This is a genomic window from Myxococcus sp. XM-1-1-1, from assembly GCF_020037095.1.
In the GTDB taxonomy this organism is placed as follows: domain Bacteria; phylum Myxococcota; class Myxococcia; order Myxococcales; family Myxococcaceae; genus Myxococcus; species Myxococcus fulvus.
In genome coordinates, this window is sequence record NZ_JAIQDH010000017.1 from 1 (window position 1) to 57671 (window position 57671).

Consider the following 57671-nt stretch of genomic DNA (forward strand, 5'->3'; position numbering starts at 1 on the left):
CAGCCCCGTCGACCAGCCGTCCGACACGATGTGGTGCAGCACCACCACCAACACGTGCTCCTCCTCGGAGAGCCTCAGCAACGTCACCCTCAGCAGCGGCCCTCGCGACAGATCGAACGGGAGCAACACCTCCTGCTCCACATGACGACGCGCCTCCGCCTCACGCGCGGCCTCCGGGAGTCCCTCCAACTGGACCACGCGCAGGGGCACCTCGACTTCGGACAAAACACTCTGCACGGCCACGCCGTTCTCACTCCGGAACGTGGTGCGCAGGGCCTCATGACGGCGGACGAGATCCTGGAACGTCCTCGCCAAGGCCTCGGTGTCCAGCGGACCACGCATCCGCACGGCACCCGGCATGTTGTACGAAGCGCTGCCGGGCTCCAGTTGGTCCAGGAACCACAGTCGCTGCTGCGCGAAGGAGAGCCGCGCCGGCTGCCCCTTGTCCTCGCGAGGCTTCAACGGCGGCACCGCCAACGACGCCCCCGCTCGAATCAACCGGTCCACGCGCACCGCGAGCGACGCCACGGTGGGCGAGACGAACAGCTCCCGCAGCGGGACCTCCAGGTTGAACGCGCTCCGAATCCGCGAGATGGCTCGCGTCGCCAGCAGCGAGTGTCCGCCCAGCTCGAAGAAGTGGCTGTGAATCCCCACCCTGTCGAGCCCCAGCACCTCCGCGAAGATCCCCGCCAGCAACTGCTCCGTCGCGGTCCCCGGCGCGACGAAGCCGACTCCCGCCGTCGCCCCCAGCTCCACCGCGGGCAGCGCCTTGCGATTCACCTTGCCACTCGGAGTCAGTGGCAATGACTCCAACACCGTCAGCGCGGAGGGAACCATGTACTCAGGCAGCCGGCCCACCAGATGCGCACGAAGCTCCGTAGGGTCGGGCCGCTCGGGATGCTCACGCGAGGGCACCACGTACGCCACCAGCTTCGCGCCCGCGGAGCCCTCGTCACGCACCACCGCCACCGCATCCCCCACCGAGGGATGCGCGCGCAGCACGGACTCGATTTCCCCCAGCTCGATGCGGAAGCCACGCAGCTTCACCTGGAAGTCGAGGCGGCCGAGGAACGCGAGCTCACCGTCGGGGAGCCAGCGCGCCTTGTCTCCCGTGCGGTACATGCGCGCACCCGGGACGGTGCTGAAGGGATTGGGAACGAACCGCTCCGCTGTCAGCGCTGGACGTTCCAGATAGCCACGCCCCACACCCTCGCCTGCCAGGAACAGCTCCCCGGGCACACCCACGGCGACAGGTTGGAGGTTCGCGTCCAGGACGTACGCCCGGACATTCGCCAGCGGGGCTCCAAGCGAAGGCCGCGCTGCTCCACGCACGGCACGCACCGTGGAGTCCACCGTGCACTCGGTGGGCCCATAGACGTTGAACGCGGTGATGCGCGGGTGGAGGGAGAGCTGCTCCCAGAGCGCCTCGTCCACCGCTTCGCCGCCCACGAGGACTCGCAGCTCGCGACGTGACGCCAGCCCCTCACCGAGCAGCAGACGCAGGTGGGACGGCGCACAGTCGAGCACGTCGACGCCGTGTCGCTCGACCCACGCCACCAACAGGGCCGCATCCTGGCGAGCGGCCTGCGGCACCACGCACAAGGTGTGTCCATCCGAGATTTGAACGAGCTGCTGGACGGACGCGTCGAAGGCCAGCGGCGCGCTGACACTGAAGCGCAGCGGACCGTTCAAACCCACGAGGGCCGTGGACGCGAGCGCCGCGCGCAGGTTCATCACCGACGCGTGCTGAATCATCACGCCCTTCGGTTGGCCCGTGCTCCCCGACGTGTAGATGACGTAGGCCAGGTGCTCCGGAAGCGAGACACGCGGCGGCGCGCCTTCCGACTCCGAGGCGAGCGCCTCCACCATGCCTGGATCATCCAGAGGGATGACCTCGACGCCCTGTGCCTCCACTCGCTCGGCCAGGGCACGCTGCGTGAGGACGAACGCGGCGCGCGCGTCCTGGAGCACGAAGGCCAGTCGCTCGCGAGGATGCGCCGGGTCCAGGGGGACGTAGGCACCGCCCGACTTGAGGACACCCAGCACGGCGACGACCATGTCGACGCCGCGCTCCAGGCAGAGGGCCACGCGGGACTCGGGCCCGACGCCGCGAGCGCGCAGCCACCGGGCGAGCCTGTTCGCCCGATGGTCGAGCTGGCTGAACGTGAGCGACGTCTCGTCATCCAGGACCGCCAACGCCTCGGGCGTGCGCGCGACCTGCGCCTCGAAGCGCTCGTGCAGCGTCTGGCCGGGTGACGAGATCCCGCTCCGCCCGCTCCACTCCTCCAGCAGCCGCCGCCGCTCGTCCGCGCCCATCAGGTCGAGCGTCGACAAGGGCTGTTCGACCTTGCCGCGCAGCTCGGACAACAGGTGGCGCACCTGCTCGAGCATCCGCCGCACCGCGAGCGCGTCGAAGCGCGCGGCGTCATGGTTCAGCTTGAGCACCCACTCGTTCCCCGGCATGACCACCAGGGAGATGGGGTGGTGGTCCGCCTCCACCGCCATGGGGTTGCGCACCACGAGGTCCTCCGACGGCGTGGAGAGCCCTGCCTCCATCGGATAGTTCTCATAGGTGAACAGCGTCTCGAACAACGGCTCGCCCGAGGGCACCTCGCTCCAGCGACGCACGTCGACCAGCGGCGTCGACTCGTACTGGCGGGCCTCCTGCATCCATCCCTGGAGCTCCCGCAGCCACGTGCCCACCCTCGCCTCGGAGGGCATCCGCACGCGCACGGGGATGGAGTTGATGAACAAGCCCACCATGCTCTCGAAGTCCGTCAGCTCCGCGGGACGTCCGGCGACGGTGGCGCCGAAGACCACGTCATCCCGACCGCTGTAGCGCCCCAGCACCACGGCCCACGCGCCCTGGACCAGGGTGCTCTGGGTGATGCCCTGCTGCCTCGCGAAGGCCACGAGGGCCGCGGTCTCCTCCGCTCCGAGCCGCAGCTCCTGTCCGCCTCGACCCGACGGGCCCCGCGCCGCCGCCGCGACGTCCACGCGCGTGGGCTCCGAGTACCCCACGAGCGCCTTGCTCCAGAACTCCTTCGCGGCGCGCGGGTCCTGTCGCTCCAGCCAGGCGATGAAGTCTCGATACGGCCGGACCTCTCCTCGCGGCGGCGTCACACCGCGCCGAAGCGCCTCGTACCGGGTGAACACATCTTGCGTCACCAGCTGCGTGGACCAGCCATCCAGCAAGAGGTGCGAAAAGCTGAACACCACGCGCCAGACCCGCTCGTCCGTCCGCAGCAGCCCCAGCCGGAACAGCGGCGCGACGGAGAGCTCCACGCCGCGGCGACGGTCCTCCTCCAGGAACGCCGACACCCGCGCCTCCACCTCGCCCCGAGGCACCGCGCGCCAGTCCTCGACCTGGACCGGGGGCTCCACGTCACGCATCACCGCTTGCAGCGGCGCGTCCAGCCCGTCCCAGTAGAACGCCGTCCGGAGGATGGAGAAGCGACGTGCCGCCTGTCGCCACGCCTCGGTCAGCGCCTTCACGTCGAGCGCGCCCTCCAGCTCGAACGCCATCTGGTTGAAGTAGGGCCGGGACGCTTCGTCCTGGAGGATGTGGAACAGGATGCCCTGCTGCAACGGAGACAGCGGATACAGGTCCTCCACGTCGCGCAGGCGCAGGCCCTTCGAGGCCATCCGGTCCGCGAGCCCCTCCAGCGCGCCCTGGCCCAGCTTCGCCAAGGGGAAGTCCGAAGGTGACAGTCCGCGCGGATCCTCCGACGTCGCATGCGCGATGAGCTCACGCAGCGCCGAGCTCAACCCGCGAGCCAGCGTCTCCACCGTCCCGGTCCGATGAATCCCCGGGCCGTGGGTGAACATCAGCCGCATCCGGCCGCCGCTGACGATGCAGTCCACGTCGAGCAGGTGCTCGCGCATGCCCTCGGGCGCACGCGTGGGCCCCACCGAGCCTTCGGACATCCGCAGCGGCGCCGTGGCCGGCAGCACGTTGTCGAACTGTCCCAGGTAGTTGAACCCCACCTCCGGCGCGGGCAGCGCACGCAGGCGCTCACGCAGCGCCGGGTCCGGTGACAGGTAGCGCAGCACGCCGAAGCCCACGCCCTTGGACGGGATGCGCCGCATCGCCTCCTTCGCGGCGCGCACCCACGCTCCGGGCCCCTCCCCCGTCGCCTCCACCAACACCGGGAACATGCTGGTGAACCACCCCACCGTGCGCGAGAGGTCCACCTCGCCGAAGACGTTCTCGCGCCCGTGGCCCTCCATGTCCACCCGCACGCACGACGCCCCCGTCCACCGACGCAGCACGTGGGCGAGCGCCGCCAGCAGCAGCTCGTCCGGCTTCGCGCGCAACGCCTTCGCCACGTCCTGGAGGAGCAACTGCGTCTCCGCGGGCTCCAGCGCCACCTCCACCACCTTCGACGCGCCCTCCGTGTTCGAGGGGCCGCCCTCCACCTCACGCGGCAACGCGCCCACCCGCTCCCACGGCAGCCCGAGCCAGAAGGTCGCCTCCTCCTGTGCGGCGGGGGTCCGCGCGTGCTCCACCAGACGTGACGCCCAGGACTGATAGGACACCGTCTTCGCGGGGAGCTTCACGGGCTCGTCCGCGCGGAGCCGCTGGTAGCTCGACAGCAGGTCCTCCACCAACACGCGCCAGGAGACGGCATCCACCGCGAGGTGATGGATGGCGATCAACAACTCCTGCGGCACGTCCGGTCCCGACTCGAACAGCACCGCTCGCGCGACCTCTCCCGTGGAGAGCGTCAGGCTCGCCTGGACCCGCGCGGCGTGGGCCACCAACTCGGCCTCGCGCGCCTGGGACTTGCTGAGGTCCACCGTCTCCAGGGGCAGGACGCCGTCCAGGCCCAACAGCTCCTGCTGCCAGCGTCCCTCCGCGTCCTTCGTGAAGCGCAGCCGCAGGGCATCGTGGTGCTCGCGCACGAGCTGGAGGGCGCGGCCCAGGTGCTCCGGCACCATCCGCTCGCGCAGCGTGAGGCGCAGGGCCTGATTGAAGTGGTGCACTCCCGACCGCTCGTGCTCGAAGAACCCGTGCTGGATGGGCGTCAGCGCCACCGGTCCCGTCACGGGGCCCTGGGCGATGACCTCCCGGGGCGCCTCGGAGACCACCGCCGCGAGCCGCGCCACGGTCGGATTCTCGAAGAGCTGCTTCGCGCGCAGGTGCAACCCCGCCTGCGCGGCACGGGAGATGACCTGGATGCCGAGGATGGAGTCTCCTCCCAGCTCGAAGAAGTCATCGTGCACGCTCACCCGGGGGCGTCCGAGCACCTGGGCCCAGATGGCGGCGAGCGTCTCCTCCTTCGCGTCGCGCGGCGCGACCTCGTCGGTGCGCTCCACCACCGATATCTCGGGCGCCGGCAGGTTGCGGCGATCCACCTTGCCGCTGCTCGTCCTGGGGAGCTCATCCATCGCGACGAAGGCCGCGGGCACCATGTACTCGGGCAACTGCTCCAGCAGGAACTCGCGCAGCACGGCGGGCTCGCGTCCCCGCTCGCCGGAGGACACCACGTACGCCACGAGCCTCGGCGCCGCCCCCGCGTCCTCGCGCAGGAGGACCAGGGCGTCGCGAACCTCGGGGTGTCGGCAGAGCGTGGCTTCGATCTCCCCCAGTTCGATGCGGAAGCCACGCAGCTTCACCTGGAAGTCGATGCGCCCGAGGAACCGGAGCTCGCCATTCGGGAGCCAGTGCACCTTGTCTCCCGTGCGGTACATGCGGTCGCCCGGGACGGTGCTGAAGGGATTGGGGAGGAAGCGCTCCGCGGTCAGCGCGGGGCGGCCCAGATAGCCACGCCCCACGCCCTCGCCCGCGATGAACAGCTCGCCGGCGACACCCACGGGGGCGAGCTGGAGGTTCGCGTCCAGGACATACGCCCGCACGTTCGCCAGCGGTGGGCCGAGCGAGGGTCCCGACGTGCCGCGCACGAAGCGCACCGTCGCCTCCACCGTGCACTCGGTGGGCCCGTAGACGTTGACGGCGGTGATGTGCGGGTGCGCGGCGATGCGAGCCCAGAGCGTCTCGTCCGTCGCCTCGCCTCCGAAGAGGATGCGCAGCGGGCGATGCGCTCCCAGCCCCTCATCGAGCAGCACGCGCAGATGGGACGGCGTGCCGTCGAACACGTCGACGCGGTGTCGCTCCACCCACTCCACCAGGAGGGCCGCGTCCTGGCGGACGGTCTGCGACACCACGCACAAGGCATGGCCATCCGAGATGTGGACGAGCTGCTGGACGGACATGTCGAACGCCAGCGGCGAGTTGAGGCTGAAGCGCAGCGGGCCGCTCAGTCCGGCGAAGACCTTGGACGCGAGCGCCGCGCGCAGGTTCATCACCGACGCGTGCTGAATCATCACGCCCTTCGGCTGGCCCGTGCTGCCCGACGTGTAGATGATGTAGGCCAGGTGCGCCGGGAGCGAGACCCGCGGCGGCGCGGTGTCCGGCTCCGCGGCGAGCGCCTCCACCATGCCCGGGTCATCCAGGCAGATGACCTCGGTGCCCTGGCTCCGAGGTCGCTCGGCCAGCGAGCGCTGCGAGAGGACGAACGTGGCGCCCGCGTCCTGGACCACGAAGCCCAGTCGCTCCGGTGGATGGGCCGGGTCCAGGGGGACGTACGCACCTCCCGACTTGAGGACGCCGAAGAGGGCCACCACCATGTCGACGCCGCGCTCCAGGCAGAGCGCGACGCGGGACTCGGGCCCGACGCCGCGAGCACGCAGCCAATGGGCGAGCCTGTTGGCCCGACGGTCCAGCTGCCTGAACGTGAGCGACGTCTCGTCGTCGAGGACGGCCAGGGCCTCGGGCGTGCGCGCGGCCTGCTCCTCGAAGCGCTCGTGCAGCGCGCCTTCCCACGGAAGCTCCCGGTCCGTGTCGTTCCAGCGCACCAGGAGCAGCTCCCGCTCCGCGGCGGACACCAGGGACAGCTCGCCCAGGCGACTCTCCGGCCGCGTCGCGAGGGTCTCCATCACGAGGACCATGCGGTCCAGCTGCGCCTGCGCGAACTCCCGCGTGAAGCGGCTCCGGTCGTAGCGGAAGTGCAGCGGGAGCCGCGCCTCCGGGGACGACGTCAGCGTGAGGCCGAAGTGGTCCTCCTCCTTCGACTGGACGCGGTGGACCTCCAGTGCTCGCGAGGCCGACGTGAGCGCGGAGTCCAGGGGGTAGTTCTCGAAGACGACCAGCGTGTCGAACAGCGCCGTCCCCGCGGGGACTTCGCTCCAGCGCTGCACCTTCACCAGGGGCGCGTGCTCGTGCTGGCGCGCGTCCACCTGCTGCTCCTGGATGCGGCGGAGCCAGGTGGCCCACGTGAGGTCCCCCGACCAGCGCACGCGCACCGGCTGGGTGTTGATGAACAGGCCGACCATCTCCTCCACGCCCGCCAGGTCCGGAGGACGACCGGAGACGGTGGTGCCGAACACGACGTCCTCAGAGCCCGACAGGCGCCCGAGCACCAGGGCCCATGCGGCCTGCACCACGGTGCTCAGGGTGACGCCGTGGCGACGCGTGAAGGCGTTGAGCGCGGCCGTGGTCTGCTCGGACAGGTGGCCGATGAGCGTGGCCCGGCCCTCGCCTTCGCCAACGCCCGCGCCCGTCGGAGTGGGCTCGTGGAACCCCGCCAGCTCCCGGCGCCAGAAGTCCTCCGAGGTCTTCAGGTCATGCTCGGCCAGCCACCCCAGGTAGTCACCGAAGGGACGCGGAGGCGCGAGCCTCGGAGCCCGGCCCGCGACCGTCCCCTCGTACAGCGTGAAGAAGTCCTTCACCACCAACGGCACGGACCAGCCATCCAGCACCAGGTGCGAGTGGCTGAAGACGAAGCGATACACCCGGTCCGCGGCGCGCAGGAGCGTCAGGCGGATCAGCGGCGCCTGCGACAAATCGAAGCCCTCCTGACGGTCCTTCGCCAGGAAGGTCTCCAGCCGCGCCTCGAAGCCCTCCGGGGACAGGTCCCGCCAGTCCTCCTCGCGCAGGGGCAGGTCCACCTCGCGCAGCACGACCTGGACCGGCTCGTCCACGTCGTCCCAGACGAGCGCGGTGCGCAACACGGGATGCGCCGCCACCACGCCACGCCACGCGGCGGCGAAGGCCTCCACGTCCAGCGCGCCTCGCAGCTCACAGACGAGCTGGTTGAAGTAGAGGCCCTTGCCGGGCTCGGAGATGGCGTGGAAGAGCATGCCGCCCTGGAGGGGCGACAGCGGGTACAGGTCCTCGATGTTGTCGCTCATCGCGTCTTCTTTCCGAACCGGGCCGCCAGCTTGTCGAGTTGCGACTGCTTCACCTTCGCGAGGGGGAAGTCGGACGGAGAATGCCCGCCCGCGTCCGGAGCGCTCGAGGCCTGGATCAAGGCCAGCAGCCGCGCCACGAAGTCCTCCGCCACTCGCACCACCGTCTCACGACGGTGCACCGCCTCACTGAAGGTCCACGTCACCTCCAGCCGGCCCTCTCGCACCACGCTCGTCACATCCAACAGGTACGGCCGACGCGAGCTCGCCGCGCGCTGCCGCAAGCCCTCGCTCTCCGGCGCGAGCGTGAAGGGCCCCTCCGCTCCGACCAGGCCGTCCACCTGTCCCAGGTGATTGAAGCCGACCTCCGCCCGGGGCAACTCCGCCAGCGCGGCGTCCCGCGCCACGTAGCGAAGGAGGCCCCAGCCCATGCCCTGCGTCGGCACCGCGCGCAGCGACTCCTTCACGCCGCGCAGCGCCTCACCGGGCCCTCGTGCCTCACGCACGTCCAGCAGCGCCGGGAAGACGCGCGTGAACCAGCCCACCGTGCGCGACACGTCCACTCCCGGGAGCACCTCCTCGCGACCATGGCCCTCCACGTCGACCAGCGCGATGCCCCGCTCCGTCCACGCGGACAGCGCCTGCGCCAGGGCCGTCAGCAACGGGTCCTGGGGCTGCGTGTGCCAGGCCTTCGGCACGTCGTGCAGCAGCGCCTTCGTCTGCTCCGAATCCAGCGCCACCTGCACCGTGCGCGCCGTGGACTCGGTGTTGCCGCCCTCCTGGAAGTCCCGCGGCAGCCGCGGCACCTCGGACCACGGACGCTCGCGCCACCACGTGCGCTCGGCGCCCAGCTTCTCCGAGCCCGCCAGCGTCTCCAGTCCCCGCGCCCAGGCCTGGTACGAGGTCGTCTTCGGCGGCAACCGCACCGGCGCGCCCTCGGCGAGTCGCGCATACGCGGTGGACAGGTCCTCCACCAGGATGCGCCACGACACCGCGTCCACCGCGAGGTGGTGGACCGCCAGCACCAGTCGCACGGGCTCGCCATCCCCGGGCTCCAGCAGCGCGGCCCGAATCATGGCGCCGTCCAACGACAGCGACTGCTGCAGCGCCATCGCTCGCTGCTCCAGCGTGCTCGCCAGGGCCTCGCGCGGCACGTCGGACAGGTCCACGCGCTCCAGCGGGATGGGCGCCCCGGGAGCCTCGGACGTCTGATGCCAGCCGTCCGCCGTCCTGGCGTAGCGCAGGCGGAGCGAGTCGTGGTGCTCCACCACGTGCGCCAGGGCGCGCTCCAGCAGCGCCGCGTCCAACGGCGTGCGGGACTGGAACATCAGCGACATGTTCCAGTGGTCGGGGTCCTCCAGCTCCAGCTCGAAGAACCAGCGCTGGATGGGCGTGAGGGCCACGGGGCCCACCACGGGCCCCTGCTCGGCCTGCACCGTGAGCCGCGTCCCCGCCACCGCGGCGAGCCTGGCCACCGTGGGGTTCTGGAAGAGCTGCTTCGGTGACAGCTCCAGTCCGGCGGCGCGCGCCCGCGTGACGATCTGCAAGCCGAGGATGGAGTCGCCTCCCAGCTCGAAGAAGTCATCGTGGATGCCGACGCGGTCCACGTTGAGCACCTCCTTCCACAGCGCCGCGAGCCGCTCCTCCACCTCGGTGCGCGGCCCCGTGCTCGACGCGCTCGTCGACTTCGTCACCTGGGACTCGGGCACGGGCAGCGCGCGCGTGTCCACCTTGCCGTGCCGCGTCCGAGGCAGCGACGCGAGCGTCACGTACGTCGACGGCACCATGTAGGGCGGCAGCCGCGAGAGCAGCCAGGACTTCAGCGCGCCCGAGGACACGGCCTCCCCCGGCTCGACGGCCGAGGCCACCACGTAGGCCACCAGTCGCTTGGGCCCACCGTCCGCTCGCGCGACCACCGAGGCCTCGCGGACCTCCGGATTCGCGAGCAGCGCCGCTTCGACCTCACCGGGCTCGATGCGGAAGCCACGCACCTTCACCTGCGAGTCCGCGCGCCCCAGGAACTCCAGCGTCCCGTCCCGACGCCAGCGCGCCACGTCGCCGGTGCGGTACATGCGCGCTCCGGGACGCGCGTCGAACGGGTCCACGCCGAAGCGCTCGGCGGTGAGCTCGGGCTGACCGAGGTAGCCTCGCGCGACACCGCCGCCGCCGACGTACACCTCGCCCGGTGCGCCGGGCAGCGCGAGCCCTCGCCGCGAGTCGAGCAGGTACACCCTCGCGCCCGGCACCGCGCGGCCGATGGGCACACTGCCCTGCTCGTCCTTCTGGACACGGTGCACCGTGGTCCAGATGGTCGCCTCGGTGGGACCATACTCATTGAACAGCGGAACCGTGGGCAGGGCCTCATGGTGCGCCTGCGCCAGCTCCACCGCGCACGCCTCACCGCCCACGCTCACCGCGCGCAGGCCCGACAGTCCACCCGCGGGCGCCGCCGCGAGCACCTGCGCATAGAGCGCCGGCACGGAGATGAGGTGCGTGACGCGCGCCCTCGCCACCAGCTCCGCCAGCCGCCTCGGGTCCTCGCGCTCCTCCACGTCGGGATAGCGCAGCGTTCCGCCCTCGAAGAGCGACCAGAACAGGCCCGCCAGGGAGGCATCGAAGGTGAACGGCGCCAGGGACAACACGACGCCCGGAGCCCCGTAGACCGCCTGTCGGGCCCGCGTGGCGGACACCAGCTGGCGATGCTCGATGACCACGCCGCGCGGACGTCCCGTCGAGCCCGACGTGTAGACGACGCACGCCGCGTGATGCGGCTCGGGCATCGCCGGCAGCGCTCCGACAGTCGTCGGCAGCGACTCCACCGTCACCACCGACAGGCCCTCACGCTCGGGCACCCGCGCACGCCAGGCGCCCGACGTCACCACCACGGAGGCCTTCGTGTCCTCGAGGATGCGCGCGAGCCGCTCCGCCGGGTGCTCCAGGTCCAGCACCACCACCGCCGCTCCGGCGCGCAGCACGCCGAGCATCGCGGCCACGACGTCCGTGGGCTGGGCCAACGCGAGCGCCACCACCGCGCCCTGCCCCGCCCCCAGCGCGCTCACCGCCGAGGCCAGTCGCGAGGAGAGCGACTCCACCTCCCGGTACGTGAGGCGGCGCGAGTCGTCCTCCACCGCCACGGCGTCCGGCACACTCGCGGCCCGCGCCGCGAAGCGCGACGACACCGTCTCCGCCGCCGTGGGCTCCGGCAGGGGCGTCGGTCCCCACTCCACGAGGAGCTGATGACGCTCCGCCTCGGACAGGAGGCTGAGCTGGGAGACCCGCTGTTCGGGACGCGCGGCCAGCTGCTCCAGCAGCCGCACCAGATGACCGGAGAGGCGACGGATGGTCTCGGCGTCGAAGAGGTCGGTGTTGTACTCGATGCCTCCGGAGAGGCCGTCCTTGGACTCCACCAGCTCCAGCGTGAGGTCCAGCTTGGTGAAGCCGGTGTGGACCACCTGGCTCCCCAGACGCAGGCCCGCCATGGACAGCTCGATGGGCGGCGTGTTGTGCAGCACCAGCATCGTCTGGAAGATGGGCGTGTGGCTCAGGTCGCGCGCCACGTGCAGCGCGTCCACCAGCTTCTCGAACGGCACCTCCTGGTGCCCGAAGCCACCGAGCGCCGCGCGGCGCACCCGCCCGATGACCTCCGTCAGCGTGGGGTCCCCCGACAGATCGGCGCGCAGGGCGATGGAGTTGATGAAGCAGCCGATGAGCGGCTCCACCTCCGGCCGGTTGCGGCCCGCCACCGGCGTGCCCACCGCGAAGTCGTCCTGCCCCGAGTACGCATGGAGCAGCGTCTGCCACGCGGCCATCAACACCATGAACGGCGTGGCGCCCTCACGTCGGCCCATGGACGTCAGGGACTCGGTGAGCGCGCGCGGGATGCGGATGGCGTGACGCGCCCCCGGGTACGTCTGCACGGGAGGACGGGGACGGTCCGTCGGCAGTCGCAGCACGGGCACGTCCGCGAGGACGTCACGCCACCAGGCCTGCTCGGCCGCGAGCTCGGGGCCCCGCATCCATTCGAGCTGCCAGGCCGCGTAGTCCGCGTACTGCACCGGCAGCGTGGGCAACGTGGCCTGCCGGCCCTCGATGTTCGCCGCGTACAGCGTGGCCAGCTCGTGGAACAACACGCCCGAGGACCAGCCGTCCGAGACGATGTGGTGCATCACGATGAGCAGCACGTGCTCCTGCTCGTGGACGCGCAGCAGCGACGTGCGGAACAGCGGTCCCTGCTCCAGGTCGAACGGCTTGCGCGCCTCGGCCCTGGCCCAGGCCTCCACCGACACATCCTCCTCGAGGGTGGAGAGCGGGAGTGGCAGCGGGCCCGGCGCGGTGATGTGCTGCACCGCGCCCGAGTCGGACATGGAGAAGGTGGTCCGGAGCGCCTCGTGGCGCCGCACGACCTCCTCCAGGGCCCGCTGGAGCGCGGCCGCGTCGACCGGGCCGCTCAGCGACAGCATCACCGAGTTGTTGTACGCGACGTTCCCCGGCTCCAGCCGGTCCAGGTACCAGAGGCGCTGCTGCGCGAACGAGAGCGCCAACGGCTGCTCGCGCGAGATGCGCGGGATGGGCGGAGGGCCCTCGCGCTTCGTCGGTGCCGAGGACTGCGGGGCGACGCGGGGTGGCTTCGGTCGACGTGAAGGCCCCCGGACGGGTGCCAACAATTCCACCGTTCCATCCAGGCGACGGCGCGCCCTGCGTCCCAGGGAGAAGCCCGTGACGGCGCCGGAGAGCGCGCGCAGCGCGGAGGTCGCGGGTGCATTCCAGAGCCCCCGAGGCGCGCGCTCCCCCGTGACGGCCAGCTCACCCACGACGCCCACCGGCACCGGGCGGCCCTGCGCATCGACCACCTCCCAGCCGGAGTCCTCCATCGCGCCCGCGCGAATCCAGGCGCCCACGCCGAGCAGCGGGTCACGCCGGGACACCTGGGCGGAGAGCACGTGCGCCAGCGCGGCGGTGACGTCCTCCTTCGCCTCCTCGACCAGGACATGACGGACCGGGCTCAGGGCCTCGGAGGCGTCCGGCAGCTCCGCCAGCGCTCGCGCCAGCGACGCCGTCACATGCAGGTGCGTCGCCTGCGTCTGCCGCACCAGCGACAGCAGCGACGCCGCGGCCCCAGGCCCCTCCTGGATGGCCATGCCCGGAATCGCGGCGGAGGGCCTCGGTGAATACCGACGCCGCAGCGTGTTCAGGTGCACGAGTCCTTCGAGCGTCGCCTCCACCTCGACGCCGAAGTCCACGAGGCACGCGAGCTCGTCCACGTCGAGCTTCCGCACCCGCTCCACCACCGGCCCGCACGTGTCCGGCGTACCGAACAGGCCGCCCTCCTCCACGTAGCGCGTGAGCCCGTGCTCCAGCAGGGCATCCACGTCCGCGTTCGTCAGCGTGCGCAGGTCCCCCTTCAAACCGAGGCTGGACGCGAAGGCCTGGAGGATGTCCACCGAGCTGCGGAAGTAATCGAGCAACGGCTTGCGCACGCGCCGACGGACCTCGGCCTCGTCCGTCCCCAGGTACGCATGCATCATGAGGCTCACATGGCCCCGGCCCGGGTGGCCATGCTGCCGCCACGCCTCGCGGTAGAGCGCGACCTTCGAGGCCAGGTCCTCCAGGTTCTGCCCCATCAGGTTCGTGAGGACGTAGGCCCCCAGCTCGCCCGCCATGCGGAACGTGTCCGGGCTCCCCGCCGCCGTGAGCCAGAAGGGCAGCTCCTTCTGCACCGGCCGCGGGCGCAGGAACACCTCCACCTCGTCCCCCGCGCCGTTGCGTCGGAGCACCGAGCCGCCACGCCACAGCGTGCGCACCTCCTCGATGCCCTTGAACATGACCTCCTTGCGCTTCGCGTAGCGGTCCGGCGCGAAGACGAAGTCGTTCGCGTGCCAGCCCGAGGCGAAGGACACACCCACGCGGCCGTTGGACAGGTTGTCCAGGACGGACCACTCCTCGGCGACGAGGACGGGGTCATGCAGCGGCAACACCACGCTGCCCGCGCGGATGCCCAGCCGCTCCGTCACCGTGGCCACGCCCGCGCCCACCACCGCGGGTCTCGGGTACAGGCCGCCGAAGGAGTGGAAGTGCCGCTCCGGCGTCCACATCGCGGAGAAGCCGTGCGTGTCCGCGTACTTCGCGCCCTCCAGCAGCAGCCGGTACTTGCGCCCCCCCAGCGAGTCCTCGTCGTTCGCGAAGAAGGACAGGCTGAAGTCCGGACCGGGCCGCTCTCCCGCGGAGCGCGCCGAGGAGAACACCAGGCGCGCCCGCTCCGATGGCAGCACCACGCGCAGGCCCCGCGTCAGCGCCCACAACAACTCCAGGCCCGTCCCCGGTGAGCCCGTCTCCTCCGCGGCCAGCCATGTCCCCTCCCCGGCCACGCCGTCCCCATCGAGACGTCGGAACAGCGCGTCCACCGTCCGCACCGTGTGCACGGCGCGCAGCCGCTCACCCGAGGGCGCGACGAGCGTCTCCAGGCAGACCATCGTCTCCGGCGGCATCCGCGACGGCAGCACCGGGAAGAGCTTGAAGGCTCGCGGCATGTCGAGCTGCGAGGACAGCCGGACCCGGATGACGCGGTCCGGGTCCAACGGGACGCTCGTCTGCAACCGCTCGTGCGTCAGCAACACCGGCGGCAGGCTCCCCTCGGGCGCCAGCGCGGACAGCTCCTTGAGCTGCGGCGCGCCGAGGAGCACGTACGCGCCTCCCGCCTCCATCACCGCCCAGAGCGCCACCACGCGCTCCACCGACGGCTCCAGGCAGAGGGCCACCAGCACCTCGGGCTTCACGCCCTTCGCACGCAGCTCCGACGCCAGTCGCTTCGCCTCCGAGCGCAGCTCCCGCCACGTGACGTCCGCGCCACCTTCCACCGACAGGGCCACGCGGTCGAGCGCCTCCGAGGACCGGGCATCCAAGAGCGCCGCGAGCGTGCGCGGCTCCTCCCGCGCGGGCACGAGGGGCTTCGGGGCCACGTGCTCCAGCGGGAGCGAGGAGAGCCGCTGCTCGGGGTCCTCCACCGCCGCCGTCAGCAGCGACGTCCAGTGCGCGACGAGCCGCGCCATCGTCTCCGGCGCGAAGCGCTCCGACGCGTAGTCGAGCGTGCCGGTGAAGCCGCCCGCGTCCTCGCCCATCGACACCGACAGCGGCGACAGCACGTTGCCGAACTGCGCCGGCCCGTCCTCCACCTCGACGATGCGCATTCGCAGCCCGGGCAGCTCCAGGTTCGCATCGAAGCGGGGATGCAGGATGAAGAGCGTGTCGAAGACGCGCTCGCGTCCCGGGTTTCGCGTGGGCTCCACCTCGCGGATGAGGTGCTCGTAGGGCACGTCCGGCTGGGAGTACGCCTCCACCACCACGTCCCGCACCCGGCCGATGAGCTCACGGAACGTCGGGTCTCCCGACAGGTCCGTGCGCAGCGGCACCGCGTGCGCCACGTAGCCGATGAGCGGCTCGAGCTCCGGGCGACTCCGGTTGCCGATGGGTGTCCCCACCACGATGTCGTCACGCCCCGCCCAACGGGCCAGCAACACCTTCCACGAGGCGAGCAGCACCATGAACGAGGTGACGCCCTCACGCTTCGCCAGCGCATGCACCGCGCCCGTCAGCGCCTCGGGGAAGCCGACGTTCCTGCGCCGACCACTCAGCGCGGGCCCGTCGGTGGGAGGCAGGTCCACGGGCAGCTCCAGCGGCCCGGGCAGCTCCACCAGTCGCTCGCGCCACGCCTGCGTCTGCTCCGCGAACGCGCCCGACAGCAGCGCCTTCTGCTGCCAGGCCGCGTAGTCGATGTACTGGATGGACAGCGCGGGAAGCGGCGCGGGCTCACCGCGCTGGAAGGCACCGTAGAAGGCCCCCAGCTCGCCGCCAATCACCACCAGGGACCACGTGTCACACACCACGTGGTGGACCGAGACGACCAGGACGTACTCGCGCTCCTCCAGCTCGAGCAACAGGGCGCGCACCACCGGCCCCTGGGCCAGGTCGAACGGCCGGGCCATCTCCTCGTACACCCGCTCACGCCACTGCGTCTCGCGCGCCTCCGGGGAGAGCGCCTTCAACGAGTCCACGACGAGGGGGACGCGAGGCTCGGCGGAGACGCGCTGCACGGTGCGACCACCGATGAGGGGATACGTCGTGCGCAGGGCCTCGTGCCGCTGCGCGATGGCCTCCAGGGAGCTCTTCAACAGCGCCACGTCGAGCACCCCGGACAGTCGCAACGTCGCCGACATGTTCAGCGCGGGGTTGCCGGGGAGCGCCTGCTCCAGCGCGCAGACGCGCTCCTGCACCACCGACAGCGGCAGCTCGCCATCGCGAGGAATGGGGACGAGCGGAGGGAGCACGCCCACCTTCCCCGCGACGCTCTGCGTCCCCATCCGCGCCTGGATGCGCGCGGCCACGCCCGCGACGGTGGGCGCCTCGAACAAGTCACTCAGCGGGAGCTGGACCGGGAACGCCTCGCGCAGCCGCGTGAGCATCTGCGCCGCCATCAGCGAGTTGCCACCCAGCTCCAGGAAGTCGTCGTGGATGCCGAAGTCGGCGCGGCCCAGCCGCTCGCGCCAGATGGCGAGCACGCCTCGCTCCACCTCGGTGCGCGGCGCGGCCTTGTCGCCTGGCACCGCGACGTCCTCCCGAGGGGGCTCGACACGGACGGGCTCGGCGACGGGAACGGGCGCGACGGGCTGCGTGGCGACGGCGGCCACGGGCAGCCTGGGCGCCTCCAGGGCGAAGCGCTGCCGCTGGAAGGGGTACGTCGGCAGGGACACGCGGCGTCGCCGCTCGTGCGCGTAGAACTGCTTCCAGTCCAGCGCCAGCCCGGACTCCCACAGCGCGCCCACGGCCGCCATGAGCACGCCGTGCTCGGACACCTTCATGTTCAAGCGCGGCAACGAAGACACCACGCGTCCCGAGGGGCCCGTGAGCGCCAGTCTCGCCAGCGCGGTGAGCGCCTGGTCCGGTCCCACTTCGAGGAACACGGCCACGCCGTCCTGCTTCAGCGTCTCCATGCCATCGGCGAAGCGCACCGGCGCGCGCATCTGGCGGGCCCAGTAGGCAGGGTCCGTCGCCTCCTCCGGACGAATCCACGTGCCGGTCACGCTGGACACGTACGGCACCCGAGGCGCCGAGAGCCGCAGGCCCGACACGACCTTCTTCAGCTCGTCCATCAGCGGCTCGACGGCCACGGAGTGGAACGCGTGGCCCGCGGGCAGCCGCATCACGGCGATGCCGCGCACGAGCAACTCCTGCTCCAGGGCCTCCACCTCCGACGTCGGGCCCGAGACGACGCAGCGCTCCGCCGCGTTCACGGCCGCCAGGGACAGCGTCCCCGTGATGAGCGGACGGATGACCTCCTCCGCGCACCCCACCGCCGTCATGCTGCCCGGAGGCATGCGGGCCATCAGCGTCCCGCGCGTCACCACCAGCGTCAGCGCGTCCTCCAGCGGAAGGACACCCGCGAGGCACGCCGCCGTGTACTCACCGAAGCTGTGTCCCAACAGCGCGTGCGCCTGGACGCCCCACGACTCCCAGAGCTTCGCCAGCGCGTACTCCACGCAGAACAACGCGGGCAGCGACAGGCGGGGGTCCTTCAAGGCCTCACGCGCGGCGGCCTCCTCGCCCGCGACTGGCAGCAGGACGCCCCGCAGCTCCTTCTCGAGCACGGGTCCCAGCTGCGTCAGGCACGCATCCACCGTCTCGCGGAAGCGCGGCTCCGCGCCGTACAGCTCCCGCCCCATGCCGAGCGACTGCGCGCCCTGCCCCGGCAACAGGAAGGCCACGCGACGCTCGCGGGCCGCGGCCACGTCCTCCAGGACCCGCGGGGTGTTCTTGCCGCGCAGCTTCTTGATGAGCTCCGCGCGGTCCGTCGCCGTCACCGAGAGCCGGTGCTCGAAGGCGCCGCGCCCCCGGTTGCGCGTGAAGGCCACGTCCGCGAGGGACACGTCCGGCGACGCGGTCTCCAACCAGTCCGCCAGCTCGCGCAGGGACGCGGAGAGCGCCTGCTCGCTCCGGGCGGACAGGGTGACGACCTGTGAGGGCCGGGTGCTCGCGGCCGAGGGCTCGCGTCGAGGCGCCTCCTCCAGCACCGCGTGCGCGTTGGTGCCGCCGATGCCGAACGAGCTCACGCCCGCGCGCCGAGGCACCTCGCCCCGGGGCCAGGGCTTGCGCTCGGCGACGACGGTGAACGGGCTGTTCGCGAAGTCGATGGAGGGGTTGGGCGTCGTGAAGTGGAGCGTGGGCGGCAGCTCCTCCTCCGACAACACGAGGGCCGTCTTGATGAGGCCCACGAGCCCGGCCGCCGTGTCCAGGTGACCGACGTTCGTCTTCACCGAGCCCAGGCCACAGTAGCCCTTTCGGTCCGTGTCGCGACGGAACGCGCGGGTGAGCGCCGCCACCTCGATGGGGTCACCCAGCGCCGTGCCGGTGCCGTGCGCCTCGACGTAGCCGATGTCGTCCGCGGTGAGCCCCGCGTAGGCGAGCGCCTCGCCAATCGCATCCGCCTGGCCCTCGACGCTGGGCGCCGTGTAGCCGACCTTCAGGCCACCGTCGTTGTTCAGCGCGGAGCCTCGGATGACGGCATAGACGTGGTCCCCATCCCGGAGCGCGTCTTCCAGCGGCTTGAGCACCACCGCCGCCGCGCCATTGCCCGGAACCGTGCCGGCGGCCTTCGCGTCGAACGCGCGGCAGTGCCCGTCCGGGGAGAGGATCATCCCCTCCTGGAAGAGGTAGCCCGTGCGCTGCGGAAGCGAGACCCGCACCGCGCCCGCGAGCGCGATGTCGGACTGGCGCAGGAGCAGGCTCTGGCAGGCCATGTGGACGGCCACGAGGCCCGTGGAGCACGCCGTGTAGACCGCGAGGCTCTCGCCGCGCAGCCGCAGCTTGAACGAGGCCTTGGTGGCCAGGTTCTCGCCCGAGGTGCCCATCACCTCGTAGAGCGAGGCCGGGTCCAGCTGCCCCTGCCCCAACATGCCCATCGTGTGCAGCGACGGCCCCGCGCCCGCGTACAGGGAGATCTTCCCGGTGTAGCGCGCGGGGTCATAGGCCGCGTCCTCCAGGGCCGCGTGGGCGCACTCGAGGAACACGCGCTGCTGGGGATCCATCCACAGCGCCTCGCGAGGAGGCACATCGAAGAAGCCCGCGTCGAACGCGTCCGCGTCCTCCAGCACGCTGGCCATCGGCACGAAGTCCGGGTGACGCCGCAGGGACTCCGGCACCAACGGCGAGACCTCCAGCTCCTCGGGTTTCAGCAGGGAGATGGACTCCACGCCGTCGAGGAGGTTGCGCCAGAAGTCCCGCACGTTCGCGGCGCCGGGGAAGCGGCCCGCCATGCCGATGATCGCGATGTCGTTGCCGCTACCGCCCGTCTGGTCCTGGTCAGCCATGATCTCGGTTGTTCCTTCCGCCGCGACGCTGGAGGGCCTGACGACGGGCCTCCGCGCGCTCCTGGTGCTTCACGGCCTGCGTCCCGGGCTCCGACTCGGAGGACAGCCTCCGAGCCAGGGCCTGGACCGTGGGGTGTTCGAAGAAGTGGGTGATGGGGACATCACGACCGAGCGCCTCGCGCAGGCGGGCGCACGCGCGCACCGCCGACAGCGAGCTGCCGCCCAGGTCGTCGAAGAAGTGCGCGTGGATGCTGACCGCCGGGAAGCCGAGCGTCTCCGCCCAGGCCTTGGCCAGCGTCTCCTCCAGCGGCGTGCGCGGCGCGCCCTCCTGCGGCGTCGCGCGCGTCGGCGGTGGCAGGGCCCGCGTGTCCACCTTGCCGCTGGACAACACGGGCAGCGCCTCCAGGACGACGAAGTCCGCGGGGACCAGGTACTCCGGCAGGCGCGCCCTCAAGCTCGCGCGCACCTCGCCCGGCGGCGGCATCCCCGCGTCCGGAGGGACCACGTACGCCACCAGTCGAGGCTCACCACCCGACGGCGGGCTCCACACGCGCACGTGTGACTGGCGCATGCCAGCGAGCTCACGCAGGGCGGACTCCACTTCGCCCGGCTCGATGCGGAACCCACGCAGCTTCACCTGCGCGTCCACGCGGCCGAGCAGCTCCAGGTGACCGGAGGCGCGCCAGCGCGCCACGTCTCCCGTGCGATACAGCCGCGCCCCCGGCTCGTCGGCATAGGGGTCCGGAACGAAGCGCTCGGCCGTCAGCTCCGGGCGCCCCAGGTAGCCGCGAGCCACCAGGGGACCGCCCACGTACAGCTCGCCCGCGACGCCCGAGGGCACGGGCCGCAGGGCTTCGTCGAGGACATAGGCGTCGACATGAGGCAGCGGCCGACCGATGTCCGGCGCCCCCTCCCCGGCCCGACACGTGGCGCAGGTGGAGCACACCGTGGCCTCGGTGGGGCCGTACGCATTGACCATCTCCCGACCCGGCGCGAAGCGCGTCACCAGGTCCTCGGGACAGGGTTCTCCCGCGGAGATGAGCATCCGCAAATCGGACAACGGAGTATCGGGCAACAGCGCGCAGGCCGACGGGGGCAGCGTCGCGTGGGTGATGCGTTGCTCACGGAGGATGCGGTGCAGGGCCTCTCCCGCGAGCACCTCGCCCGACGGCGGCAAGTGCAGCGTCGAGCCCGTCATCAGCGCCTGGAGGTACTCCGACACGGAGGCGTCGAAGACCGGCGAGGCGAACTGGAGCACCCGCGCGCCAGGCCCCAGGTTGAAGCGCTGGCCCATCGCCTCCGCGAGGTGCAGGGCCCCACGATGCGGCACCAGCACCCCCTTGGGACGCCCCGTGCTCCCGGAGGTGTAGATGAGGTACGCCGCGCCCTCCAGCGTCGGCACGGAGGGGGTCCGCTCGGCGGAGGGTTCGGCCTGCGCGTCACGAGCGCCGTACTCCTCCCAGCGCAGCGACATCACCCCCGCGGGGACCTCGAGCCTCCGCGCGAGTCGGTCCTGCGAGAGCAGCCAACGTGCCCCCGAGTCCTGCAACAACCAGGAGATGCGCTCGGGAGGATGCGAGGGCTCGCACGGCATCACCACGCCGCCCGCCTTGAGCACCGCGAGGAACGCGATGACCGCCTCGGGTCCACCACGCTCGAACAACGTCGCGACGCGCCCCTCCGGCCCGACACCCTGATGACGCAACCTGCTCGCGATCCGGTCCGCCCATTCGTTGACCTCGCGGTACGTCCAGCTCGTGGCGCCCGCGACCAGCGCCACGGCGTCGGGCGTCTTCACCGCCCAGGCCTCGAAGGCCTCGTGCAGCCCTCGCGGTTCGGGGGGCCGGGTCGCCGCGGGCCTCCGCCCCAGCGCGAGCGTGGCGCGTCGCTCCTCCTCATCGAGCAACGGCAGGTCCAGCACCGGCGTCTCAGGCGCTCGCGACACCGCGTCCAACAGCCCGCGAAGGTGCCGGGCCATGCGCTCCGCGAGCTCGGTGTCGAAGAGGTCCGAGCAGTACTCCAGGCTGGCCTCGAAGCCGCCAGACGACTCGGCCATCGACAGCGTGAGGTCGAAGGCCGAGGCCTGGTTGCGCAGCGGCACCGACTCCAACTCCAGCTCGCCGAGCCTCACGCGGGCCCCCGCGCCGCCGAGCGCGAACGGCGCGAGCGCCTCGCGCCCCGGACGTCCCGAGTGCAGCACGAACATCGTCTGGAAGACGGGTGGACGGGACGCATCACGTCTCGGCTGGAGCCGCTCGACGAGGCGCGCGAAGGGCAGCTCCTGGTGCTCCAGTGCCTCCAGCACCGTGCCTCGCACCTCCGCGAGCAAGCCGGAGAAGGACACCCCGCGTGCCACCCGCGCGCGCAGGGGCACCGGGTTGACGAAGTACCCCGCCTGTCGCGCCAGGTCCGCGCGCGACCTGCCCGCCGTGGGCGTGCCCACCACCAGGTCCTCCTGTCCCGTGTAGCGACGCAGGAACGCGAGGTAGCCCGCGAGCAGCACCATGAATGGCGTGGCGCCTTTCGCCTGTCCCAATGACACGAGCCGCGACGCCGTCTCCGCCTCCACACGGAAGGACACCGTCCCGCCACGGAACGACTGGAGCCGGGGCCGGGGACGCGAGGTGGGCAGCTCCAACACGGGCAGCTCGCCGCTCAGCCGCTCACGCCACCAGGACTGGAGCGCCTCGCCCCGGGCCCCCGTGTATCGGGCCTCCTCCGCCCGGAGGATGGGCCCCACCGCGGGAGCAGGCGCGGGGAGCAGAGGGGGCACCCCGCGTCTCCCCGCCGTGTAGAGCACGCCCAGCTCCTCGGCCAACACCTCCAGCGACCAGAAGTCGGTGACCAGGTGGTGGAGGACCATCAACAACACCGGCCCCCCTTCCACGTCCGTGAAGACACGCAGCCGCAGCAGCGGCCCACGCTCCAGGTCGAACGGCCGATGTGACTCCGACACCAGTCGCTCGTGGAGCACCTGCTCCGTCCAGCCTCGCGCGGACTCCTGCTCCAACACCGGCGCCGTCGCGGCGCGCCACACGGGCTCGCCCTTCTCCTCGGGGAACGCGCACGCGAGCACCGGGTGACGGGCGACGAGCGCGTTGAACGAACGCTCCAGGACGGCCAGGTCCACCCGCGGCGAGAGCCGCACGGCCCTCGTGATGTGGTACGCGGTGGCACCGGGCGCGAGTCGCTGGAGGAACCACAGCGCTCGCTGCCCGTCCGAGACGTGGGGCGTCGAGTCCTCGGCACCCGCGGTCGCGGACGACGCCTCCGCCGTGCCCCGCATGCGCTCCACCCACGCGGACACCTCGCGCAGGCTGGGCCCCTGCAGCAACAACGTGGGCGGCAGCGACACCTTCCACGCCTGCTGCACGGCGTGCATCACATCCAGCCCGCGCAACGAGTCGAGGCCGTAGCGTGTGAGCGGCTCGTCGGCATCCAGCCCACCCGGCGCGACACCGAGGCTGCGCGACAGCTCCTCCCGGAGCCACGCGAGCACGTCTCCATCCTGCGTCGTCGACACGGGCTCGCGCGGACCGGCGTCCGGCGCGTGCGCATCCACCCTCCCCTCCCGCCAGGCGTGCACCACCTCCAGCCCGTCCTCCAGGAACGTCTGCCGGGTGACGCGCCGCTGCACCTTGCCGCTCGAGGTCTTCGGCAGGCTGCCCGCGGCGATGAGCACCACCGCGAGCGCCGCCACGCCATGCTCCTCCGCCACCGAGGCCTGGATGCGCGCCACCGCCTCCTCGACGGCCCCGGCCTCCACCGCCTTGCCGGAGACCTCCTGGACGACGACGAGCCGCTCCTCGCCCTTCACGTCCACCGAGAACGCGACGCCACAGCCCGGGCGCAGGCCCGGGTGGCTGCGCTCCACCGTCAGCTCCACGTCCTGCGGGTAGAGGTTGCGGCCGCGCAGGATGAGCACGTCCTTCAGGCGCCCCGTGACGAAGACCTCGCCACCGTCGACGACGCCCAGGTCTCCGGTGCGCAGGAAGGGTCCTTCACCCGTGCCCGCGATGCGCGCGTGGAAGGTCCGCTCCGTCTCCTCGGGGCGCTGCCAGTAGCCCTCCGCCACGCTCGACCCCTGCAACCACAGCTCGCCCACCTGCCCCGGGGCCTTCTGCTCCCCCGTCACCGGGTCCACCACGCGCAGCACCTGCGTGCCCAGCACCTCGCCGCTGCCCACCAGCGTCACACCCTCGGCGCCCGGCTCCGGGCGGCGCGCCTCCCCGCGCTCCAGCGCCTCGCGCGAGAAGTCTCGCACCACCAGGTCCACGGGACGGGCCGCGACGCGCTTGCGCCCCGTGACGATGAGCGTCCCCTCCGCCAGGCCATAGCAGGCATAGAGCGCCTCGCGCCGGAAGCCCGAGGGCGCGAAGGCCTGGACGAAGCGCTCCATCGTCTCCGCGCGCACCGGCTCCGCGCCACAGAACGCCACCTCCCAGCGGCTCAGGTCCAGGGCGGCCCGCTCCTCGGGCGTGCTCTTGCGCACGCAGAGGTCGAACGCGAAGTTGGGCCCGCCGCTCACCGTCCCACCGTGGCGGGAGATGATTTCCAGCCAGCGCATGGGCCGCTGGAGGAAGAACATCGGCGACATCAACGACACATGCATGTCCCGGTACAGCGGCTGGAGGATGCCGCCGATGAGCCCCATGTCGTGATACGGCGGCAGCCACGAGACGACTCGCGGGTACGGGCTCGCGTCGAAGCCGTGCGCGATGAGCTCGCTGTTGTGCATCAGCTGGCGATGCGCCAGCACCACGCCCTTCGGCGTGCCCGTGGAGCCGGACGTGTACTGGAGGAAGGCCACCGTCGCGTCGCTCAGCGCCGGCGCGCGCCAGCCGTCCGCCTCCGACAGCCGCACCGCGTCCGTCGACAACCAGCGCAGCGCGCGCAGGTCGTCCAGGCCCTCGGTGAGCGGCCCCACCAGCTCCGAGATGCCCGACGTGGTGAGCGCCAGCTTCGCGCCGCAATCCGACACCAGCGCCTGCAAGCGCGGCAGCGTGCGGCCCAGCCGCATCACGTCCGGCGGATACGCGGGCACCGCCACCACGCCCGCATACAGGCACGCGAGGAACCCCACCACGTACTCACGCCCCGGCGGATACATGAGGAGCGCGCGCTCCCCCGGAGCCAGCTCCCGTTGGAGCCGGGCCGCCACGGCCCGCACCTGCGCATCCAGCTGCGCGTAGGTGACGGTGTGCTCCCCCTCCTCATCGACGAACGTGTAGATGGGGTCCGTGGGCTGATCGAACGCTCGCATGCGACAGACATCCACGAGCGTGGCGGAACCTGGACGGACGAACGCGGAGGCGGGGGCAGCGCGAGTCGGCAGATACATGTCGATGTCCCGAGGGGGGATTTTTTCAGCAGGACACCAGCCGTTTCAGCTCGGCACACACGCGTCCCAGCGACCCGGGGGCGTTGTCTTGGCTGCACCGACTGGCGTCCCCTGGATGCGCCTATCTTTTAATGGATTCGGAGCATCCAGAAAAGGCGTGTCATCACGAATGACCCAGCACATCGGCGCTCGCAGGTTGCATATTCACGGCCCGCGTCACCGACGAGAGGAGCACTTCATGAAGTTCACACAGCTGGGCCGCACCGGCCTGCGTGTCTCCCGCCTCTGCCTGGGCTGCATGAGCTACGGCACGCCTTCCTGGCGACCCTGGGTCCTGAACGAGGAAGCCTCCCAGCCCTTCTTCCGCCGCGCGGTGGAGCTGGGCATCAACTTCTTCGACACCGCGGACATGTACTCGCTGGGAGTCAGTGAGGAAGTGACGGGTCGTGCGCTGCGACGGTATGCGCGCATGGAGGAGGTGGTGCTCGCCACCAAGGTGTACTTCCCCATGGGGGACGGGCCCAACATGCGGGGCCTGTCTCGCAAGCACATCGTCCAGGCGTGCGAGGCGAGCCTCAAGCGCCTGGGGGTGGAGACCATCGACCTGTATCAAATCCACCGGATGGATCCGCACACGCCGCTGGAGGAGACGCTGGCGGCGTTGGATCAGCTCGTGAACCAGGGCAAGGTGCGCTACCTGGGCGCGTCGTCCACGTTCGCGTGGCAGTTCGCCCGCGCGCTGGGCGTGGCGGACCTGCACGGCTGGTCGCGCTTCGTGTCCATGCAGGACCACTACAACCTGGTCTACCGCGAGGAGGAGCGGGAGATGCTGCCCCTGTGCGAGGCGGAGGGCATCGGCGTCATCCCGTGGTCTCCCCTGGCGCGCGGGCTGCTCGCGGGCTCCCGCAAGTCGCTCACGGACCGCAGCTCCACGACGCGCGCGAAGACGGATGCGTACGCGCCCGTGCTGTATGACCAGCCGGGTGACTGGGAGGTGGCGGAGGCCAACCGGAAGGTGGCCGAGGCGCGCAACGTGCCGCCCGCGCAGGTGGCCCTGGCGTGGCTCTTGTCACGGCCGGTGGTGACGGCGCCCATCATCGGCGCCACGAAGCCGGAGCACCTGGAGGACGCCGTGCGCGCCGTGGACCTCAAGCTCACGGCGGAGGAGCTTCAGCAGCTCGAGGCGCCATACCAGCCCCACGCGCTGCGCGGCATGTGAGCCGCGCGCGGGCACCTCAGAGGTCCATCTGAGGTGCGGACCTGGGCGCCTCCATCGGGGTCATGGGGCCGTCCAGGAACGCGGCGCGCGGTCCGGCGCCGCCATAGGCCATCGCCTCGATGCGGTTGACGCCGGGAGAGGCCGGGTCCCTCGGGTAGCACTCCGCCTCCGTCTCCTGGAGCTTCAGCTCCGGGCGGTGCTCGCCCATCCGCTCGATGCGCGGGGGCACGTAGCCGACGGCGTCCTCGAAGGCGTAGCGCGTGAGCAGGCGCAGGGTGGCCACCGGCCCGCAGCGCACCTCTGGACGGCGCACCATGTTGCCGCCGATGGTGAGCTCTCCCGGGTGCGCGCCACCCACGTTGGACACGCGGACGGCCTGGGGAACCATGGTGACGGCCCACGTCTCCTGGCAGCTCACCACCACGTCCGGCACGGGACGGCTGACGAGCTTCAGCGGCGCGTACTCGCCCGCGGCCATCGCGGTGCGGATCAGCGGCTTCCACGGGGGGATGGTGCCCTCCGGCATCAGGTTCGTCCGGCACTCCATGGACGTGCCCGCGTCGTCCGCGACGAACACCACCTGCACGTTGCTGAGGTAGCGCGCGCCGGACGCCTCGGCCCGCTCCAGGAAGCGCAGCACCAGCGCGCTGCCATCCTGCGCGAGGCCGAAGGGCATGGAGATGGCCCAGGGCGAGTCACCGGACTCGAGCGCCAGCTCCGGTGGGACGACGGTGACGGGGGGGCCGCGGCGCGGCACCACCGACGAGGTCCGCGCGCACGCGGCGCACAACAGCAACAACAGGGTCAGGGCTGAACGACGCATGGCGTCCCCTCCGAGAAGCGCACCTGGGCCAGGTCGAGGCTAGCACCGCGCTCACGCGCCCGGCTGCAGTGCCCTCCGGAAGGCAATCATCCAGGAGCCCTGTCGATATGGAGGGCGGCTTCGCGCGTTGTCGAGGCCGCCCGCGTGCGCCCGCTCAGGAGCCCAGGGCCTCCGGGCTCTTCAGCCACTGCGCCGCGGCGCGCACGTCCGCCTCGAAGTGGATGCGGGCCTCCGCGCGCTCGCGAGGGTCCTGCCGACGCAGCACGTCCCACGGCGCGAAGGTGGCCAGCGCGCCGGGAGCCCATTCGGAGGGCACCAGCCGCCCCCGCCCCACGTCCAGCCGGAAGCCCGGTCCCAGCAGCACCTGCCCCGCGGCGCCGCCCAACGCGAGCAGCAGCCGGGGACGCACCCGCGCCGCCTCCGAGGCCAGCTCCTCCCGCAGGGCCCGGGTCTCCGGCCAGCTGAGCGCGCCCGAGCGACGCCCCGGCCAGCGGGCCCGGGACACCCGCAGGTCCGAGCTCCGCAGCCCCGCGCGCGAGAGGACCAGCTCCAGCAGCCGGCCCGAGGGCCCCACGAAGCACGCCGCGTCTCCCTCCTCCCGGGTGCCGGGCACGTCCCCCAGCAGCAACACCCGCGGCCGCGCGTGGACCGGGTCCGGCGACGCGGCGCGGGCCGGAAAGGGCCCAGGCTCCGGGAACACGAGCCCCGCGCCGAAGGACAGCCTCGCCCGATCCCAATGCGCGCTGGCGTCCGGCGTGAAGAGGCTCCAGTGGAGCGAGGGGAAGCGCCCCACGAGGAAGGGCGCGGCCAGCCGGACGACGAGGTGCTCCGGCCGGTACCACGCGACATGGCGCGCCTCTCCATCCGAGGCGGCGCGATGGAACCGGACGCGAATCACCAGCTCCCGCAGGTCCCGCCGCACCGCGCGCTCCATGCGCCGCAGCCGCTGGACGTCCCGGTCCGCGTCCTTCTCCAGGAGGCGCCGCTCACCGTGCGTCAGCCGCCACAGCACGCGGTACAGCAGCGCGAAGCGCTCCGGATCCCGGTGACACACCACCTTCTCCGCCAGGGACAGGAAGTCCGCGGGCAGCGCCGGGACGGCCCGGGCGCCACCACCGGACAGGAGCGGGTCCACCCACTGCGTCCACGCCCCCTGCCCCTGTTCGAACTCCACCCGGTCCGGAGGCATGCCGCGCACCAACAACCCACGCGCCACCTCCCGGAACGACGACAGCTCCGGCGCCACGCTCACTCGCACCTGGACCTCCTGGTCGCTCGACCACCCGAGCGACGCAGGCTACCTTCCAGGTCTGACACCGCCAGCCCACCCAGGGCGTCGTCGCGCGCTACTCCTCCTTGGCGAGCGCGTCCACCTGCTCCTGGAGCCCGTCCAGGTCCTCGAAGAAGGACTCCACGGGCTGGGCGCGGGCCACCCGGAAGACGGGCGGCAGCAGCGTGCGGGAGAAGTCGAGCGACGTGCTGAAGGGCTCGTTGCCCAGCAAATCGTTCGCCCGCGACACAGCGCCGAAGGCCAGCGTCACCACGACGAGCACCCGCACCAGCCGCGCCGGCTCCCACCGCGCCACGTAGCGCAGGTGCCAGAAGAGCCCCCAGCCCATGAGGAGCAGGAACGTCGCGTGGTACACCCAGGAGAGGCTCGCGCCCAGGCCCAGGCTGAAGCCCAGCGCGGCCACCAGCAGCGGCAGCGCGACGGCGCCCAGCAGCACCAGCGCGCCGATGGTCGCGTGCGCGCGGTAGTGGAAGTGGCGACGGGAGATGCGGCTGGCCACCGCCCAGCCTCCGGCCCACAGGAGCGTGAGCGTCAGGGGCATCACCAGGGCCACCGTGAGCTCGCCCCAGTCCGTGCGCGCGTAGTTGCCCAGGTAGGACGCCAGCGCGCTGAACAGCAGCAGGGACAGCATCGCCACGGGGAAGGCGCGCGGGTGCTCGAACACGCGCTCGCGGGGCTCGCCGGACACGGTGCTCACCACCGTGGGCGGCACCGCGTGGTTGCGGGCCCGGAAGCGCAGCACCGTGTCCCCCACCGCCACGCGGGTGTCGGGCGCCAGCTCCAGCTCCGCCAGCTGCGTCCAGGGCTGCACGCGCCATGTGCCGTTGTCGCTGCCGACGTCGCGCAGCACGAGCGCGCCGTCCTCGCGGCGGTCGATGCGCAGGTGCTCGGCGGAGACCTTCGGGTCATCCAGGATGACGTCGTTCGAGTACGCGCGGCCCACCGTGGCCGGGAAGCGATCCAGCCGGTGACGCGTGTGGACGGAGTCACCCTCCAACACCTCCAGGAAGATCACTTCGTCCACGACAGCCCCTCCAGGTAGCGGCGCGCCAGCTTGCGCGCGTTGTCCGCCGTGAAGCCGCCCAGCGTGAGGCTGGTGTCCACCCCGCTGGTGCTGGCGTTGAGCGCGGCGGCGCGCAGCACCAGGTCATAGAGCCCCGGGAAGCGCTTGTACGCGCGCAGGCACATGGCCGCGCGCACGGGCAGCCCGCCCACGTCCACGAACTCGGAGGTGCACCGGAAGTTGGTGACGTCCTCGCGCGAGGCCTCCACCGTGTCCGGGTCCTGCGAGAACAGCGCGGTGTAGAGCGCGGAGAAGCGCAGCGCGCCCAGCTCCTGGCTGGAGGCCTGCTGATGCAGGAAGGCCACCACGCCGGTGCGGTGCCGCGAGGACAGGTAGATGTCCTCCTCGGACGAGCACTGGTAGTTCGTCACGGTGTACGGCACCTCCGGGTCATGCGGCGTGTCGCCCCAGCACTTGAGGAAGGGAATCCACCGCCCCGGGACGTGGTAGCTGCCCAGGGCCTGCTTCGGCAGCGAGGCCGCGAGCATCTGCTCGGTGAGCCGCTGCTGGTTCTCGATGAGCTGCGCGCGCACCGTCTCCAGCAGCGCGGGCGTCGCGTCCGGCGCCATCTTCAGCGCCCGGCCGAGCAGCGTCCTCGCGCGGTGCACCGGCACCAGGAAGCCCAGCTGGTTGCCCATGGTGGCCACGTTGACGCCCACCACGGTGCCCTGCCCCGTCAGCGTCGGGCCGCCGCTCATGCCCGGGTTGATGGCGCCGCTGAAGTGCAGGCGCTCGTAGAGCGAGTCCTGGATGAAGCCGTTGTACGTGCCCTCGACGATGGTGGTGCCCAGGTCATGGGGGTTGCCCATGGCGAACAGGCGCGCGCCCTGGGGCGGCTCGCGGTCCTCCAGGACGAAGTAGTCCTTCACCGGTTCATCCATGCGGATGACGGCCAGGTCGTGCACCACGTCCACGTCCACCAGGCGCGCGGGCACGGGCTCCCCGCCGGTGCGCAGCACGAGCTGCGCGGTGTAGTCCTCCGGGTGGAGCACCACGTCGGAGACCACGTGGTAGTTGGTGATGGCGTACCCGTCGCCCGAGACGAAGAAGGCGGAGCCGATGGAGGAGCGCGTGCCCGAGCGGCGCTCGATGATGCGCACCTGGGCGACGCGGTTCTGGATGCGCTGGAAGAGCTCGTGGGTGGCCGGGGGCAACACGGCCGGAGGCGGCTCGGGCGCGGGAGCGGGCACGACGTCGGGTTGGCTTCGGACGGCGGAGGGCGCGCCCGGTTCGGATGGGGCGACGGCCGGCGCCTGCCCCAGCACGGCGACGAGGAGGAAGACGAACATGGATGCGGCGCACGCTATCCCAGCGCCGCGCGCGCGGGGGTACCGAGTGGCGGGGCATGAGGCCTCCGGTGCGCTCGTCGACCCACCTGCCCTGTTGGCGACGCGCCGGGCAGCGGGTAGGGTCCGCCCCGCCCGAGGTGCCTCGTGGGGGTCCACGAGGTTTAGCAAGGGAATCCGGTGTGAATCCGGAGCTGCCCCGCAGCGGTCAGTGGGAACGAACGCCGTCGAACGCACTGGTCCTCGGCAGACGAGGGCTGGGAAGGGACGGCGCCTAGGACGCCAGCACGCGCCGCGATGAGGGGCGGGTGGTGGGAGGCCCACGGAGCCCGAAAACCTGCCTCGAGCCCATCTGGGACGCGGACAGCGCCCCGGGTGGCGCTTCGCCCCCGGCCTTCGCGGGAAGGTCAGGCCATCCCTCGCGGCCCACCGCCGCCCTCGGAGGTCTTCATGTCCGGGGAGGCCCGTGGGCCAGGAGTCCGTCCATGAGTCACATGCAGCCGTCCCTCCCCTCCTCCGCCACCGAGACGCGGATGGTGGACATGGTGTTCCCCGATCAGACCAACCACTACGGCACCCTCTTCGGAGGTCAGGCCCTGAGGTGGATGGACATGTCCGCGTTCATCACCGCCAGCCGCTACACGCGCCGCACCGTGGTCACCGCGTCCAGCGAGCGCGTGGACTTCCACATGCCCGTGCAGCAGGGGCAGCTCGTGGAGCTGGTCAGCCGCGTGACGGCGACGGGCCGCACCTCCGTCACCGTGGACGTGGAGATGTTCGCCGAGGACCTGCTCACGGGCGCGCGGGAGCTGTGCACGCGCGGGCGCTTCGTGCTCGTGGCGCTGGATGAGCACCGCAAGCCCACCGCCGTGCCCCCGCTCTTGCCCGAGCCGGGTGCGCAGTGACGTGAAGCCCTGAAACGCAATCCGCGCCGGGGCCGGCTCCTCGGGCTCCGGCGCGCACTCCAGCAGATGGCATCACGCGGGGACCCGCCCGCCTCCGAGGCGGCCCGCTCGCGGCGCCGCCCAGGGCGCCACCGGGGATTCATTCGTGCGCGAGCCGCGCGGTCGTCACGACTCGGAGGCCATCCGCCCCGCGCGCCCCCGGCGCCACGCCGCGTATGACGCCACCAGCGCACCGGCCAGCGCCCCCGCGAGCGCGCCCAACAAGCGCCGGGGAACCACGCCAGGCGTCGTCGTCGGCTCCAGGCGGAACGTCTCCAGCGAGGCTCGGACGCTCGGCGCCAGCACCTCCCAGCGCACCGCGGGCGCGCTGACGACGACCACCGCGTGCCGCCCCTCGGACGCGAGCCCCGCCACCAGCACCGTGCGCGTCTGCCCCGCGTCCCGCAGCGTCCCCAGCACCTCCACGCGCGGCGCATCGCCTCCAATCCGGTCCACGCGCTCCGGCGACAGCACCACCCCCAGCTCCCGCTGGAAGTGCTGCATCACCGCCGACGCGAAGTCGTCACGCTCGGACGGGCTCGCGGAGAAGCCGCGCTCCACCACCGACACCAACATCGTCGCCGCCTCCGGGCCCTCGCCATCCGCGAGCGCCGCGGACAAGGACCTCGGCGTCTCCGCGTCCAACGTCACCGCCCCCGCCACCGAGCCCGTGTACGGCTCCCACCGCACCATGTGGAAGCCCTCGGGCGGACGCAGCACGTAGCCGTCGCGCCGCAGCTCGGTCCCGAGCGCGCCCGACAGCAACAACCACCCGCCTGCCACCCACGAGAGGCTCACACCGCGCAGCATAGGCCCCCCGAGCCCCGGACGCGGCCACTCACGCGCCAGGCCGCATGAACCCATGGATACCCAGAAGACACGGCTTCACGGGCATGAGGCCCACCGGCCCGGCTCACCGTGAAGTCAGGCCCGCGCGCCTTCGTTGTGACATCCCCGTCGGGCACGGGTAACCTCGCGCCGAGATGAATCCTGCAGCCCGGGTGGAGATGGAGGCTCGCGCCGACCGAGCGCTGCGCCGTGGAGAGCTGGTCGAGGCGCTCGACCTCTATGAGGCGCTCCTCCTGGCCTTCCCGGACGACGGCGCGCTCGCCGACAAGCTCGCCAACCTCCGCGAGTCCCTCCAGCCCCTGGAGCTCCAGAAGCTGGAGGCCTCCCGACCGCCCGAGGAGCCTGAGCTCCCGCTCGGCCCCTCCTCACCCGCCCAGGAGGGTGAGCGCCTGTTCGCCCTCGGGGACTACGTGGGAGCGGCCGCCGCCTACCGCCGCGCCGTCCAGGAGCGCCCCGACAACGAGCTCTTCAAGGAGCGGTTGATCGAGGTCTACCGGATGGCGAAGGAGATGCCCCTACAATCTCCGACAGACAAGGCGCTGCCCAAGGCGCCCCAGCCCCGTCTGCAGGCCCTGCTGGACCGCGTCGCCTCTCGTCGCCGCCTCAAGCGGGACTGATGGAAGCTCGCGTTTCCACTCGGAAATCCGATCCGTGAGGTGATTCGCGCGTTGCACCCCAGCGCGGGGGCCTCCTATCATCAGGTCCGACGTCGCTGTCATGGTGGGCACTCCTGCCTCTGACACCCGCGTCCGACCCCTATGGCCCGTTCACTGAGACTCGGAGTCCTCACCGGTGGCGGAGACTGCCCCGGGCTCAACGCGCTCATCCGCGGCCTCGTCAAGCGGGGCACGCACGAGTTCGGCCACGAGTTCGTCGGCATCGAGAACGGCTACATGGGCCTGGTGGAGCCCGACCTCACGCGTCCCCTCACCGAGGAGGACACGCGCGGCATCCTCCCCAAGGGCGGCACCATCCTGGGCACGTCCAACCGCGCCAACCCGTTCATCTACGCCTTCAGGGAGGGGGAACGTTGGGTGGAGCGCGATGTGTCCGACGCCGTGCTGCGCCGCTGCGAGGCGCTGAAGCTCGACGGCGTCATCGCGGTGGGCGGCGACGGCACGCTGTCCATCGGCCACCGGCTCAGTGAGAAGGGCCTCAAGGTGGTGGGCTGTCCGAAGACCATCGACAACGACTTGAGCGGGACGGACCAGACGTTCGGCTTCGACACCGCGCGGCTCATCGTGACGGAGGCGTTGGATCGGCTGCACTCCACGGCGGAGGCGCACGACCGGGTGATGCTGGTGGAGATCATGGGCCGGCACGCGGGCTTCCTCACGCTCGAGAGCGGGCTTGCTGGCGGAGCGGACGTCATCCTCATCCCGGAGATTCCCTACCGGGTGGAGTCCATCGTGGAGAAGCTGCGCCGCAGGGCCACGCGCCGCCGCAGCTTCTCCATCATCGCCATCTCCGAGGGCGCCTTCCCCGTGGGCGGCACGCTGGCCGTGCTGGACAAGGCCGAGGACGTGCCCGGACGCGGCGTGGTGCGGCTGGGCGGCTCCGGCAAGGTGTGCGCGGACCTGCTGGCGCAGCACGTGGAAGCGGAGATCCGCGTGAACGTGCTGGGCCACCTGCAGCGTGGCGGGAGCCCGAGCGCGGCGGACCGCGTGCTCGCCACGCGCTATGGTTGCAAGGTGCTGGACCTGGTGCGCGATGGACAGTGGGACCACATGGTGGCCCTGCGCGCCGGAGAGATTGTCGCGGTACCGCTGAGCGAGTCGCGCAAGGAGCGCCGGGTGGACCCTTCCGGTGAGCTGGTGCGCTTCGCGAAGAGCATGGGCATCAGCTTCGGGGACTGAGGGAGGGGGAAGGCACTTTCGCCGCACACGTCATGACGCTCGTCGGCCGCCATATCGGTCGCTATCGCATCCTCGAGCAGCTCGGCTCGGGGGGCATGAGCGTCGTGTACAAGGGGCTCGACACCGCCCTGGACCGTGAAGTGGCCGTGAAGGTGCTGCATCCCCACCTGGCGGGCAAGGACGAGTCGCGGCGGAGGCTCGCGCGCGAGGCCCGCGCGGTGGCCAAGCTGCACCACCCCAACATCCTCGAGGTGTTCGACTTCTCCGCCGCGGACGCGCAGGACGCGTTCATCGTCACCGAGTACATCCGCGGCCAGACGCTCAAGACGGTGCTCGACGAGGGGCCCATGGATCCGCCGGAGCTGGCGGCCATGGTCATCCACGAGCTGGCCGCGGCGCTCGCGCATGCGCACGAGGCGGGCGTCATCCATCGCGACCTGAAGCCCGAGAACGTCATGGTGCGCGAGGACGGCATCCTCAAGCTCATGGACTTCGGCATCGCGCGGCTGCTCGACATCGAGGAGCGGATGACGGTGACGGGCACGCTCGTGGGCTCGCCCGCGCACATGTCCCCCGAGATCATCGAGGGCCTGGAGGCCGGCCCCGAGGCGGACGTCTTCAGCGTGGGCATCATGTTCTACGCGGCCATGACGGGCCGGCTGCCCTTCTCCGCGCCCAACACCACGGCCACGCTCAAGCGCATCCTCGACGGCGACTACGAGGACCCGCGCCGCCGCGTCCCGTGTCTGTCGGATGAGCTGGCGGACATCTGCGCGCGCTGTCTGCAGAGGGACCCGAACCAGCGCTACCCTGACGCCGGCAAGCTGCGCGACGCGCTCGCGGACTACCTGGCGGGCCTGGGCTTCGCCCGCGTGGGCGAGGAGCTGGTGTCGTTCTTCGCCGACCCGCCGTCGTACCGGAAGCTCGCGCGCCAGCGCATCGTCGCGTCGCTGCTGGAGCGCGGTGAGCGACTGCTCGCGGAGAAGCGCACGCCGCGCGCGCTCGGCTGCCTCAACCAGGTGCTGGCGCTGGACGCGCAGAACGCGCGGGCGCTGGGGCTGCTCAAGGGCATCCAGCGGGCGCAGCGCGCGCGGAAGTGGCGACGGCGCGGCATCCGGCTCGCGGTGGGGCTCGCGTCCCTCACGGCCGTGAGCCTCGGCGGCTACAAGCTGTACCACGCGCCCGCCGACGCCGCGTTCCATCCGCCCGAGGCGAGCACGCCCTCCACGCCCCCGTCCATGACGTCCGGAGGCCGCGAGCCGAGCGGCCCCGAGGCGACGGCGCCCTCCTCCACCGACCCGACCGGGGCTGGGCCCGCCGCGCCCACGGGCACCGGCGTGGCCCCCGGCGCGCTGCCGCGAGCCCCCGAGGGTCCAGGCACTCGCACGCCGTCGCCCCGGAGCGAGGGCTCGCGCGGCATGGCGTCGAAGAGTCCTCCCACCGAGGCGCCGGGCACCCGCGCCGACGCGCTGTCCCTGGTCCCCGGCGGGCCCTCCCCGCGCACGGGCGGTCCGCGCGCGGTGGGCGGCACACCTCGCGCCGCGGACGATGCGCGCGCGGTGGGAGGCCCTGGTGAGGAGCGCGTCGCCGGACGGCAGCCCGGGGCGAAGAAGGTCTTCGCCACCATCCTCGTGCGGCCCTTCGGGGTCATCCGCGTGGGCGACGGCGCGCCGAGCGCCCAGGCCCTGTCGAAGCACGACGTGGAGCTGTCCCCGGGGCGCCACACCGTCACCATCTCCTGCGACTACTGCCTGGACGTGAAGGAGGACATCGAGGTCCAGTCCGACGGCGAGAACCGCTTCCACCTGGGGGCCCAGCCCAAGCCGTCACCGCTCTCGCTCGAGTACACGCCCGCCGAGGCCACCGTGCGCGTGGGCGACCAGGTGCGCACCGCCCGCGACAGCGTCCAGCACCCGTTCGAGATTCGCGCGCCGCGCGGCCCCGCGGGCTTCCTCCACACCGTCGCGGTGGAGATCTCCCACCCCGGCTACAAGACGGAGCGCCGCGTCGTGCAGCTGCGCCCGGGAGAGCCGACGCTCGTGGCCGGGAGCCTGTCCCCCGAATGAACCGTGGGCTCGCGCTCATCTCGCTCTGGCTCGTGCTGTGGACGCCAGCCGCCTCGCTCGCGCAGGAGGACACCGGGGACCCGGAGGTGACGGCCCTGCGCGCCAGCTTCGAGTACGGCAAGTACGCCGAGGTCCTGGACCGCGCCGGCGCGCGCATCGACCGGGGCGGGCTGGGCGAGGACGAGCTGGTGGAGCTGCACAAGCTGGCGGGCCTGGCCGCGTTCAACCTGGGCCGCACCGAGGAGGCCTCGCGCCACCTGCGCGCCCTGCTCCGGTTGGACCCCGACTTCAGCCTGGACCCGTTCGTCGTCCCGCCCCCCGCGGTGGCCTTCCTGGAGGGCATCAAGGACGACATGACCAACGAGCTGGAGTTCCTGCGTCAGGAGCGCCGGCTGCGCCAGGAGCGCGAGAAGGCGGAGACCGAGCGCCGCGAGCGCGAGCGCGTGGAGGCGGAGGTGCTGCGCCGCCGCGCCGAGGAGCTGGCCAGCCAGGTCAACGTGCGCACCGTGGAGAAGCGCAACTTCCTGGTCAACTTCGTCCCGTTCGGCGCGGGCCAGTTCCAGCAGGGCCGCAACAGCCTGGGCATCGTCTTCGCCGCCACCGAGGGTGTGCTCGCGGTGACAAGCGTCATCTCCTACTTCGCCTACGAGTCGCTCTTCGAGGAGCGCACGCTCGAGCTGGACAACGTGCTCGATGACGACGGCAAGGCCTCCATCACCATCCGCTTCATCCCCACCAGCCGCGAGCGCCAGCGAGACACCTGGCAGTTGCTCAAGCTGGCCTCGGCCGCGGGCTTCTACACCATCTACGCCCTGGGCGTGGTGGACGCGCTGTACCACCACGAGGACCAGGTGGTGCGCACCACCGTGGAGACGCGCGAGCCTCCGGCGCGAAACACGCCGCGCTCCGAGGTCCTGACTCCCCGCGCCACCCCGCCGCGCACCACCGCGCGCGTGGGCGTGTACCCCACCTCCGGCGGCGGCGGCGTCGCCCTGTCCCTCACCTTCTGAGCCCCTCAACCTCCAGGTATGTGAAGCCCTATGGCCAGCCTCACCGTCCGCAGTCCTGATGGCAAGGTCCGCGAGATCGCCCTGCACAAGCGCATCACCAGCATCGGCCGCAGCGCGGACAACGACATCGCGCTCGACGACCCCGGTGTCCCCGACAGCGCCCTGCACGTCACCTTCGACGGCACGCGCTACGAGGTGGGCACCCTGGGCGCCACCGTGCAGGTCAACGGCAAGAAGCGCGACACCCACGCGCTCGCCACCGGCGACGTGCTGCGCGTGGGCAACACGGAGCTGAAGTTCTCCCGCGAGGACGCCCCGCGCGCGCCCCCGCCCTCCACGCTCGCCCCGGCGCAGCGCGAGGCGCCGGCGACCAGGGACACGTCGGACTCACACACCACGGAGCTGCCCGGGGTACCCGGCCGCGAGCTGGCCATGCTGCGCCGGCTCACCGCCTTCAGCGAGCGGCTGCTGGCGCTCTACGACGTGGAGCGCATCCTCGAGAGCCTGATGGACGAGGCCATCGAGGTGACGCGCGCCGACAAGGGCTTCCTCATCCTGATGGAGAGCGGAGACCCGCGCGTGAAGGTGGCGCGCAACGTGGCGCGCGAGAACATCGAGGACGCGGTGGAGAAGCTGTCCGACTCCATCATCGCCAAGGTGGTCAAGGAGCAGCGGCCCCTCATCGTCGCGGACGCGGTGGACGCCCCCGAGTTCAAGGCCAGCGAGTCCGTGGTCAACCTGCGCGTGCACTCGGTCATGTGCGTTCCGCTGATGCACAAGGGCGACCTGTTCGGCGTCATCTACGTGGGCAACGACCGGCTGGTGAACCGGTTCGAGCCCAAGAGCGCGGACATGCTCACCATCTTCGCGGCGCAGGCGTCGCTCGTCCTGCAGAACGCGATGCTGGTCAACGACCTCAAGCTGGACAACACGGAGCTGCGCCGCAAGCTGGAGGACCAGCGCTACGGCGACATCGTGGGCGCCTGTCAGGGCATGCGCGACGTCTACAAGCGCATCGACAAGATCGCGCCCACGGACATCTCCGTGCTCATCACCGGCGAGACGGGCACGGGCAAGGAGCTCATCGCCCGGGAGATCCACCGCCGCTCGCCGCGCCTGAAGGGCCCGTTCATCACCATCAACTGCGGCGCCATCCCGGAGAACCTCCTGGAGAGCGAGCTGTTCGGCCACGTGAAGGGCGCCTTCACCGGCGCGGTGGCCACCAAGGCGGGCAAGTTCCAGGCGGCCATCGGCGGCACGCTCTTCCTGGACGAGATTGGCGAGATGCCGCTGCAGCTCCAGGTGAAGCTCTTGCGCGCGCTCCAGGAGAAGATCGTCTACAAGGTCGGCGACAACCGGGGCGAGCCGGTGGACATCCGCGTCGTCGCCGCGACCAATAAAGTCCTCGAGGACGAGGTGAAGCGGAACACCTTCCGCGAGGACCTCTACTACCGCCTCAACGTCGTCACGCTGAAGCTGCCCCCGCTGCGCGAGCGCGGCGAGGACGTGGTGGTGCTGGGCCGGTTCTTCCTCCAGAAGTACTCGCGTGAGTTCAGCTCCCGGGCCAAGGGCTTCACCCCGTCCGCCGCGGTGGCCATGAAGAAGTACGGCTGGCCGGGCAACATCCGGGAGCTGGAGAACCGCATCAAGAAGGCCGTCGTGCTGTCCGACAAGCCGCTGCTGGGCCCGGACGACCTGGACCTCAAGCCGGAGAACCTGGACCCCATCATGCCGCTGCTCCAGGCCAAGGAAGAGTTCCAGAAGCGTTACATCAACGAAGTGCTGGCGCGAAACAACGGCAACCGGACCAAGACGGCCAAGGACCTGGGCGTGGACCCTCGCACCATCTTCCGGCACCTGGAGAAGCTGGAGGCGGAGAAGACCGGCCGGCCGCTGCCCCCCGAGGAGGGCGAGGAGCTGCTCTGACGGCGGCGCCCGACACACCGCGGATGGATTCGACGACGGCGCGAGCACCCAGGGACAGGCCGCCCGGCCAGGGACGGGCGATGTGTGTCCTGGCCTCGGCCCTGGGCCTGCTGCTCGTCGGCTGTCTGTTGCCCCAGGACGACACCCTGCTCGACGACGTGCCCCGGTTCATGAACCGCTCGCCGCGCATCATCGAGTCGCTGGTGCTGCCCGAGGAGCGCATCATCCGGGACTTCGGCGCCACGCGGTGCGAGCTGACGTTCGAGGTCGCCGTGGAGGACCCGGACGTCGATGACCGCATCAAGGTGCACTGGTTCATCGACTACAACCCGCAGGACCCGCGCGGGCCCTACCGGGAGATCGCCCTCACCAACAACGGCGAGGCGCGCCGGCCGGACCGGGGCACGCTGCGCATCAACCTGGCCTCCGCGAACTCGGAGCTGAGCGCGCCGGGCCAGCATCTGGTGGAGGCCCTGGTGAGCGACGCGGAGCTGACGGACCGGCAGCCCGAGTCGCGCGTGGTGAACCTGCCCGACGGAGGCACCATCATCGACCCGGGCTTCGTCATCAGCTACACCTGGGTGGTGAACACGGTGCAGGGAGACTGCCGATGACCCGCGCTCCCGCCCGGCTCCTGGCCGCGCTGGTGCTGCTGTCCGGCAACACCCGCTGCGCCCTGTTGGACGAGCCCCCGGCGGACTCGCTCCTCGTCTGCACCTCCGACGCGGACTGCTCGGCCAACGAGACCTGCTTCGTCGACGGCTGCGGAGACCCGGGCCAGGACATCGTGGTGGAGGTGACGCCCAACCCGGCGCTGGGCCTGTACGCCCAGGACTTCCCGGTGGGGCGCCTGCGCGCCGAGCAGAACCTGCAGCTCTTCGGCGAGGCGTCCGTGCGGGGCCTGGTGACGCGCGCCACGGTGACGCCGCCCACGCCGTCGAGCAGCGCCACCCGCCCCTATTCGGATCCGCTCTTCGTGCGCGCCGTCGGCACCAGCGCCCTCATCCCGGGCGTGGCCCGCTACCACCAGGCGTTGCTCGTGCCCGACAACGGGCAGTGGACGCTCCCCGTCGCCAGCGGCCAGTACGCGGTGACGCTGCTGGCCGAGGACCCGGACGTGCCGCCCGTGACGAACACCGGCACCGTGTCCCCGGGCGAGACGCTCGCGATGCAGTGGCTGCTGCCCGCCTCCAACGCCGTCGTGCGGGTGCAGGGCCAGGTGGCGCTCCATGATGGCGCCCCCGTCCCCGCGGGGCTCGCGGTGGAGGCCCTGGACGCCCAGCTGCGTCCGCTGTCCCAGCGCATCCCGGTGACGGCCTCCACCGGGGCCTTCTCGCTGGCGCTGGCCCCGGAGGCCGCCAGCGCCAGCACCGTGCTCCTCCGGGTGACGGCGCTGCACGACGACGCGCTCATCCCCCAGCAGACCTTCCCCGTGGACCTCACGGCTCCGGTGGAGCTGGAGCTGGGAGACTTCGGCGCGCCGGTGCGCGTGACGGGCCGCGTGGTGGCGCAGGATGGCCGCCCCGTCGCCTCCGCCACCGTGTCGCTCCAGGGGCGCGTGAGCGGAGGCGGCACCTTCGCCAGCCCCCTGGCCACCACGGACCTGGAGGGCCGCTTCGAGCTGCGCTCACTGCCCAGCCCCGCCGAGGCGCCCCTGGAGCTGGTGGTGGTGCCGCCGCCCGGCGCCGCCTCCGGGCTCACCATCACCAACGCGGTGGTGCCGCGCACGGACACGGTGCTGCCGGACGTGGTCTGCGCCGAGCGACGCCTGGTGCGCGGCCTGCTGCGGCTGCCGGATGACACGACGCCCGCGGCCGGCGTGCGCCTGGTGGTGGAGCCCGTGGACACCGTCTCGGGGCGACGGCTGCCGCCCGACCTGGCCACGGAGACGATCACGGACGGCAACGGCGAATACACGCTGCGGTTGGACCCGGCGCTGTACCGGCTGGACGCCGTGCCCGGGGAGAACCTGCCGCGCATCGCCCGCTTCGTCTCGGTGGTGCCCGGCAGCGACGGCGTCGAGCAGGCGGTGTCCACCTTCTCCCTCCAGCGCGGGCGCACGCTGCGCGGACGCGCGCTGTCCTTCGCTCGCGAGCCGGGCGTGCCCCCGGGCCTGGCCTTCGCGTCCATCCGCTTCTACCGGGTGGTGAACGTGGAGGGCCGTCCCACCTCGGTGCTGCTGGCCCAGTCCGTGACGGACACGCTGGGCCGCTACACGGCGCTGCTGCCCATCCGCTGAAGGCCGCTCAGGGCGCCGAGGACTTCGCCGCGGGGCTCGCGCTCGCCGCCTTGAAGGCCGCGTGGAACGAGTCCACCGTGCCGCCCACCTCGTCCGCGTACTGCACCGCGTGCGTGGTGTAGAGGTCCAGCACCGCCTCCAGCCGGCGGTACACGGTGCGCAGCGGGGCGCGCTCGCGCGTCTGCAGGTCACACTGGGACTCGCGCTCACGCAGCCGCGTCAGCCACTCGGTGCGAAAGCGCATCCATTCCTGGTCCACGTCGCGCGCGGGCGACACGCGCACCAGCTTCTCGCGGCCCAGCTCCAGCTCGTCCCACAGCGCGCGGGCGCCGGCCAGACACTCCGGGAAGCCGAGCGTCACGGAGGCGGGCGGCAGCTTCTCCGGCGTCATGGCCGCCACCGAGCGGCTCACGTTCACGATGATCCACACCGAGAACAGCGAGGTGAGCGCGATGTAGAGCCCATACGCGGCACCACGGTAGCGGCGGAAGCGAGGGTCTTTGCGGGGGTCGGGAGCGGACACGGGGTCCAGGTCTTACGACCGTGGACCCCGCGTGGCAACGCTTCCGTGGTCTCCCCACCCGGCTGAGCGGGCGGGGGTGCGGCCGGGACTACTGACCGGCGGGGCTCGCCACCTGCTGGGCGGGCGCCGCGGCGGGGGCCACCGGGGCGGGCCCCGCGGCCTCCGTGTTGCCGCTCATGGCGCGCTTCACCATGGCGATGCGGCTGCGGAACTGCTGCTGGTACTGGCTGTTGAGGTAGCTGCCCGCGGCGTCACGCGCCGTCTCCAGCGCCTTCTCCATCTGCCCGACCTCCTGGTACGACTGGGCCAGCAGCAGCATGGCGTAGTCGCGCGTCTTGGAGGTGCGGTCGCCCTCGACGAAGCGCGCCAGCAGCGGCACGGCCTTGTCGTGCTTGCGCAGCTGGTTGTAGGCCGTGCCCAGGAAGAAGGACGCGTCCAGCGCCTGCTCGTTCGGGGGGTTCATGGCCAGGAAGCGCTCCATCTCCGCGACGACCTGGTCCATCTCGTTCTTGCGGAAGGCGATCTTCCCGCGCTCGAAGGCGACGTCGCCCGTCTCACGACGCAGGGACGAGGCCCGGTCGTTCAGCGCCTGACGCTCCAGCGAGCTCAGCCGGGAGGTGTCCAGCTTCATCAGCGCGTCGATGCCCTTGAGCCGCTCGTCGCCGGGCAGCGAGGTCATCATCTTGTAGACCTCCGCGGCGCCCCGCTGGGCCGTCTGGTGCGCGGATGTGTCCGCGCGCTGCTTCTCCAGCTGGCCCGTCAGGTCCGCCACCATCTTCTCCAGCCGCTCGCGCTCATTGGTGGCGCTGGAGGAGCGGGCGCTGGTGATCATCACCGCCGCCCCCACCGCGATGACGGCGAACAACACATACGCCGCCGCGGAAGAAATCCACTGACGCTTCTGGAAGTCCTCGTGACGCTTGCCTACCGCCTTGACCTCCGCGTGGAGGTTCTTCAGCAGGTTGTCACTCTTGATGACGAGGTTGCGGGCCTCGACGACTTCGCGGCGGAGGTCCGCCAGTTCCTTATCAATCTCGGTCTTCGCCTGCTCTGGCATGGACATCTTCCTGGGCCCGGTAACGATCTCGGCCGACTCACGCATCGTAAGGAGTTCTCCCGGTCATACGGCGACAATTTCCGCAGCGGAACACCGCAATCGTTCCACCGCATTTCCGGAAGCGTTCAACCTGCTCGGCGCATGCCTGCTCGGGCTACAGGCCGCCCGTCAACGAGCGGGATGGCTCGGGCGGAAAAGTGTACGTCACGCCCAGGGACATCCAGCTGCCTCCGAGGCTGAACGAGGCGATGCGCTTGTCCTGGTCGTTCAGCGCCGGGCCCACGGGTCCGCGAAGGAACATGAACCGGTACTCGGCGGAAAGGCCCCAGCGGGGGGACAGCCGCCAGGTGGCCCCCAGCGAGCCCGCCCAGGCCTGGGTGGTCTTGTCCTCCAGCTTCTCTCCGGACAGCTTGGAGCTGGCGATGGCCGGCCCCGTGGCGAGCCCCGCGAAGGGCACCAGGCCATACGGGCCGATCTCCGGGAGCACCGTCTGGAAGCGCACGCCCACCAGCGCGCCGTAGCCCAGCGTCTCCAGGCTGCGCTCGACGGGCGCGGCGCCCTCCAGGCCGGGGCTGTTGAGGTACAGCTTGGAGCCGGTGAAGAAGAGGTCGATGCCCAGCTCCACCAGGTCGGAGATGGAGTAGGCGAAGGTCGCCACGCCGAGCGGACCACCGTCCGTCTCGCGCGCCCGTGGCAGGCCCCTGTTCGCCTCGACGTCGTACCAGGTCTTGTAGAGCGTCTCGTTGGAGGTGACGCGCCAGCCCCCCTGCACGGTGATGCGCCCCACTCCCGCCAGCGACGTGGGGATGGGCTCCTCCTCGTCCTGGGCGACGGCGGGAGTGGCGAAGAGCAGGACGAGGGGCGGCAGGAGGCGACGGAGCATCGGACTCGGAGGCGAAGGTCAGGTGCGCTTGGAGCAGCGCACGGCGATTTCCAGGAAGGTCGTCCGCTGACGACACAGCGACGCGACCACGCAGCGGACGACACACAAGGCCCCGAACTCGCGGAGCACCACGCCCAGGTTGGACACCACGTCTCGCAGGGTGATGACACCGCGCATGTGGCCGCTCCCGTGTGCGTTGCCGTGAGGGGTGCTCGTCCTGGACGTCCGTGCCGGGGAACGCCCGGTGCTACAGGCGTGTGGCCCACCGTAGCAGTGACCTCCCACGGGTCAACTTTCCGGCCAGGTCAACGGGCGCGGCGCTCCAGCTCCAGCAGCGGCATCTCCAGCACCACCACCGTGCCGTGGCTGCACGGGGGATGGAAGTCGGCCCGGTCCAGCTCGCCCAGCAGCGCGCGCAGCTGCGCGTCCGTGAGCGGCACGGTGTTCGCCTTGCGCGCGGCGTGACAGGCCAGCACCCGCACCGCCTCCGCCAGCGTGACGGCGTCCAGCGTGGCGCCCCGAGGCGGCAGCGCGCGCGCCAGGGCCTCCAGCAGCGAGCGCGCATCGGCGCCCTCGAGCCCCGGCGGCACCGTCTTGAGCGCCACGGTGGTGCCACCGAAGGGCTCCACGTCGACGCCCAGCCGGCAGAGCGCCTCGCGGCCCTCGACGAGCGCCTTGGCCACCGCGACGGGGAACTCCAGCGTGGTGCCGAACAGCGACGGCGCCGGAGGGCCCTTCTCGTCCTCGAGCGCGCGCAGGTACGTCGTCAGCCGGGCCCGCTCCAGCGCCGCGTGCGGGTCCAGGACCACCAGCGTGCCGCCCGGTCCCTCGCAGATGTGGAAGCGGCCGCCCAGCATGCCCATGGGCCTGAGCGCGGCGAAGTAGCCCGGCGGAGGGGCCTCGTTGAGCTGGGGCTGGGCCTCGCCGAACGCGGGCGGGCGCATGCCGGTGTGGGCGAAGGGCAGCGGCGCGGGAATCCCGGCCATGGGGCCGGGGGCGCCGGACAGGGGCGCGGGGCCCGGACCGGGCGAGGCGGCGTCCAGCGTGGTGGGCAGCGGGCCGCCCCACGACGCCTCCTGCGCGCGGGTGAGGAAGCGCTCCACGGCGTGCGCGTAGTGCGCGGCGTCTCGCGGCGTGTTGCCCAGGGCGGCCTGGGCGTCGGCGCCGGTGCCCAGCCAGGGGGCCGCGCGCAGCATGCGGTTGAGCGCGGCGCTGATGGCCTCGTACACGCCGCGCGCATCGGAGAAGCGGACCTCCAGCTTCTGCGGGTGGACGTTGACGTCCACGGCGACGGGGTCCACGTCGATGTTCAGCACCACCACCGGCTGGCGTCCGGCGGCGAGGAAGTCCTGGTACGCGCGCTGGATGGTGCCGATGAGGCCGCGGTCCCTCACGAAGCGGCGGTTGACGAAGGTGTAGAGGCCGCGCGCGTTGGGGAAGGTGAACTCGGGCGAGGCCGCGTACCCGGTGACGCTGACGCCCAGCCGGCGCTCCTCGACGGGGAACAGGTGCGGGTGACAGGCGGGCCCCAGGGCCGCGGCGATGCGCTCGCGCGGGTCCTCGGGACAGGCCGCGCTGGAGAACAGCTCGTTGCCCTCGTGGGTGGCGAAGAAGCCCACGTCCGGGTTGGCCAGGGCCAGCCGGACGACGGCCTCCTCGGCGTGCTTGAGCTCGGTGTCGCCCCGGCGCAGGAACTTGCGGCGCGCGGGCACGTTGAAGAACAGGTCCTCCACGGTGATGATCGTGCCGGTGCGCGGCGGGGCGTCCTCCACCACCACGTCCACCCCACCCTCCAGCGTCACCCGCGTGCCCACGTCCGCGCCGACCTCCGCGGTGTGCAGGCTGAAGCGGGACACGGAGGCGATGGCGGGCACCGCCTCACCACGGAACCCCATGGAGTCGATGTGGAACAGGTCGTCCAGCTCGCGCAGCTTGCTGGTGGCGTGGCGGTCCAGACAGAGCGTGGCGTCCTGGCGGCCCATGCCGTGTCCATCGTCGGACACGATGATGCGGTCCACGCCCCCACCCGACAGGTCCACGCGCACGGTGCTCGCCCCGGCATCGAGCGAGTTCTCCACCAGCTCCTTCACGACGGACGCGGGCCGCTCCACCACCTCGCCGGCGGCGATCTTGTTGATGAGGACGTCACTGAGACGGGCGATGCGTGCCATGGCAATCGTCCACCCTCCGCCACCCGGACGACGTTGTCCAGCAAGACAGAGCCGTGCAGGCTGACATTCGAGAGCGGCTGGGCTAACAGGAGACCTCGCGTATGGACGAGTCACGACCAGGCAAGGGACGGCTGCGTGTCGCGGTGACGGGAGCCAGCGGCGAGTACGGGAAGCTGTTGCTGCCCCGGCTCGAGCGCGATCCGGAGGTGGAGAGCATCGTCGTGCTGGACGTGAACCGTCCCGAGGGCGCCAAGGTGGAGTTCCACCGGGTGGACCTCACGCGGCACGACGCCGAGAGCGAGCTCACCGACGCGCTGACCGAGCGCCCCGTGGACGCGCTCTACCACCTGGCGTTCCTGTTCGGCCCCATCCGCAACGGCTCGCTGGCGCACGAGCTGGAGGTCATCGGCACGATGAACGTGCTGACCGCGGCGGGCCGCGCGCGCATCCCCCGGCTGGTGGTGCCGTCGATGACGGCCGTCTATGGAGCGCGGGGGAACAACCCGGCGCTCCTGCGCGAGGACTCGCCGCTGCAGGGCTGTCCGCACAGCCGCTTCGTCACCGACAAGGTGGAGGTGGAGGGACAGGTCCGCGCGTTCCGTGAGCGGCACCCCGAGATGAAGGTGCTCGTGCTGCGCTTCGCGCCGGTGCTGGGGGCCGCGTTCGAGAGCCCCGTCACGCGGCTGCTGACGCGCACCTCCGTGGTTCCCACCCTGCTGGGGTTCGACCCGCTGTGGCAGGGGCTGCACGAGGAGGACGCGGGGCGGGCGCTGCACCTGGCGCTGCGGGCGGAGGCGTCCGGGGAGTTCAACATCGTTGGCCAAGGCGTACTCCCGCTGTCCGGCCTCATCCGACAGGCGGGTGCCCGGCCGCTCCCCCTGCCCGGCCCATTGTTCCGTGGCGCACTCCACGCGCTGGATGTGGTTGGAGCGGACACGTTGCCCGTAGCCCTTCTCGACTACATCCATTACTCGTGGGTGGCCGACGGCGAGCGCGCGGAGACTGCCCTCGGCTTCATCCCCTTCCACCACGTCAGGGACGCCGCGGCGGCGCTCAAGAGGAGCTAGAGATGGCCAAGGGTGTCCTCGGGAACGATCCTTTCCAGCGCGGAGCCGCCTCCCGCGAGGGTGAGCGCACGAAACCCGGCACCCCTCCGCGGGACCGCCCGCCCTCCGAGCGCGAGGGCACGGCGACGCAGAAGGCCCACTCGAAGAACGGGGCCGATGCGAAGAAGCAGCCCGCTCGTGGAAAGCCCGCATCCGGGAAGGCGAAGTCCCGTGGTCCCGAGGCCCGGGGCTCGGAGCAGAACGGGCGCGTCCAGCCGAAGGACGCGAAGAAGTCCGCGCCTTCTTCCGCGCGCGACGCCGACAACCGGAACAGCACGGCCGCGCGGAGTGCGGCTCGGAACAACAAGGGCGCGAAAGGTGAGTCGAATGGAGAGCAGCGCCCCGCCAACACGAGGCCTGCCTCGACGTCGCGAAACAACAAGGCCGCACGCGGCGCCCCGGCCCGGGGGAAGCCGCCGTCCACCTCCACGCAGGGCTCGCCTTCACGAGGCTCCGCTGGCGAAAGGGATGGCCTGAAGCGGCCCCTCACCACCACAGCACGTGGCACGCCCTCTGAAACCAACAAGGGCGCCTCCGATACGAGCGAGCGCGCGCTCCACGCGGGCGCCACCCCGGGTGAGAGCAGGCCCCGTGGAGAAGCCACCACCGCTGCGGGCGACTCCCGTGGAACTTCGACGCCTCCGCTCGACCCATCTCACGCGGCCAGCGCTCAGGCTCCGGTCGCCGCCAGCCACTCCTCGCGTGGTACCGGCACGTCCGCCAGCAGCCCGCTCGCCGCGACGGAGAACGAAGTGGAGCCGCTGCGCGAGCCCGCGGCGCCGGTGACTCCGCGAGCAGCCCCACCGTCTCGGCCCCCCGCGGTGCTCGAGGAGCGCGCCGCGGAGCGGACGCCCCAGCAGCGCAACGTGGACCACGCGCTCGCGGAGGCCCTGGCCGCCGAGGTGGCCGAGGTCACCGCGAAGCACGCCGTGGACGAAGCCATGGACCGACGCGCCGGCCGCGAGGAGGCCACGGACCGGCTGCTCGCCACGGAGATGGCCACCGGACTGGCGGAGGCCGCAGTGGAGGAGGTCCTCGACCACAGCCCCGTCACTCGCAAGCCGGAGCACGAGCGCGAGCTCGCCGCCACCGTCGCCGCGCAGGTCGCCGAGAGCGCCGCCGAGCTCGCCGTCGCCGAGGTGATGGTCCACCGCTCCGCCGAGCCGCCCTTCACCGACTCCTTCGAGGAGCGCGCCACGGTGGGCTTCCTCGACGAGCTGGCCGAGGACGAAGAGGTCTCCACGCTGGAGCTGCGCGAGGACCTGGCCATGGCCGGCGCCGTGCTGGAGCTCGAGGACCTCGACGAGACCCCCGAGGAGGTCGAGGACGGCTGGGAGCGGACCATCTCCAGGCCCGTGGTGGACAGCACCTTCCAGGCGCCCGAGGTGGAAATGCCAGACACGACGCGCGACGAGTTCCCCCCGGGTCGCCGAGGCCCGCTGTCCCTGGTGCCCCCCTCGCGAGACGACGCCTTTCACGGCGCCTCCTCCGAGCCCGCTCACGACGCCGGGTCCCCCCGTCCCCTCGCCCAGCGCGCCAGCGGCATGTTCGCCCTGGCCCGGGAGATCGCCGGACAGGCGCTGGCCAGCGAGGGACTGGGACGCGCGTGGGGCGCGATGAACGGCATGCTGGACGCGGTGCGCGCGGGCCTGGGAACGGGCGGCGGCGCGCACCTGGACGAGTACGGCAAGGACCCGTCCCTCGTCGAACGGCTGGAGCCGGTGCTCGAGTTCCTCTACGGCCAGTACTGGCGGGTCTCCGCGCAGGGGACGGACCACATCCCCGGCGGCGCCGTCATCCTGGTGGCGAACCACTCGGGTGCCCTGCCCTACGACGGCCTCGTGATGTCGCTCACGCTCGGTCGTGAGCGGCCGGACCTGCGCGAGTCACGCTGGCTCGTGGAGGACCAGGTCTTCCACGCGCCCATGCTGGGCACGCTCTTCAACCGCCTGGGCGCGGTGCGCGCGTGCCCGGAGAACGCGCTGCGGCTGCTCGACGAGCAGCGCCCCCTCGTCGTCTTCCCCGAGGGCTACCAGGGCCTCAGCAAGCCCTTCGGTGAGCGCTATCGCCTCAAGCGCTTCGGGCGCGGCGGCTTCGTGAAGCTCGCGCTGCGCACGGGCGCGCCCATCGTCCCGGTGGCCATCGTCGGCGCGGAGGAGACATCGCCGATGCTCGGCCGCATCCCCGCGAGCTTCCTCGGCCTGCCCTACCTGCCGCTGATGCCAGGTCCCCTGCCCCTGCCCGCCAAGTGGAGCATCCGCTTCGGCGAGCCCATCGCCATGGACGGGCTGCCCCCCGAGGCCGCGGACGATCTGGGCGAGGTGGGACGACTCACCGAGCGCACCCGCGAGGCCATCCAGGGCATGCTCCACTCCCTGCTGCGCGAGCGGCGCTCCGTCTTCGCGGGCTGAAGCGGGGGACCCCACCGGTTCGCGCGAATCCTCCGCGCGGAGCCCTCAGCCGACGACGCGGTTGCGGCCCGTCGTCTTCGCCTCGAAGAGCTTCTCGTCCGCCGCGCGCACCAGGTCTCCGGGCTCGCGGTGGCGAGGCTCCAGCACCGCCACGCCCAGGGAGATGGTGACGGGGATGGCCTGACGGTCGAACTCGAAGCGCTGCTTCTCCACCAGCCGGCGCACCTTCTCGGCGAGCTGACGCGCGCCCGTCAGAGCGACCTCGGGCAACAGGACGGCGAACTCCTCACCGCCGTAGCGGGCGAAGACGTCCTCGCGGCGGATGCGCGTGCGCACCGTGGACGCCAGCTGCTTGAGCACCGAGTCCCCCGCGAGGTGGCCGAACTTGTCGTTCACCTTCTTGAAGTGGTCGATGTCGATCAACACCAGCGACAGCCCGCGCTCGTACCGGCGGCTGCGGGACAGCTCCCGGTCCAGCTGCTCGTCGAAATAGCGCCGGTTGTAGATCTGCGTCAGGCCGTCCATCGTGGTCAGCCGGTAGATCTCATCGTGGTACGCCGCCTCGATGTTGCCGCCGGCGATGTACTTGAAGATGGTGCGGCCGATCTTCACCAGGTCGCCGTTGCGCAGCTCGCGAACCCCCTCCACCAGCTCGTCGTTGATGAACGTGCCGTTGGTGGAGCCCGCGTCGCGGATCCGCACGCCCTCCCGGGTATTGGAGATGGCCGCGTGGTTGCGACTCACCGACTCCTGGTCGATCTGGATGTCCGACTTCGACGAGCGACCAATCAGGGTCTCCTCGCGCGTCAAATCGTGCTTCCGACCCAGGTCCAATCCGTAGATCACGACCAGCGCCGCGTCGAGGTTGACCGGCCGGTCGGAGATCTTGGAGATGACCGTGACGACCGTCTCGTTCTGCACCACTCCTCCAGCGAACGACCCTCGGGACGCTACCACCCTGCAAAACAAGAAAGCGAGTCAGAGCACGCGACTCCGGGTAGGGAATCCGCGCCTGACCTAGGGAATATCCACGCCTCGCAGGGCCGAGACCGCGGGCCGGAGCAGGCGACCTTCGGGGTCCTCCAGTGACGCGATGAGTGACACCCCCAGGCCGGAGCAGCTCGCCGGCAGCCGGAGCTCCACCTCGCCCGAGGTGGGAGATGAGGCCGTGTCACTCACGAGGACCTCCTCGCACCCCTTGGCGCCGCCCCTTACCACGATGCGCACGCGGCCGTCCGCCTCCGCGCTGGTCCCCAGGCGGAAACCGGTGACCCGCACCCGCACGGCGCTCCCCCGGGTGAGCCGCTGTCCCTCCAGCTCCGGATAGAGCCAGGCCACCTCGGGACGTCCCACGTCCAGGGACGACGCGGCCTGGGTCAGGTCCCCCACATGGTCGAGCCCGGGCCCATCGGCCGCGGCCAGTCGCGAGGGCCCCAGCACATCCCGCGAGTCCCGCCCCGTCACCTGCAACACCTCCGTGCGCAAGAGCGAGCGCGAGCCCTGGTGGTCCCCGAAGAAGGTCCGGTCCTCGATGCCCATGGGCGCCCGGGGAACCCGGACCCCGTCCTCCAGGTCATCGGGAGAGACGAGCACCGTCCACCTGCGCCCGAGGCGGTTGGTGAAGACGACGCGGATCAACGTCGCGGGCCCGTCCACCTCGCCGCGCAGCTCACGCGGCCCCAGCCCCCGGGCCTCCGCCGCGCCATCGAAGTTGTAGCGGACGTCCTCGGGGATGGGCAGGAAGCCCGACCAGGTCTGCACCGGGTGCTCCCCCGACGGGTCGAACAGCGGCCCCGCCAGGTCCGCCACCACCAGGCTCGTCGCCACGCCGGCCGAGGCATCATCCCGCGCCGCCCGGGACGAGGCGCCCATGAGCAGGCGGTAGGGCTGCCCCTCCAGCCCGTGGTGCGCGGGGGCCATGCGCACGAACATCACGCCGGGCTGTCCCAGCCGCGAGTCCGCGTCCGTGTTCGGATCCGCCGGCGCGACATTGGCGGCGGCGCCCAGGCCCAGCGGCACGAGCCCTCGACCCGGCGCGGCCACGGTGCTCAGCACATAGGCCCGGTCCAGATACGCACCCCGGTAGCGAGGCAGCGCCGGGACGCGCACGGCGAACGGGAACGCCAGCCGCACGCCCTCGAAGTCGAGCGACACCCCCTCCGGATATGTCACCGCGTCCGGTCGGGGCCCGCCCTCGACGAGGCCCGGCGTGGGGACCAGGCGGAAGGACGCGTCGCGCACCACCGACGAGTGGAAGTCGGGCGACAGCACCAGCAGCCGACCCAGCATCAGCAGCGGATCCATGCCCAGGTCGAACGCGTTCAGGGGCAGCTCCGCCACCGGCAGGCCTCCCGTCACGGCCCACGCCGAGCGCGTGCCGCACGTGCCCATCGCGATGGACAGCTCCGGCTCCAACACGCCCGACAGCGACAAGTCACACACCCCCGCCACGCCCGGCGCGGACACCCGCGGCGCGACCCCTCCTTCCACCCACAACGCCGTGCCCGACGGCAGCGACAGCCTGCGCGTGCCGCCCGCATCCACCTCCACCTCGCGCTCGAACCCCAGCAACGTCTCCGTCGAGACCTCGGAGAAGAGTCCCGGCACCGACAGGCCCGTCAATCCCAGCCGCAGCCGCGACCGCGTCGTCAACGGAGGCGGCGTGACGACGCGCGGCTCGACGAAGTCGACCTGGAGTCCACCCGAGAGGTCCAACGGATTGCGCCGCAGCGCGAGTCGCAGGTCGCGCCCCTCCTCGACCTCATGGCGGGCCAGGGTGAGGTAGCCGAAGTCCGGGTGGAAGGCCGTCACGCCCACCGTCCCCGACGCGGGCACCCAGGTGGCGCCGTCCAGCCCCGTCAGCGCCGTGTCGAGCACCTCGCCCTTCTCATTGGAGATGGCGATGGTGGTGAGCGGCAGGGAGCGTCCCGTCAGCTCATCCACCACCAGCACGCGGAGCCCGCCGTCGGGGACCTCGGGGCTCAGCACGGTGACATTCGCGGAGCAGACCGCCGAGCCGACGCGGACGGTGACGGCCTCGCGATCCACACCGGGTTCGCCCAGCACGAGCGCGACCCGGGGCCCGGAGCCGCCCCCCTTCACCCTCGGCGCGCGCGCCTCCCACGCGATTCCGTCAAGGGGGACCACGGGCCTGCCCGCGGCGTCACGCACCCACACGTTGAAGACGACGGAGGTGCCTGGGCGCCCGATGACGACGTCCGGCGTCACCTGACACGAGGCCGCGAGCACGGGCGCTGGCGGCGCCACGCAGGCGCCATCGCGACAGACCTCGTCCACCTCGCAGTCCGCGTCCGCCGCGCACAGCGCCGCCATGCACCGGTTCATGTCGCACTCGCACCCCATTGGAGCGTCGCACATGGGCAGCGCGTACTCCTGACGCCGGGCCGAGCCACAGTCCGCGCGCGTGCGACACGCGGGCTCACAGCGGGACTGCGCGGTGTTGCAGAAGAAGAGCGCGGGGTCCGGGCAGTCCTGGTCCACCGCGCACGCCGTCGGCTTGGGCTTGGGCTCCGCGGGGATGCCAGGGGTCGAGTCGAACGCGTCACCACAGCCCGCCAGCATCCCCAGCACACACACGAGGGCCGACAGCAGGTAGGGACGAAGCGAGCGACTCATGCGATGCGGCTCCCGGGGGGCGGAACACCCTCGACCTTACAGGGACGACGACCGACGCGCGACGTCGTGGAGGCTCGACCTGCCTCCACTGGACTTCGTCGGACCCGGCCGCCCGCTCGCCCTTCCACCACGCAATGGAAGGTTGGCTTTCAGGGTCTCACGAATCATCATCGCGCGCGATGGCCCGCGGCGAGCCGAAGTCACTTGAAAGCCTTCTCCCCCGAGTCCTGGGTCGCCTCGCCGGTGAGTCCGGGCGCGGACATCCCCTGGCGCCGGTGTGGGCCTCGGTGGTGGGTGCGCACATTGCCCGCCATGCGACCCCACGTGCCCTCGAGGGTGGCACCCTGCTCGTGTCGGTGACGAGCCCCGAGTGGGCGCGCACGCTGGAGCCCGAGGCCGCGTCGCTCTGCGCCCGCTTGAACGAGCGGCTGGGCGCGGACACGGTGAAGGCGCTCGCCTTCCGTTGGGAGGGGCGATGATCGCCGCGCTCGCCCTCTCCCTGTTGCTCACCGCCGCGCCCGCGCCACGTGGCCCGGCCGCGCCGCCCGCACAACAACAGGCGCCCCCGCCCAAGCCGAAGGTGCCGCTGACGCCCACCGAGGCCATGGAGCAGCAAGCCGCGCAGCACGTGGTGCGCGAGTTCGAGCGCGTGGGCCGCCGCGCCCCCGCCGAGGACGCCTCGCTCGTCGAAGCGGCCCGACGGCTGGCGCGCGAGGCGCTCAGCGGGGCCTTCACCGGCGCGCCGGACCTCTTCACGCTCACCGAGGCCATCAGCGACGCGGGCGCCGCGGACCCCGCGCCCCGGGCGCTCGTCATCCGAGCGTGGGCCCACCAGCACGCGCTCGAGTCCCTGCGCGCCCGGCCGGACCTGAACACGGAGCGGGCCACCCACTTCGGCGTGGGCGTCGCGTTCGTCGACAAGCGCGCCGCGCTGGTGACGCTGCTGTCGGACCGCAAGGCGGAGCTGCGCCCCTTCCCGCGCGTCATGCCCGGTGAGCGCGCGGTCCAGACGCTCTGCGGACGGCTGGGCCCCTCGCTGAGCCAGCCGGAGATCTACGTCACCCGTCCCGATGGCGAGGTCATCATCGTCCCGCTCACGCGGCGAGGCACCCAGGGCTCCGACTTCTGCTCGCGCCTGGACTTCCTCACCCCCGGCACCTACACGGTGGAGGTGGTGGCGCGAGGCGAAGCGGGACCGGAGGTCACCTCGCTGTTCCTCACGCAGATTGGCGAGGTGCGCCGACGCGGCCTGCGCGAGAGCAACGTGGAGCCTACCACCGTGGAGACCGCGCGCGTGGCGCTCCATGAGCGCATCAACGCCCTGCGCCGCGCGCATGGCCTGGTGGAGCTGACGCCGGACCCGCTGCTCGAGCGCGTGGCCCAGGCGTACAGCCAGCGCATGTCCGCCGAGGGCTTCTTCGCGCACGTGGCCCCGGATGGCAGCACCCTCACCCGTCGACTCCCGCCAGGGACCCGCTACGTGCGGGCGGGTGAGAACCTGGGCCAGGCCGCCGGGCCGCTCGCGGCGCACTTCGGCATCGAGCACAGCCCCGGCCACCGCCGCAACCTGCTGGACCCGGGCTTCCGGTTCATGGGCGTGGGCGTCACCTTCCAGAAGGTCGGCGGACGCAACGAGGCCATCGTCACCGAGGTCTTCACCGCCGCGTCTCCCGCGTCCGCGGACCCGGAGAATCCCAGGCAGGACGCCTACGACGCGCTGGCCCGCCACCGCACGGCGAAGAAGCTGCCGCCCATGGCGCGCAGCGAGGTGCTGGAGTCGCTCGCGCAGGCGCACGCCCGGCACGCGCTGGAGATGGACCAACCGGCCGCGCAGCCGGGCGAGGCCCCGCTGCACGAGCGCGTGTTCCAGGTGCTGCCCGACGCGGGCACGGCGTCGGTGGACTTCTTCGTGGTGTCGGACCCGGCCTCGCTCCCCGAGTCCCGCAGCGTCGCCGAGGCCACCAACAACCGGGTGGGCGTCGGGGTGGTGCGCGGGGATTCGAAGCGCTTCGGCGCGAAGCAATACTGGGTCGCCGTCATCTACGCCGCCGTGCAGTGACGACGGGCGGAACCTCCGTATGGGGCGCCCCTCTCCATAACGGGGCATCCCCTCACACGGTGAAGCGACTCCGGTGCGGCATCAGACGGGGCGACGCTGGGTGGCGTACGCCTCGAGCCCCATCTGCGGGGGCGCGACGTGCTGGTACATCGGGCACTTCATGCAGGTGAAGGACTGCCACCCACGACGCACCGCCTCATCCAGGCAGTTGTCGTACTGATGGCAATTCAGATTGCGATGCGTCTCGACGCCGGCACGCTTCGGCCCGGCCTCGGGATTGATGGTTTGCGGCAGATCGGCTGGACACGGCTTCATGGAGCCCTCCCTCTGTGCTGTTTCCCCCCCGAGCGCTGTGAACGAGCAGTGTTACCGGACGACAGGTCCCGCCAGGCTTCGACGGACCGGGGTAGCGCGCAACGGCCGCGCAACGTAGTGATGCACCCCGGGTGACGCAATGGGTCCACTCGACGGACCCAAGAGCACGTAATCGCCTGAACGCTTTCAGCGAATGCTGCGGATGAAGAACAGTTCGGACCGGCCCGATGGCGCGCGGATTTAGGACTTGTCGGGCCGGCTGTCAAACCACCCCCCTGGTGTGAGAGGGGAATGCCTGACGGATGCATCTCGTTGGCTGGTCGCAAAGCCGCGTCGTGAAAGGAAGAACCACATGAGCTGGATGGGGATGGTCGCGGGGTGTGCACTGGGGGTTTCCCTCGGACAATCCCCGACAACCCTGGAGGCCGTACGGCTTCACCAGGCGGACGCGACCTCCCTGGCCGAGCGGGAGTGGACCGAGTGCGCGGCGAAGCGCTGCGCGGATGCGGGACGGCTGGGCCTCCTGGCGGGCACGCTGGCCCTCTCCGAGGGACGCGCGGCCGAGGCCCGGGACATGCTGGCGGCCAACCCCGCCCCCGCCCTGCTGGAGCCCTACCGCGCCTTCTACCTGGGCCAGGCCCGCTTCTACGCCGGGGACGCACCGGGCGCCGCGCTCGACTTCGCGCGCGTGCTGGAGTTCCCGGGGGCGCCGCTGGACCTGGTGACCCGCGCGCGGGCCCGGCTGGGGGAATCCCTGCTCAAGGCGGGCAAGGCGAAGCAGGCGGTGGGGGTGCTCGAGTCGGCGGTGAAGGCCACGCCCACGCCGGAGCTGCTGTTCCAGCGGGCGCAGGCGCGGGGCGAGTCGGGCAACCGCGCGGGCCAGCAGGCGGACCTGCTGGAGGTCGCGCTGCGCTTTCCCACACACCCGTATGCCGATGACGCGTTGAAGGCGCTCTCCGAGCGTCGCCCGGCGGTGCGCCTGGGTTTCGCCGAGCGCTCGCGCCGGGCCGAGGGCTTCCTGTCCGGAGGTGCCTCGCAGCGCGCGCTGGCGGAGCTGGACGCGCTCGCGGGTGAGAAGCTCAGCAAGGAACAGTCGGCGAAGGTGTCGCTCCTGAGGGCCAAGGGTCTGTTCGCGCAGAAGCGGGATGAGGAGGCGCACAAGGCGCTGGCGCTGGCGCGCAAGGGCTCTGCGGAGACGGCCGCGGAGGCGGAGCTGGTCGTCGCGCGGCGGGCCCTGCGGGCGGATGACAACGACAGGGCCCGGGAGCTGATGGCGGGCCTGGCCAAGAAGTACGCGGCGCAGTCGGCGGGTGAGGAAGGCGCCTTCTTCGCGGGCTGGTTGGATCTACAGGCGGGCCGCTTCGAGGAGGCCGCGAAGTCCTTCACCTCGCACGCGGACCGCTACACGCGCTCGCGCCGTCGGGACGAGGGCATGTGGTTCCGCGCGCTCGCGTATCTGCGGCTCGCGGACTACGCCAAGGCGCGCGAGGCGCTGGACGCGCTGGTGACGGCCTATCCCCGAGGAAGCCTCGCGCCCCAGGCCCGCTACTGGATGACGCGCAGCCAGGAACTGGGCGGCGCCACGGCGGACGTGGTGGGGCCGGAGTACGAGCGGCTCATCGCCTCGTCTCCGGCGTCGTTCTACGCGCTGCTCGCCTCGGAGCGGCTCCAGGAGTTGGGACGGCCGGCTCCGGCGCGCTTCCCCAAGCCGCCCCTGGCGCTGGAGCTGCCACGGCCTCCCGAGCTGGCGCTCGCGGTGGAGCTGACGCGCGCGGGGCTCTTCCGGGACGCGGCGGACGAAGTGGAGTCCCACGTGGCGAGGCTGCGCTCGGCGGACCAGGCGCTGCCGTTCGCGCACGCGCTCTTGAGCCTGGGCGAGTTCGGCCACGCGCACACCGTGGCGGCGCGGCACCTGTGGGGCCGGGCCTTCGGCTCGCGCGAGCCGGACGCGCTGGCGGCCTTCTACCCCCGCGCGTTCTCCAACGCCGTGGAGCAGGCGGCGACCGCGCACAAGGTCGACCCGTTCCTCGTCTGGGCCATCATGCGCCGC

At 71.8% G+C, this 57671-nt stretch carries 30 protein-coding genes and 1 riboswitch (1 of these 31 running past the window's edge); of the genes, 14 read left to right on the plus strand and 16 right to left on the minus strand.

The window, feature by feature from the left end:
* The 3 genes from K8640_RS28170 to K8640_RS28180 form a co-directional block, all read right to left on the minus strand.
* Positions 1-8193 (minus strand): non-ribosomal peptide synthetase (locus tag K8640_RS28170; RefSeq protein ID WP_223749890.1); only part of this gene is annotated, 8193 nt, incomplete at its 3' end.
* Positions 8190-19547, minus strand: coding sequence for a non-ribosomal peptide synthetase/type I polyketide synthase (locus tag K8640_RS28175; protein WP_223749891.1), 11358 nt, complete (start codon positions 19545-19547; stop codon positions 8190-8192). The genes K8640_RS28170 and K8640_RS28175, both read right to left, overlap by 4 nt.
* A complete protein-coding gene (locus K8640_RS28180; RefSeq protein ID WP_223749892.1) occupies positions 19540-24810 on the minus strand; it encodes a non-ribosomal peptide synthetase in 5271 nt (1756 codons plus the stop codon). Before K8640_RS28180 ends, K8640_RS28175 begins: the two co-directional genes overlap by 8 nt.
* 316 nt (positions 24811-25126) lie before the next feature.
* Between K8640_RS28180 and K8640_RS28185 the strand changes: the two genes are divergently transcribed.
* Complete coding sequence (locus K8640_RS28185; protein ID WP_223749893.1) at positions 25127-26107, plus strand: aldo/keto reductase; 981 nt, start codon at positions 25127-25129, stop codon at positions 26105-26107.
* Positions 26108-26123: 16 nt separating this feature from the next.
* On the opposite strand, the gene K8640_RS28190 is transcribed toward K8640_RS28185, so the two are convergent.
* The 4 genes from K8640_RS28190 to K8640_RS28205 all read right to left on the minus strand — a co-directional run bounded on the left by K8640_RS28190 (position 26124) and on the right by K8640_RS28205 (position 30573).
* Complete coding sequence (locus K8640_RS28190; protein WP_223749894.1) at positions 26124-26930, minus strand: hypothetical protein; 807 nt, start codon at positions 26928-26930, stop codon at positions 26124-26126.
* A gap of 154 nt (positions 26931-27084) precedes the next feature.
* Complete coding sequence (locus K8640_RS28195; protein WP_223749895.1) at positions 27085-28188, minus strand: DUF4130 domain-containing protein; 1104 nt, start codon at positions 28186-28188, stop codon at positions 27085-27087.
* Between the two features lie 88 nt (positions 28189-28276).
* Positions 28277-29245 carry an FHA domain-containing protein gene (locus tag K8640_RS28200; RefSeq protein ID WP_223749896.1) on the minus strand — a complete coding sequence of 323 codons (969 nt, stop codon included), beginning with the start codon at positions 29243-29245 and terminating at the stop codon, positions 28277-28279.
* Positions 29233-30573 (minus strand): S1C family serine protease, encoded by a 1341-nt coding sequence (locus K8640_RS28205; RefSeq protein WP_223749897.1) that lies wholly within the window; start codon positions 30571-30573, stop codon positions 29233-29235. The genes K8640_RS28200 and K8640_RS28205 overlap by 13 nt, the downstream gene beginning before the upstream one ends.
* A gap of 118 nt (positions 30574-30691) precedes the next feature.
* Positions 30692-30930: riboswitch (cobalamin riboswitch) on the plus strand.
* 125 nt (positions 30931-31055) lie between these two features.
* On the opposite strand from K8640_RS28205, the gene K8640_RS28210 reads away from it, so the two are divergent.
* Complete coding sequence (locus K8640_RS28210) at positions 31056-31475, plus strand: acyl-CoA thioesterase (protein WP_223749898.1); 420 nt, start codon at positions 31056-31058, stop codon at positions 31473-31475.
* 165 nt (positions 31476-31640) lie between these two features.
* Here K8640_RS28210 and K8640_RS28215 read toward each other — a convergent pair whose 3' ends face one another.
* Positions 31641-32324 (minus strand): hypothetical protein, encoded by a 684-nt coding sequence (locus K8640_RS28215; RefSeq protein WP_255653529.1) that lies wholly within the window; start codon positions 32322-32324, stop codon positions 31641-31643.
* Between the two features lie 173 nt (positions 32325-32497).
* Here K8640_RS28215 and K8640_RS28220 point away from each other — a divergent pair, with 173 nt between their 5' ends.
* The 7 genes from K8640_RS28220 (at position 32498) to K8640_RS28250 (ending at position 41460) form a co-directional block, all read left to right on the plus strand.
* Positions 32498-32980 (plus strand): hypothetical protein, encoded by a 483-nt coding sequence (locus K8640_RS28220; protein WP_141330997.1) that lies wholly within the window; start codon positions 32498-32500, stop codon positions 32978-32980.
* Positions 32981-33121: 141 nt separating this feature from the next.
* Positions 33122-34219 (plus strand): 6-phosphofructokinase, encoded by a 1098-nt coding sequence (locus tag K8640_RS28225; protein ID WP_223749899.1) that lies wholly within the window; start codon positions 33122-33124, stop codon positions 34217-34219.
* Positions 34220-34251: 32 nt separating this feature from the next.
* Positions 34252-36285: a serine/threonine-protein kinase gene (locus K8640_RS28230; RefSeq protein ID WP_223749900.1), complete on the plus strand. Its 2034-nt coding sequence runs from the start codon at positions 34252-34254 to the stop codon at positions 36283-36285.
* On the plus strand, positions 36282-37295 hold the full coding sequence (locus K8640_RS28235; RefSeq protein WP_223749901.1) for a tetratricopeptide repeat protein: 1014 nt from the start codon (positions 36282-36284) through the stop codon (positions 37293-37295). Before K8640_RS28230 ends, K8640_RS28235 begins: the two co-directional genes overlap by 4 nt.
* A gap of 30 nt (positions 37296-37325) precedes the next feature.
* Positions 37326-39221, plus strand: coding sequence for a sigma 54-interacting transcriptional regulator (locus K8640_RS28240; protein ID WP_223749902.1), 1896 nt, complete (start codon positions 37326-37328; stop codon positions 39219-39221).
* 80 nt (positions 39222-39301) lie between these two features.
* Positions 39302-39835, plus strand: a complete 534-nt coding sequence (locus tag K8640_RS28245) for a hypothetical protein (protein WP_141331004.1) — start codon at positions 39302-39304, stop codon at positions 39833-39835.
* Complete coding sequence (locus tag K8640_RS28250) at positions 39832-41460, plus strand: carboxypeptidase-like regulatory domain-containing protein (protein ID WP_223749903.1); 1629 nt, start codon at positions 39832-39834, stop codon at positions 41458-41460. Before K8640_RS28245 ends, K8640_RS28250 begins: the two co-directional genes overlap by 4 nt.
* Before the next feature lie 7 nt (positions 41461-41467).
* Here the strand turns inward: K8640_RS28250 and K8640_RS28255 are convergent, their stop codons facing one another.
* The 5 genes from K8640_RS28255 to mutL form a co-directional block, all read right to left on the minus strand.
* Positions 41468-41983 (minus strand): hypothetical protein, encoded by a 516-nt coding sequence (locus tag K8640_RS28255; RefSeq protein WP_223749904.1) that lies wholly within the window; start codon positions 41981-41983, stop codon positions 41468-41470.
* 88 nt (positions 41984-42071) lie between these two features.
* Positions 42072-43040, minus strand: a complete 969-nt coding sequence (locus K8640_RS28260; RefSeq protein ID WP_370640404.1) for a tol-pal system YbgF family protein — start codon at positions 43038-43040, stop codon at positions 42072-42074.
* Between the two features lie 154 nt (positions 43041-43194).
* Positions 43195-43923, minus strand: coding sequence for an outer membrane protein (locus K8640_RS28265; RefSeq protein WP_223749906.1), 729 nt, complete (start codon positions 43921-43923; stop codon positions 43195-43197).
* 18 nt (positions 43924-43941) lie between these two features.
* Positions 43942-44100 (minus strand): hypothetical protein, encoded by a 159-nt coding sequence (locus K8640_RS28270; RefSeq protein ID WP_170300476.1) that lies wholly within the window; start codon positions 44098-44100, stop codon positions 43942-43944.
* 128 nt (positions 44101-44228) lie between these two features.
* Positions 44229-46094, minus strand: a complete 1866-nt coding sequence (gene mutL / locus K8640_RS28275; RefSeq protein ID WP_223749907.1) for a DNA mismatch repair endonuclease MutL — start codon at positions 46092-46094, stop codon at positions 44229-44231.
* 101 nt (positions 46095-46195) lie between these two features.
* On the opposite strand from mutL, the gene K8640_RS28280 reads away from it, so the two are divergent.
* Together K8640_RS28280 and K8640_RS28285 are read left to right on the plus strand one after the other, a co-directional pair.
* Positions 46196-47161 carry an SDR family oxidoreductase gene (locus K8640_RS28280; protein ID WP_223749908.1) on the plus strand — a complete coding sequence of 322 codons (966 nt, stop codon included), beginning with the start codon at positions 46196-46198 and terminating at the stop codon, positions 47159-47161.
* A gap of 791 nt (positions 47162-47952) precedes the next feature.
* On the plus strand, positions 47953-49611 hold the full coding sequence (locus tag K8640_RS28285) for a lysophospholipid acyltransferase family protein (RefSeq protein WP_223749909.1): 1659 nt from the start codon (positions 47953-47955) through the stop codon (positions 49609-49611).
* A gap of 45 nt (positions 49612-49656) precedes the next feature.
* Here K8640_RS28285 and K8640_RS28290 read toward each other — a convergent pair whose 3' ends face one another.
* Together K8640_RS28290 and K8640_RS28295 are read right to left on the minus strand one after the other, a co-directional pair.
* Positions 49657-50532 carry a GGDEF domain-containing protein gene (locus tag K8640_RS28290; protein ID WP_046717966.1) on the minus strand — a complete coding sequence of 292 codons (876 nt, stop codon included), beginning with the start codon at positions 50530-50532 and terminating at the stop codon, positions 49657-49659.
* Between the two features lie 96 nt (positions 50533-50628).
* On the minus strand, positions 50629-53247 hold the full coding sequence (locus K8640_RS28295; RefSeq protein WP_223749910.1) for a carboxypeptidase regulatory-like domain-containing protein: 2619 nt from the start codon (positions 53245-53247) through the stop codon (positions 50629-50631).
* 179 nt (positions 53248-53426) lie between these two features.
* On the opposite strand from K8640_RS28295, the gene K8640_RS28300 reads away from it, so the two are divergent.
* Together K8640_RS28300 and K8640_RS28305 are read left to right on the plus strand one after the other, a co-directional pair.
* On the plus strand, positions 53427-53726 hold the full coding sequence (locus tag K8640_RS28300; RefSeq protein WP_223749911.1) for a DciA family protein: 300 nt from the start codon (positions 53427-53429) through the stop codon (positions 53724-53726).
* Positions 53723-55306 (plus strand): CAP domain-containing protein, encoded by a 1584-nt coding sequence (locus K8640_RS28305; protein WP_223749912.1) that lies wholly within the window; start codon positions 53723-53725, stop codon positions 55304-55306. The genes K8640_RS28300 and K8640_RS28305 overlap by 4 nt, the downstream gene beginning before the upstream one ends.
* Before the next feature lie 81 nt (positions 55307-55387).
* On the opposite strand, the gene K8640_RS28310 is transcribed toward K8640_RS28305, so the two are convergent.
* Complete coding sequence (locus K8640_RS28310) at positions 55388-55621, minus strand: hypothetical protein (protein WP_046713590.1); 234 nt, start codon at positions 55619-55621, stop codon at positions 55388-55390.
* A 352-nt stretch (positions 55622-55973) separates the two neighbouring features.
* On the opposite strand from K8640_RS28310, the gene K8640_RS28315 reads away from it, so the two are divergent.
* Positions 55974-57671: the 5' portion of a transglycosylase SLT domain-containing protein gene (locus tag K8640_RS28315; protein ID WP_223749913.1), read on the plus strand. Its footprint extends 441 nt past the window's final position; 1698 of the gene's 2139 nt are visible here — the first part of the coding sequence; it begins with the start codon at positions 55974-55976; the stop codon falls past the right edge of the window.

Excerpts from the sequence above, each read along its gene's own strand:
- K8640_RS28190 (WP_223749894.1), bottom strand. The coding sequence starts at position 26,930 with ATGCGTCGTTCAGCCCTGACCCTGTTGTTGCTGTTGTGCGCCGCGTGC.
- K8640_RS28185 (WP_223749893.1), top strand. The coding sequence starts at position 25,127 with ATGAAGTTCACACAGCTGGGCCGCACCGGCCTGCGTGTCTCCCGCCTC.
- K8640_RS28240 (WP_223749902.1), top strand. The coding sequence starts at position 37,326 with ATGGCCAGCCTCACCGTCCGCAGTCCTGATGGCAAGGTCCGCGAGATC.
- K8640_RS28220 (WP_141330997.1), top strand. The coding sequence starts at position 32,498 with ATGAATCCTGCAGCCCGGGTGGAGATGGAGGCTCGCGCCGACCGAGCG.
- K8640_RS28210 (WP_223749898.1), top strand. The coding sequence starts at position 31,056 with ATGAGTCACATGCAGCCGTCCCTCCCCTCCTCCGCCACCGAGACGCGG.
- K8640_RS28280 (WP_223749908.1), top strand. The coding sequence starts at position 46,196 with ATGGACGAGTCACGACCAGGCAAGGGACGGCTGCGTGTCGCGGTGACG.
- K8640_RS28250 (WP_223749903.1), top strand. The coding sequence starts at position 39,832 with ATGACCCGCGCTCCCGCCCGGCTCCTGGCCGCGCTGGTGCTGCTGTCC.
- K8640_RS28245 (WP_141331004.1), top strand. The coding sequence starts at position 39,302 with ATGTGTGTCCTGGCCTCGGCCCTGGGCCTGCTGCTCGTCGGCTGTCTG.
- K8640_RS28260 (WP_370640404.1), bottom strand. The coding sequence starts at position 43,040 with ATGCCAGAGCAGGCGAAGACCGAGATTGATAAGGAACTGGCGGACCTC.
- K8640_RS28180 (WP_223749892.1), bottom strand. The coding sequence starts at position 24,810 with ATGCGAGCGTTCGATCAGCCCACGGACCCCATCTACACGTTCGTCGAT.
- K8640_RS28300 (WP_223749911.1), top strand. The coding sequence starts at position 53,427 with ATGGCCCGCGGCGAGCCGAAGTCACTTGAAAGCCTTCTCCCCCGAGTC.
- mutL (WP_223749907.1), bottom strand. The coding sequence starts at position 46,094 with ATGGCACGCATCGCCCGTCTCAGTGACGTCCTCATCAACAAGATCGCC.
- K8640_RS28295 (WP_223749910.1), bottom strand. The coding sequence starts at position 53,247 with ATGAGTCGCTCGCTTCGTCCCTACCTGCTGTCGGCCCTCGTGTGTGTG.
- K8640_RS28205 (WP_223749897.1), bottom strand. The coding sequence starts at position 30,573 with ATGTTCGTCTTCCTCCTCGTCGCCGTGCTGGGGCAGGCGCCGGCCGTC.
- K8640_RS28265 (WP_223749906.1), bottom strand. The coding sequence starts at position 43,923 with ATGCTCCGTCGCCTCCTGCCGCCCCTCGTCCTGCTCTTCGCCACTCCC.
- K8640_RS28310 (WP_046713590.1), bottom strand. The coding sequence starts at position 55,621 with ATGAAGCCGTGTCCAGCCGATCTGCCGCAAACCATCAATCCCGAGGCC.
- K8640_RS28215 (WP_255653529.1), bottom strand. The coding sequence starts at position 32,324 with ATGCTGCGCGGTGTGAGCCTCTCGTGGGTGGCAGGCGGGTGGTTGTTG.
- K8640_RS28225 (WP_223749899.1), top strand. The coding sequence starts at position 33,122 with ATGGCCCGTTCACTGAGACTCGGAGTCCTCACCGGTGGCGGAGACTGC.
- K8640_RS28235 (WP_223749901.1), top strand. The coding sequence starts at position 36,282 with ATGAACCGTGGGCTCGCGCTCATCTCGCTCTGGCTCGTGCTGTGGACG.
- K8640_RS28230 (WP_223749900.1), top strand. The coding sequence starts at position 34,252 with ATGACGCTCGTCGGCCGCCATATCGGTCGCTATCGCATCCTCGAGCAG.
- K8640_RS28270 (WP_170300476.1), bottom strand. The coding sequence starts at position 44,100 with ATGCGCGGTGTCATCACCCTGCGAGACGTGGTGTCCAACCTGGGCGTG.
- K8640_RS28175 (WP_223749891.1), bottom strand. The coding sequence starts at position 19,547 with ATGGCTGACCAGGACCAGACGGGCGGTAGCGGCAACGACATCGCGATC.
- K8640_RS28305 (WP_223749912.1), top strand. The coding sequence starts at position 53,723 with ATGATCGCCGCGCTCGCCCTCTCCCTGTTGCTCACCGCCGCGCCCGCG.